Below are 56,142 nucleotides of genomic sequence, written 5' to 3' on the forward strand. Positions count from 1 at the left end.
GGCGCCGAGCGGGTCGCCGCCGAGCGACGGCGCGGCGGGCGCGGGCGGTGCGCTCCGGGCGGGCGGGGCGCCCAGCGGGTCGCCGGAGGTCGCGGCCGGTGGGGCGCCGAGCGGGTCGCCGAATGACGGTGCGGACGGGTCCACGACGGGGCCGGTCGGCGCCGGCGGCGGCGGCGCGTGGTGGCCACCCATCAGCGGGTCGCCTTGCGGACCGCCGGTGGCCTCCTGCGGCTGCTGCGGGATCGGGCGGCCGTGCTTGTCGTACTCGACGATCGGGCCGCTGGGCCGCATCGTGCCGGAGCTACCGGAAGTGTTGACCTGCTTCTGCACCTCGTCGAGCTTGCTCTGCGCCTGCTCGGCGAGCTTCTTGGCCTTGTCGAGGAACCCCATGCCGCGACACTAGCGCGAAGGGCCCGCTCGGTGGAGCGGGCCTCGCATCGCTCGCGCTCGCTACGGGGTTTCCTACGGACACCCCGCTTATCGGCGCGTCTCACATAAACACGCCGGGCCGGTCTCATTTAAGGCGCAAGACCGCTGCCGCCGCGTCGATGTCGTGCCAGGCATCGCCGCCCTTGAGCCGCGTCTCGAGCTCGCGCAGCTTGAACTGCTGCGGATGCAAGCCGGCGTCGGCGACCTCGTCCCAGGTCACCGGCATCGCGACCGGCGCACCCGCGAGCGCCCGCACGGCGTAGGGCGCGACGATCGTCTGCCCGTAGGTGTTGCGCGCGACGTCGACCAGGATCCGGCCCTCGCGCTTGTCCTTGCGCCAGAAGGTGGTCAACGTGTCGGGCCGCTCGGCGGCGATCTGCTCGGCGAGCTCCCCCGCCCGCTGACGCACCTCATCGGCGGTGCGCGTCCGCTTCAGCGGGGCGACGATGTGGATGCCGCGCGACCCGGTGACCTTGGCGAACGGCTCCAGGCCGAGGTCGCGGAGGATCTCGGCGGTCACGAGCGCCGCGTCGCGCACCAGGTTGAAGTCGTCGCCCGTCGGGTCGAGGTCGAACACGATCCGGTCGGGCTTGTCGCGCAGGTCGCAGCGGGCGTTCCAGATGTGCGGCGTGACGCAGTTCTGCTGCGCCAGCCAGCGCAGCGTGTCGGCGTCGTTGATCATGCCGTGCGTGATGTCCCCGCCCTTGCGGCGCGGAACCTCGCAGCGTGCGACCCAGTCCGGCGCGCCCTTGGGCAGCGACTGCTGGACGACGACGTCGCTCGCGATCCCCTTGTTCCAGCGCCAGAGGTTCATCGGGCGGTCCTTGCAGTGGGGGACCATGTAGGCGGCCACGCGCGCGTAATGCTCGGCCAGCTCGGCCTTCGTGATCCCGTCGTCGGGGAACAGGACCTTGTCGGGATTGGAGAGCTTTACCTCGGGCATCTCGCCTCAGCGACGCCCACGCAGGACGTCCGTGAACCGCTTCGGCACCTCGGCGTCCTCTCCTTCCTCCCACAGCGTCACGACCAGCAGCTCGCCGCGCGGCTTGTCCTCAATGCAGACGAAGACGAGGTCGGCGCGCTGCAGGTCGCGAACCAGGATCGCGCCGCGCTCGCCCGGCGAGACCTGCCCCGCGTCGAACGCCTTCGAGACCCGCGCCGTGATCTCCAACCGTGGGTCCAGCGCCCCGCGCACCCGCTGCAGGTAGCGCTCGACCGCGTGGTCGGTGACGGAAACTAAGGCCACAAGAGCCGCTCGAGCCCGATCACCGGGGACTCGGGCAGCTGGGCCACTTGACGGATCGCGAGCAGGACGCCGGGCATGAAGCTCGTGCGGTCGGTCGTGACGTGGCGGATGGTGAGGGTCTGGGCGACGTCGCCCAGGATCACGTCCTGGTCCGCGACCACCCCCGGGAGGCGGATGGAGTGGATCGGCACGTCGCCCGCCATCGCCTGCGCGGTGCGCGCCGCGGTACCTGACGGCTTGTCGAGCTTCCCCGGCCGGTGGTACTCGACGATCTCGGCGCCGGCCATGTGCTTGGACGCCTCCGCGGCGAAGCGCATCATCAGCACCGCGCCGATCGCGAAGTTGGCGGCGGCGAAGACCTTGCCGGGCGCACCCGCGACGGCTGAGCGCAGCTCGCCGTCGTCCCAGCCGGTGGTGCCGATCACGACGTGCACGCCCGCGTGGGCGGCGAGCCGGGCGTTGCCCACCGCCATCGACGGGATCGTGAAGTCCACGACCACGTCGGCGCCGGCGAGCACCGACTCAAGCGACACATCGAGCGACGGGTCGGCGCGACCCGTCAGCTCCATGTCTTCGGCCGCCTCGACGGCGGCGCAGGTCGTCGCCCCCATGCGCCCGGCGGCACCGGCGACGGCGACCCTGATCATGCGGCCTTGCTGTTGACCGTGCCCGTGATCTTCTCGACCGCGGAGCAGAACGTGTCCTCGTCGGGCCCGATGCCCGCGGCCGAGAGTCCGTCCGGCGCCCACAGCTCGTCGACCAGGGAGCGCATGTCGTCCATCGTCACTGCGTCGATGCGCTCCATGACCTCGTCGGTCTCCAGCAGCGGCAGATCGAACAACAGCGACCCGCCGAGCCGGTGCATGCGCGCGCCGGTGGACTCCATGCCCAGCACGACCCGCGCCTTGACGTTCTCGCGGGCGCGGACGAGCTCGGCCTCGGTGGCCGGCTCCTCGCGCAGGCGCTCGAGCTCGTCGCTGACGACCTGCATCGCCTCGACGATGTTGTCCGGGCGCGTGCCGACGTAGAGGCCGACCTGGCCCGTGTCGGAGTACTGGCCGGCGAACGAGTAGACCGAGTACGCCAGCCCGCGCTCCTCGCGTACGGCCTGGAAGAGCCGTGAGGAGGACAGGCCGCCGAAGATCGCGTCCAGGACGCGAGCCGCGAAGCGCCGCTCGTCGCCCCGCTGGAGGCCGAGGCCGCCGAGCGTGACGTGCACCTGCTCGGTGTCCTTGCGCACGAAGCGCACGTTGGTCTCCGGCCGCGCCGGAGCGGGCTCCGGCGCTTCGACGGGCTCCAGCGCCCGGTGATCGCCGAGCGTCTTGGCCGCCAGCTCGACGATCGCGTCGTGGTCGACCGAGCCGGCCGCCGCGATGACGACCGAGCGCGGCACGTAGCGCCGCGCGTGGAACTCGGCGATCACGTCGACCGGCGTGTCGCGGATCACCGGCGCGCGGCCGATGATCGGGCGCCCGAGCGGGTGCGTGCCGAAGACGGCCTCGCCGAGCACGTCGAACACCGTGTCCTGCGGATCGTCCTCGTACATGGCGATCTCCTCGAGCACGACCTCGCGCTCGGGGTCCACGTCCTTGAACGCGGGGCGCCACACCATGTCGGCCATCACATCGAAGGCCGCGGGCAGGTGCTGATCGAGCATCCGCGCGTAGACCGCGGTGCTCTCCTTGTCGGTGCCGGCATTGAGCTCGGCGCCCATGCCGTCGAAGAGCTGGTCGATCTCCGCCGAGCCGTAGCGGTCGGTACCGCGGAAGAGCAGATGCTCGAGGAAATGCGAGAGGCCGGCCTCCCCCACCGCCTCACCGCGCGAGCCCGTGGCGACGAAGAACCCCAGGGCCGCGGACCGCACGGAGGGCATGGCCTCCGTGACGATCCGCAGCCCTGAATCGAGCTCCGTGATGCGATGGCTAGGGATTTTCCGGCCTCAGTTAGGAACGGTCGGGGTCACGGTCGCCGCGCGGGGCGCGGTCACGGTCACGGCCACGGCCGCCACGGTCGCCGCCGCCACCGCCGCCGCGGGGGCCGCGGTCGCGGTCACGCCCGCCGCCGCGCGGACCGCGCGGGGGACGGTCGCCGCCACCCATGGTCGGGTCACCGGTGCCGACGGAGGCGAGCTCCTCCTTGGTCTTGCCGGCGATCTCGGGGTCCTCGGCGAGGCGCAGGCCGATGCGGCCACGCTCCTTGTCGACCTCGACGACGCGGACGGAGATCTCGTCGCCCTTGTTGAGCACCTCTTCGACCGTGCCGACGCGGTTGCCCGGCGACACGTTGGAGATGTGCAGCAGGCCGTCGGTGCCCTTGGCGAGTTCGACGAAGGCGCCGAAGGTCGTGGTCTTGACGACCTTGCCCTGGAACTCGTCGCCGACCTCGACCTCCTTGGTCATCGACCGGATGCGGTCGACCAGGGCGTCGCCCTTGGCGCCGGTGACGGCGTAGACCAGGACCATGCCCTCGTCGTTGACGTCGATCTGGGACTCGTACTCCTCCTGCAGGGAGCGAATCGTCTCGCCGCCCTTGCCGATGAGCAGGCCGATCTTCTCCGGATCGATCTGGATCGAGCTGATCCGCGGGGCGTGCTCGGAGAGCTGCTCGCGCGGGGCCTCGATCGCCTCGTGCATCTTGCCGAGGATGAACTCGCGACCTTCCTTGGCCTGGGCCAGGGCGTCGCTCATGATCTCGAACGTCACGCCCGTGATCTTGATGTCCATCTGCAGGGCGGTGATGCCCTCCGAGGTGCCGGCGACCTTGAAGTCCATGTCGCCGAGGTGATCCTCGACGCCGGCGATGTCGGAGAGGATCGTGTAGTCGTCGCCCTCCTTGATCAGGCCCATGGCGATGCCGGCGACCGGGCGGATGAGCGGCACGCCCGCGTCCATCAGCGACAGCGAGGAGCCGCAGACCGAGGCCATCGAGCTCGAGCCGTTGGACTCCAGGATGTCCGACACGACGCGGATCGTGTAGGGGAACTTCTCCTGGTCGGGGATCATCGGGACCAGCGCGCGCTCGGCGAGCGCGCCGTGGCCGATGTCGCGGCGCTTGGGGCCGCGCATGAAGCCGGCCTCGCCCACGGAGAAGGGCGGGAAGTTGTAGTGGTGGAAGTAGCGCTTAGACGTCTCGAGCCCGAGGTTGTCCAGACGCATCTCCTCACGCGTGGTGCCGAGCGCGACAACGCTCAGCGCCTGCGTCTGACCGCGCGTGAACAGCGCCGAGCCGTGCGTGCGCGGCAGCGGCTTGACGTCGATCGTGATCTGGCGGATCTCACGCTCGGAGCGGCCGTCCGGGCGCTTCTTGTGAACGGCGATGCGCTCGCGGATCGTCTTCTTCTCGAGCGCGTCGAACGCGAGCTGCGCGTCCTGGCGCTTCTCGGCGTAGTCGGCCGCGTCCTCGGCTCCGGAGTACTTCTCCAGGACCTCGGCCTCGACGGCCTTCGTCGCGTCCTGGCGCTCCAGCTTGTCGGTGACCGACGTCGCCGCGTCCAGCTTCTTGCCGTGCGACTTGGCGATCTTGGCGATCAGCGCGTCGGGCGCCTTCTTGACCTCGATCTCCTGCTTGGGCTTGCCGGCCTTCTTCTGCAGCTCGACCTGCGCCGCGCACAGCTTCTTGATCGCCGAATGCGCGATGTCCAGCGCGTCCAGGATCTCGGCCTCAGGAACCTCGTTGGCGCCGCACTCGACCATCAGGACGGCCTCGTCGGTACCAGCGACGACGAGATCCATGTCCGTGGTCAGGAGCTGCTCGTCGGTCGGATTGACGACGAAGTTGCCGTCGATCTTGCCGATGCGGACGGCGCCCACGGCGGTCGGGTACGGAACATCGGAGATCATCAGCGCGGCGGACGCGCCGTTCATCGCGAGGACGTCGTACGGGTGGACCTGGTCCACCGAAAGCGTGAGGTTCACGAGCTGCGTCTCACGACGCCAGCCCTTCGGGAAGAGCGGCCGCAGCGGGCGGTCGATCATGCGGGCGATCAGCGTCGCCTTCTCGCCGGCGCGGCCCTCGCGCTTGAAGAACGAGCCGGGGATCTTGCCCGCGGCGTACATGCGCTCCTCGACATCCACCGTCAGCGGGAGGAAATCAACGTCGCGCAGGTTGCCGGCCGTCGCGGTGGAGAGCACCACGGTGTCGCCGGCGGTGACCGTAACGGCCCCTGAGGCCTGCTTGGCCATCTTGCCCGTCTCGAAGGCGATCTCGGTACCGCCGATTTCTACGGCGACCCGGTGCACTTCAGACATATGTCCCTTTCTTCGCCCCGCCTCGGAAGTCGGCAGGGGTCCTCTGCGTCGTCTTGACACTTCGGTAGTCGTTGACAGGCATGTTAGAAGGCGCTTTCACACCGTGCGTCGACGGGTAAGGTCCGCGCCTATGGCACAGCAGCGCATCGTCGTCTTCGGGGCCACGGGCTACACGGGGCGGTTGATCGCCGAGCGTCTGGTCGCCCAGGGCGCGCGCCCGGTGCTGGCGGGCCGCTCCTCCTCCCGCCTGGCGGAGTTGAGCGCAGCGCTCGGCGGTCTGGAAACGGTGCGGGCGGACGTACTGCGCAAGAACTCCGTGTTCGATCTCGTGGATGGCGACGACGTCCTGGTCTCCACCGTCGGCCCGTTCGCGAAGTGGGGCGAGCCCGCCGTGCGCGCCGCGGTGGCCGCCGGCTGCGTCTACCTCGACACCACCGGCGAGCCGGCGTTCATCCGCCGCGTGTTCGAGGAGTTCGACGCGCCGGCGCGCAAGTCCGGCGCGCGGCTGCTGACCGCGATGGGCTACGACTTCGCGCCGGGCGCCCTGGCCGGCGCGCTGGCGCTCGAGGAGGCCGGTTCGGAAGCGGTGCGCGTCGACGTGGGCTACTACGCGCTCGGCGGCGGCCCGTCGTCCTTGTCCGCGGGCACTCGCGAGTCGCTGGTGGGCGTCACGCTGGGCGACGGGCACGCCTACCGCGACGGTCGCGTGCGCGGCGTGCGCTCGGCGGAGCGGGTGCGGTCCTTCAGCGTCGCGGGCAAGCAGCGCGAGGCGATCTCCGTCGGCGGCGCCGAGCACTTCGGCCTCCCCGCCTCCTACCCGGGCCTGCGCGAGGTCAACGTGTACCTCGGGTGGTTCGGGCCGCTGGCGCGGCCGCTGCAGGCCGGGTCCTTCGTCGGCGAGTTCGTGCGCAAGGTCCCGCTGACCACGACCGTGATGCGCTTCGCGGGCGAGCGCGCGCTCGGACTCGTCTCCGGCCCTGAGCCCGGCACCACGCCGGGCGGGCGCTCCTGGATCGCCGCCGAGGCGTCCGACGCCGCGGGGCGCGTCCTCTCCGAGGTCCACCTCGCGGGCGTCGACGGCTACGCGTTCACGGCGGGCTTCATGGCCTGGGCGGCCCAACAGCCCGTGTCCGGCGTGGGTGCGCTCGGCCCGGTGGAGGCGTTCGGGCTCGAGCGGCTCGAGGCCGGCGCCGCGGCAGCGGGCCTCACCCGCGTGCCGTAGTCGCCCTCAGCGCGCGAGCAGCGAGAGCGCGCGGCCGACCAGGCCCGCGGGCGTGACCTCGCCGCTCGCGGACACGTGCAGCGGTGACGCCGCCGGCCGGCGCAGCCGCCAGAGGACCTTGTCGAGCGCCCGGGCGGGGCCCAGCGCCGGCGGCTCGCGCAGCGGCCAGACGTCGCAGCGCCGCTGCGCGGAGCGCGTCGCGTCGAGGATCGCGTTGACCGCCCGCCGCGCGGCCTCGTTCGCGCCCTCCATCGTCGCCAGATCCGTGTGCGTGCGGACGTAGTCGGCGGCCAGCATCAGGTTCGGGATCCGGGTCGCCGCGTCCGGCCGGTCCGCCCACGAGCCCTTGGTGTTGACCAGCAACGGCTCGGCGTTGGTCGCGCCGGACGGGTTCGGGAACTCGATCGCCTCATCCAGGAACCACGACACCACCTCCACGCCGTCCAGCGCGTCGTCGAGGTGCGCCTGCAGCTGCGCCCAGACCTCGGCGCGGATCTCCTCCGGCGTGCAGAGCGCCGCGACCTTCCCGGTCACCCGCCCGGCGCGCTGCCATTCGGAGATGTCGATCGACAGCACACCCCCGACCGGCAGCGTCACCCCGCTCCAGAACTGGCGCTGGGAGATCGAGGTCAGCGCCCATTCGGAGTCGAGGTAGATCGCGTGACCACGCACGAGCGGCAGGTCGTCGCGCAGGTAGAGCAGGAAGCCGTTCATCCAGCGCGTGACCAGCCGGTCGAGGCCGTTCAGCCGCGGCTCGGCGCGGCGCAGCTCGGGTGAGAGCAGCCCGCGCATGATCTCGACGGGCAGCGCGGCGACATAGAAGTCGGCCCGCACGGCGCGCCCGCCCACGGTCGCCGAGGCGATCCGCCCGTCGCGCAACAGCAGCCCCTCGACGGGCTCCCCCAGGCGCACGTCCACGCCGAGCGCGCGCAGATGCTCGACCCATGGCCCGATCCACGCCTCCGAGGTCGGCGCGTCGAGCACGCGGTCGGCACGCGCGCCCGCGCGCGAGAGGTCAAGCAGCAGCTGGACGAGGATCAGCCCGCCGGTCCGCGCGCTCATCTCCTTCGCGCGCGCCGCGACGAGCGTCCGCGTCAGTCCGTCGGCCAGGTAGCGCCGGAACGCCTCCGAGCGGGACTCGGCCTGCACATAGGACCACCAGCTCTCGAGGTCCCACTGCTCTACCCGCCGCGCGTCGCAGGAGGCCAGCAGCGTGAAGAGCCGCTCGAGCAGCCACGCGACGTCACCCGCCGGCACGCCCAGCTGCGTCGCGGCGTCGAACACGAACCGCGCGAGCACGGCCAGGTCGGCCAGCGTCTCCGGGGCGTGCGCGGGCGCCAGCAGCTCGTTCTCCCCGTCCGCGCGTGCGAGCAGGATCCGCTCGGCGCCGACGAGACGGTCAAGCGCCGACCCGCTCCCCGACGGGATCCGCGCCATCGTGTCCGGCAGGTGGCGGTAGAACGCCGGGAAGAACCGGAAGCCGTGCTCGGCGGGCAGGCCGTCGGGCGTCGGGTAGGAGCGCGCCTTGCCGCCCGGGAGCGCGCGCTTCTCGTACACCGTCACCGAGAACCCGCGCTCGGCGAGTTCGTGCGCCGCCGACAGGCCGCCCACGCCTCCACCCAGTACCGCCACGGTGGTCGCCACGGGCAGAGCCTACGTACTCCAAGCGTGTTCGCCTACCACACCCTTCGCCGAGTGCAGCGCCTGCCCGGCACGCCGGCCGAGGTCTTCCCGTTCTTCGCCGACGCCGGCAACCTCGAGGCGATCACCCCGCCGTGGCTCGCATTCCGCGTCATCACGCCGCGGCCGATCGAGCTGCGCGTCGGCGCGCTGATCGAGTACCGGCTGACGCTGCACCGGCTCCCGATCAGCTGGCTGACGCGGATCGAGGCGTGGGAGCCGGGCGTGCGCTTCGTCGACGCCCAGCTCAGCGGGCCGTACAAGCTCTGGCACCACACCCACGAGTTCGAGCCCGACGGCGCGCACCACACGCTGATGCGCGACACCGTCCGCTATGCGCTGCCGCTGGCCCCGCTGAGCGCGATCGCCCACCGTGCCTTCGTGGCGCGCGATCTGCAGCGGATCTTCGACCACCGCCGCGATTACTTGACCGTGATGGTGCCTTCCATCCCAGCGGCGCGGTGGCCGTCGACCGGGCAGTAGAACGTGTAAGTGCCGGGCTTGAGGTCGACGCTCAGCGGCGGGGCGTCGGCCCCCGTCACGGTCTCGGTGGTCTTCTCGTCGAGCCCGTTGCCCTCGATCGCCACCGCGTGCGGGATCTGGGCCTGGTTGCTGAAGTCGATCTCGACGGTGCCGGCTTGAGCCGTCAGCTTCGATTCGGTGAACTTCAACGCCCCGCCGGGGTCGGCCGCGATGGCCAGCTTGGCGCCCGAGCCGCCCGCGGCCTCCGTGGGCGTGTCCGTCGCGGCGGCCGTGGGCGTGTCCGTCGCGGCCTCGGTCGCGGCTGGCGTGGAGCTCGACTCGTTGTCGTTTCCGCCGCAGGCGGCGAGCGTGAGCGCGGCCATCGCCGCGAGTACTGCAATACGTCTCATACCAGGGGATACGTGAGCGCGTTCCCCTGGTTCAGCTCAGCTTCGCACCCAGGATGTCGTAGGGCTTGACCTCGCCGTTGGCGAGGTGCTCACGGCGCACCAGACGGATCTTGTCGTACTGGCCCTTCTTGACCGCGGTGGTGAGGATCACGTACGCGTCGCCCTTGGCGTCGACGCGGAACGTCCCCGCGCTGGCGCTCCACCCGGGAGCGTCGCACCAGACCTCGTAGACGTCGCCGGTCGGCAGGTTGTTGACCCACAGGCGCACGACGGTGCCGGATTCCGAGGTCCGCAGCCCGGCGCGGGCGCTGGCGTTGGCCGGCGCGGGGCCGAGCTTGGAGAACGCGAGCCGGTACTGGGAAGCCGGCCGGCCGCCGTTCTTCTCATAGTTGAGGCCGAGCGTGAGGAGCGCGATCGCGATCGCCGCACCCGCCAGCGCGCTCCCGACGCCTAACGCGATCCTCGGCCGCCAGCGCCGCCGCCGGGGACGCTCGACGCGCTCGCGCGCGAAGCGATCCAGCAGCCGCTCCTCGATGGCTGGTGGCAGCGGTTCGTCGTCCGTGGCGCCCGTGACGACCGCGAGGTCGAGCAGACCGGGAATCCCCGCCAGCTCGCTGTGGGCCGCCGCGCACTCCGGGCACGTCGCGAGATGCGCGCGCACGCGCTTCTCGGAATCCTCGTCCAGCGCGCCCAGGACGAACGCGCCGATGTCCTCGTGGACGTGCGTCATGCCCGCACCCCCATCTCCTCCAAGACCAGCCGCAGCGAACGCAGCGCGTACCACGTGCGGCTTTTGACTGTCCCCTCGGGCAGCCCGAGCCGTTCGGCGATCTCGCGCACGGCCAGTCCCTGGACGTGGGCGAGACGGATCACCTGGCGATGCTCGGGCGTGAGCTTCTCGAGGGCACTGGCCACTTGCCAGCCGAGCATGGCACGCTCGATCGAGAGTCCTTCAGGGTCCTGCTCGTCGCGCGGCTCATGCAGTGCCAGCGCGGGACGCACGGCGGCTCGCCGGCGCGTATCGATGATCGCGTGGCGCGCGATCTGGTAGAGCCACGTCCTGACGCTGCCGCGCGTGGGGTCGTAGGCCTCGGCGTGCCGCCAGGCACGCGTGAACACCTCCTGCACGACCTCTTCGGCGGTCCCCCTGTCACCGAGCGCGTTCAGCGCGAAGCCGTACAGCTCGCCCGCGTAGGAGCGATAGAGCGCGCGCAGCGCCTCGCCGGTGGCATCCGACGAGATCTTGGCGAGGAGTTGCGCATCTGTAGCCATCTGCCGCTCGTTAATACGCGCCGGTCCGCTTCGTGGTTCGATCCGGCCGATTCCACTGTAGGCACAGGTTTGCCGATCTGGCTACGAGCCGGGCTGATCCGGGTCCAGCAGCGAGCGGCCCGGGTACATCCGGCCCTCCGTGAACGCCGTCGGCGTCGTCACGACGCCCGCCCGCACACCGCCGCGGAACTGCTCCTTGACACGCGCCACGACCGCCTCGGAGCGGCGGTCGGCGTCGAAGCGCTCGACGTCGAGGCCGAGCTGCTGCGCCCGCGCCCACAGGTGCGGGTCCTCCAGCCGGCCCTGGTCGGCGAACAGGGCGTCGTGCATCTCCCAGAAGCGACCTTGCAGCCCGGCCGCCTCGGCCGCGCAGGCGGCGGCGTAGGCGCGGGGGTGCGAGGACTTCACGGGAAAGTGGCGGAAGCAGACCTCGAACTCCCCCAGGCGCGCCTCGAACGCGGCGCAGAACGGGCACTCGTAGTCCCCGTAGACGACCACCGGGCGGCCGCTGCCGCGCACGTGGTCGTCAGGGCCGACCGGGGGCAGCGGGGCTGAGCTGAGGTCGCTCAGGACAGCGCGTCGAAGATCAGGTTCGCGCCGGGCAGATCGCTCGGCGAGGGCGCCTCGAAGCTCCAGCGCACGGTCCCGTCAGGGTCGATGACGACCAGTGCCCGCTGCGGGAAGCCGCCCGGGTGCAGGACCCCGAACGCCGCGCAGGCCGCGCCCTTGGGCTCGAAGTCCGAGAGCTGCTCGATCTCGATGCCGAGGCTCTTCTGGAACGCGGTCTGCGAGTAGTGCGCGTCGCAGGAGACCGCGTAGAGCGTCGCGCCCTTGGCCGCGAAGTCCTCCAGCACCTCGTTGTAGAGCGAGAGCTGGTCAGTACAGACCGGCGAGAACGCGAACGGATAGAAGACGAGGACCGTGGTGCGCCCGAGCAGCTGCTCGCGCGTGAAGTCCTCGCCCGTGGAAGTCTTGAGCGTGAAGTCGGGCGCGGGGTTGCCGGCCTCGACGATGGTCATACGCCGTTAAGGTCGGATGATCGGGGTGGGGCGGAGGGGATGTCCGCCTTCACTTATCGGCGGAGGCCCAACTCGCGGATCAAGGTGCGGTAGCCCTCGAGATCCTTCTTCTGCATGTAGTTGAGGAAACGGCGGCGGCGGCCGACGAGCATCAGAAGGCCCCGGCGCGAGTGGTGGTCATGCTTGTGCTCGCGAAGGTGCTCGGTGAGGTGGTTGATGCGGTGCGTAAGCAGCGCAACCTGAACCTCGGTCTTGCCCGTGTCCGTCTCGTCGCGGCCGAATCGCGAGATGATCTCGCGCTTTTCCTCTGTGGTCATGGTCATGTGCGGCCGTGCAGGGTAGCAGCCATGACCCGGTCACGTCCGGCGGACTTGGCTGCATAGAGCGCCTCGTCGGCGCGGTGGAGCAGATCCTCGGGCGCTTCTCCGTCCCACGTGGCCAGCCCGATGCTCACGGTCACGGGCACCTTGGTGCGCGCACCCGCCAGCTCTGCGCGCAGCTTCTCGGCGACGTGCGCCGCGGCCGAGACGTCGGTGTCGGGCAGCAGGACGAGGAACTCCTCCCCGCCGAGCCGGCCCAGCTGGTCCTCCGCGCGCAGGTTGGCGCCGAGGACGCGGGCGGCGGCGACGAGCACCTGATCGCCGGTGATGTGCCCGTGGCGGTCGTTGATCCGCTTGAAGTGGTCGAGGTCCAGCATCGCGATCGAGAGCGGGTGGCCGTGGCGGCGGGCGGCAGAGACCATTCCGCCCAGCTGGGTCAGGATCGCGCGCCGGTTCGAGAGGCCGGTGAGCGCGTCCTCGCGCAACAGCGCCTCCAGGCGGGCGCCCTGGGCGACGAGCTCGAGCTGCAGCTCCTTGGTGCGCCCGGCGGCCGTCACCCGCGTCAGCACCTCGCCGTCGGACACCGGCTCGACGAGGTAGTCCTGGACGCCCGACCGCATCCCCTCAGCGGCCTGCTCGGGGGTGAGCCCGGGGCGCTCGATCATCAGGATCGCGGTGCCGTAGGCGACCGGGTCGCTCTTGATCGCGCACACGAGGTCACCGCAGCATTCGACGTGGATCAGCGCCACGTCCGGCGCCCACGCACGACAGCGCTCGAGAGCCTCGACCGGGTCGCCGACCTCGCTCACGGAGTGCCCCGAAGCTTCGAGGACGCGCGTGAGCCGCCTGCGCTTCGGCGTGAGGGCATGAGCCAGCAGAACCCGCATTTGACCTCAATACCCCATCACGTTCCCCCGAAGCTCGGATGAACGTCCAAATGGTCAGATCAGGGCGCGGATGTCGTCGACGTCGCGGTGCATCTGCTCGACCAGGCTCTCCGCCGAGTCGAAGCGGCGCTCGCCGCGGATGCGCTCGACGAAGTCCAGCCGGAGCTCCTTGCCGTACAGGTCGCCGTCGAAGTCCAGGATGAACGCCTCGACGAGCAGCCCGCGGCCGGTCACGAACGTCGGGCGGACGCCGATCGACACCGCCGCCGTCCACTCCCCCACGCCCGGCACCGCCGCGCGGCAGGCGTAGATGCCGTGGTCGGGGACGGCGTGGGTGGGGTCGGGGACCAGGTTCGCGGTCGGGAAGCCGAGGGTGCGGCCGCGCTTGTCGCCGTGGGCGACGATCCCGCGCATCCCGAACGGCGCGCCGAGCAGCCGGGCGGCCTCGGCGACCGCGCCGGTGGCGATCAGCCCGCGGATGTGGGTCGAGGAGACGATCTCGCCGTCGATCTCGACCAGTTCCACCACCCGCGTGGAGAACGCGTCCTGGGCCTCGAGCAGCTGCGAGTCGCCCTGCGCGCGGTTGCCGAAGCGGAAGTTCTCTCCGACCGAGACCTGCGTCGCGCCGAGGCGCTCGACCAGTTCGTGGTCGATGAACTCCTGCGCGGTCTGCGCGGCGCGCGCCCCGTCGAACGGGATCACGATGAGTTCTTCGACGCCGAGCGCGGCGATCAGATCGGTCTTCTGCTCGAGCGTCGTGAGCAGCTTCGGCGCCGACTGCGGGGCGACCACGGTGCGCGGGTGCGGCTCGAAGGTGAGCACGCTGTCGGCACCGCGGATGACCTCGCGGTGCCCGGCGTGCACGCCGTCGAACTCGCCTACCGCCAGGCGGCGCTCGCGCGGCTGCGCGTCAGGGAGCCAGATGGTCTGCATCAGCCGCGGAAGCCTACGACGGGCTTGAGCGTGGCGCCGCCCCGCGGCTCGGCGAGGGCGATCAGGCCGTCGGCGTCGCGCAGGCGGACGAAGCCCGACGCGCGGCCGGGGACCGTCACGCCGTGGGCCGCCTTGCGCGCATCGTCCTCGTCGAGGTCCACGACCGGCAGGAAGTCGAGCGCGTCGTCGAGCGAGATCAGGCGCTCGTCGTCGGCGTCGGCGACGTCGAAGCCGCCGATGTGGGTGCGGCGCAGCTCGACGCAGTACGCGTCGTGCAGGTCGGCGATCAGCGAGCGCACGTAGGTGCCGCTGGAGCAGACGATCTCAAAGCCCGCGCGGCCGTGCTCGCGCCACAGCAGCTCGAACTTGGTCACCTCCACCTCGCGCTCGGGCACGACGACATCCTCCCCCGCCCGGGCGAGGGCGTAGGCGCGCTTTCCCCCGATCTTCACCGCGCTGTAGGCGGGCGGGCGCTGGGTGATGCGCCCCGTCGGCAGTACGAGCTCGTCCGGCGGCATGGTGCCGGGCGTGATCTCGCCCTCGGTGTCGCCCGTCGACGACACGAAGCCCAGCCGTGCGACGGTCTCGTAGCGCTTGGGCAGCTCCATCATGAAGCGCTGGATCCGCGTCCCGCGCCCCACGCCGACGATCAGCAGGCCGGTCGCGAACGGGTCCAGCGTCCCCGCATGGCCGACCTTGACGCCCCGACCCAGGCGCCGCCGGATCTTCGCCACGACGTCGTGCGACGTCACGCCGGCCGGCTTGTCGACGAGAAGAATGCCGTCGGTCAACTCAGACAAGTTGCTCTGCTACCTGCTCGCGCAGGAACTTCACCAGCTCGTCGAACTCGAGGTCGGTGGAGAAGCCGGCCGCGCGCCGGTGGCCGCCGCCGCCCAGCGCCCGCGCGATGACCGAGACGTCGATGCGGTCGTCGGTCGCGCGCAGCGAGACCTTGCGGGCCGGCTCGCCGTTGAGCTGGTCGCGGACCAGGCCGGCGACCGCGGTGCCCGCGACCGAGCGCAGGTAGTCCACGACGCCCTCGGAATAGCTCTCGTCGGCGCCCGCGGAGCGGTAGTCGTCGCGGGTCAGGTGGGTCACGGTCAGCAGGCCGCCGTCGAAGCGCTCGACGTTCGTCAGGCCCCGCGCCAGCAGCTCCAGCTTGCCCTGCGGGATGCCCTCGTAGAGATGGCGGTAGACGGCGTGGGCGTCGATCCCGGCCGCGATCAGCTCGGCGGCCATCTCGTGCGCCCGGGCGCCGGTGTTGTCGTACATGAAGCGCCCGGTGTCGGTCACCAGGCCGACGTAGAGCGCCTCGCCGATCGGCTCGGTGATCGGTACCTCGAGCGCGTGCATCAGGTCCCACACCATCTCGGCCGTGCACGACGCGTGCGGGTCGACGTGGTTGATCGTGCCGAAGCGGGTGTTGTCGTGGTGATGGTCGATGTTGACGATCAGCCGGTCGGGCTCCTCCTTGAGCGCGTCGGCCGAGGTGCGGTCGATGTTGCCGCAGTCCAGGAAGATCAGCGTGCGCTCGCTCAGGTCGGCGGGCGGCTCCGTCGTGAGCCCTTCGAGCTGGATGAAGCGGTACTCGTACGGCAGCGGGAACTCGTGCGCCGGCATGAACGCGACCGCGTCCTTGCCGAGGGCGGTCAGGACGAGCTGCATCGCCGCCAGCGAGCCGACGGCGTCGCCGTCCGGGCGCTCGTGGGTCGTGAGGCAGAAGCGCTGGTGCTCGCGGATCGCCCGCAGCGCCTGCGTACGTGACGACGAAGCCCCGTTGGTGCCCGGCATCAGGACGGCTCTTCTTGCTGGTCCAGCAGCTCGGAGATGCGCATCCCACGCTCCGGCGTGTCGTCGTAGACGAACTGCAGCTGCGGCGTGTTCTTCATCCGCAGCTCGCTGCCCACCCGGCGCTGGAGGAAGCCGTGCGCGGAGTCCAGCGCCTTGAGCGTGCGGCGCCGTTCCCCGGGGTTGCCGAGGACCGACACGAAAACGCGCGCATGGCGAAGATCCGGCGATGTCTCGACAGCGGTCACGGTGACGAATCCGACCCTTGGGTCCTTCAGCTCTGAAGTGATCGCGGCGGACAAGACCTCCCTCACGGCCTCGTTGACCCGACGCATCCGATCGGAGGTCATCCTAGTGACTCCAAGTCGTCCCAGGATGCAAGTCTGTACTCAATCCTGACGCCTTGCGGAAAACGGCCGTCCAGCGCGCGCTGCACGGTGTCCACGGTGTGCTCGGCGAGCGCGACCGAGCGAGCCGCGATCGCCACCGCGAGCGTCGACCGCTGCCAGGAGTCCTGATGGCCGACCTCGGCCACGGACGTATGCAGGCGCTCCCGTAGGAGCGCCTTCACACGGTTGAGCTCGGCTCGCTTGCCCTTCAGCGAGCCGGACTCAGGAAAGAACAGATGCACGCGCATGAGTACGACGTACGCGCGTTCCGCGTCGGTCAACGAAGCTAGGTGAGCTTGCGCTCGACCTGGCGGGTCTCGTAGACCTCCATCGTGTCGCCCTGCTCCACGTTGGAGTAGTTGTTGAGCACGACGCCGCACTCGAAGCCCGCGAGCACTTCGCGGACGTCCTCGTTGAAGCGCCGCAGCGACCCGATCTCGCCGTCGTGGACGACGGCACCGTCGCGGATCAGGCGCACCTTCGCGCCGCGCGTGACCTTGCCGTCGGTGACCATGCAGCCCGCGATCGTGCCGACCTTCGACGCGCGGAAGATCTCCCGCACCTCGATGTTGCCGACGACGTCCTCGACGGTCTCCGGCGCCAGCATGCCCTGCATGGCGTCGCGGAGCTCCTCGATCGCGCGGTAGATGACCGAGTAGTTCCGGATCTCCACCCCTTCGCGGTCCGCGAGCTGGCGGGCGTCGCCCACCGGCCGGACGTTGAAGCCCATGACGATCGCGTCCGACGCGGCCGCCAGGTTGATGTCGGACTCGGTGATGCCGCCGACCCCGGCGAGCACGATCGAGACCTGCACCTCTTCCTGGGGCAGCTTGGCGATCTCGTCCTCGAACGCCTCGAGCGAGCCGGACACGTCCGCCTTGAGCACGAGGTTGAGCTCGTTGAGGCCGCCACGCTGGTCGAAGATCGTCGCCAGCGAGCGCTTGTTGCCGCGGCGCCGCGCCTGCTGCTCGAGCTTCAAGCGGTTGGCGCGCTCACCGGCCAGCGAACGGGCCTTGCGGTCGTTCTCGACCACGTGCGCGAACTCGCCCGCCTCGGGCACGGTGTCGAAGCCGAGCACCTCGACCGGCTCGGACGGCCCGGCGGTCTTGACGCGCTTGCCGGTGTAGTCCGACATCGCTCGCACGCGACCCCAATGGGCGCCCGCGACGATCGCGTCACCGATCTTCAGCGTGCCGCGCTGGACCAGCACCGTCACGACGGCGCCACGGCCCGGGTCGAGCTTGGACTCGATGACCGTGCCCGACGCGTCCGCGTCGGGGTTGGCGGTGAGCTCCTCGATCTCGGCCGTGAGCTGCAGGCCCTCGAGCAGATCCTCCAGGCCCTGCTTGGTCTTGGCCGAGACGTCGACGAACATCGTGTCGCCGCCCCACTCCTCGGGCTGGAGCCCGAGCTGGGTCATCTCCGTGCGGACGCGGTCAGGCTGCGCGCCTTCCTTGTCCACCTTGTTGACGGCGACGACGATCGGCACGTCGGCGGCCTTCGCGTGGTCGACGGCCTCGCGGGTCTGCGGGCGCACGCCGTCGTCGGCGGCGACCACGATGACCGCGATGTCCGTCGCCTGGGCGCCGCGGGCACGCATGGCGGTGAACGCCTCGTGGCCCGGGGTGTCGAGGAACGTCGTCACGCGGCCGTCGTCCTGGTGGACCTGGTAGGCGCCGATGTGCTGCGTGATGCCGCCGGCTTCTCCCGCGGCCACGTCGGTCTGCCGGATCGCGTCCAGCAGCGACGTCTTGCCGTGGTCGACGTGACCCATGATCGTGATCACCGGGGGGCGCGGCTCGAGGTCCTCGTCGGCGTCCTCGAAGGTCGGATCGGCGTTGGCGTCCTCGGCCGCCGTGACGATCTCGATCTCCTTGTCGAACTCGTCGGCGATGACCTGGATCACGTCGTCGGACAGCGTCTGCGTGAGCGTCGCCATCTCGCCGAGGCTCATCAGCTTCTTGATGATCTCCGGGACACCGATGCCGAGGTACTCCGCGACATCCTTGACGGTCGAGCCGGAGTTGAGGCGGATGAGGTCCGGCTTCAGCGCCGAGACGTCCTGCGCGACAGGCTCTTCGTAGGTACCGCGACGGCGACGGCCGCCGCGACGGCGCGGCGGACGATTCGGGGGACCGCCACCGGGGCCGCCACCAGGGCCGCCGGGACCGCCCGGGCCGCGGCGTGCGGCCTGGGAGTCGATGACGACCCTGCGGACGCCACCGGCCGAACCCGGAGCGCGCTCGCCCTGCAGCGAGGAGCGCGTCGGCCGGCGCGAACCCGGACCGCCCGCGGCACCGTTGCCGGCTTCGGGCTTGGGCTTCGGCTTGGCCTTGGGCTTCGGCGGGGTCTTGGGGGCGAGATTCTCCGCGCGCGGGGCGCGCGCGGTGCCGTGACCGAAGCCGGCGCGCTGCTGAAGCACCGGCGCAGCCGGCTTCTTCGCGGCGCCGTTGCTCGCGATCGCCTTGGGCTTGGGCTTACCGGTCAACGCGGCGTCGGCGAGCTTCTCGTCCACGGCGGTTGCGGCGGCCTTCACCTGGAGGCCGGCAGCGTTCAGCCGCTTAATGACCTCCGAGGTCGGCATGTCGTACTGCTTGGCTAGCTCGTGGACGCGCTTCTTGGCCATGTTTTCGTTAAGTCTACGGTTTCCTGTGAGAGGGATACGGGCGCTCTGAAGGCGCGGTTGAAGGCGCGACGAGCTGTCGCAGCCTCGATGCATTCGCGAGTTGGATGCAGCCAGGCGCCCCTGCCGGGCAGGGTCGCGCGAGGATCCGGCACCGCGCAGCCGTTCACGTTAGCGAAACGGGCAAGATGCGCTCGAGGCGCAACTTGCCCGCAGCCAACGCAGCGGCGCTGAGGCTTATGCCCCGACGCGGTCAGTGTCCTTGTTGGCGAGCGCCTGATGGGCGTCGAGGCCGCAGTAACGCGAGCCCGGCAGCGCGGCGTTCGGGCAACGGCGGCCGTTGCCGAGGATCGCGGCGCAGCGACCGCCGGTCTCCTCCTCCTCGCCGTACCCGGAGTCCTGCTCTTCCTTGGCAAACTCCGTTTCGGAGCGGATGTCGACCCGCCAACCGGTCAGGCGCGCGGCGAGCCGCGCGTTCTGGCCTTCGCGGCCGATCGCCAGGCTGAGCTGGTCGTCGGGCACGATCACCGTGGCCTGCTTGTTGGTGTCGTCGACGAGCACCTCGCGCACACGCGCGGGGCTGAGGGCCTTGGCCACGAACCGGGCCGGCTCCTCGTTGTAAGGGATGATGTCGATCTTCTCGCCGCGCAGCTCGGAGACGACCATGCGCACGCGGGACCCGCGCGGGCCGACGCACGCGCCGACCGGATCGACGCCGTCGGCGTGCGAGACGACCGCGATCTTGGAGCGGTAGCCGGGCTCGCGGGCGACGCCGGTGATCTCCACCAGGCCGTCGGCGATCTCGGGCACCTCGAGCTCGAAGAGCTTCTTGATCAGCTCCGGGTCACGGCGGCTGACGATGATGCTCGGGCCGCGCGTGCTCGATGAGACTTCCTTGATCACGGCCTTGATGCGCTGCGAGTGGTCGTAGCGCTCGCCGTCGACCTGCTCGGACTTCGGCAGCAGCGCCTCCACCCGCTCGCGCAGCTGCACGAGCGTGTAGCGGGAATCGGACTGCTGGACGATGCCGGTGATCAGCTCGCCCACACGGTCGCGGTACTCCTCGAACATCATGTCGCGCTCGGCCTCCCGGATCCGCTGCAGGATCACCTGCTTGGCGGTCTGGGCGGCGATCCGCCCGAAGTCATGCGGCGTGACGTCGCGGATCTCGATCTGGTCCTCGAAGTCACTCAGGCGGCCAGGATCGATGTCCGGCGCCTCAGGGATGATGACTTCGCCGGTCTCCGGGTCCACGCGGCGCTCGAGCGCCCCCGTGGCCTGCTCCTCGGCCTCGTCGAGCAGCTGATCCTCGAGCTCCTCGGGCAGGAGGAACTCCTCGACGATGAAGTCGCCGGAATCACGGTCCATGCGGACGCGGGCGTAGCGCGCCGCGCCGGGCTGCTTCTTGTACGCGGACAGGAGCGCGTCCTCGAGCGCGCCCATCAGCTTCTCCTCGGAGATGCCCTTCTCGCGCCCGAGAGTCTTGACTGCTTCGACGATCTCTGCGGACATGTTCCTCAGTCTCCCACGAGGTTCGAACGATGGATGTCGGCGTAGGCGATCGACACGACGCCGGTCTCGGCGGCGACGGTGACTTCCCGATCGGTGGCGTTGAGGAGCTCGCCCGTGAAGGAGCGGCGTCCGTCATGGTCGCCCCGCGTACGTACACGGGCGCGCCTGCCGACGTAGCGGCTGAAATGCTCCGGCTTCGACAGCGGGCGCTCGGTGCCGGGTGAGGACACCTCGAGCGCGTAGCGTTCCCGCAGCTCGGGGAGGTGGTGGGTGACACGCTCGCAGAGGGCCAGCGTGACTCCCTGCGGGTGGTCGATGAAGAGGCGGACGAGGTCGCCCCCGACGACCTCGGCGAGCAGGACCTCGACTTCGGGCTCCACCTCTGATAGGCGGGCCTCGATGTCGGCCTGGATCGTGCTCATGTCACCTCCCTTATTCAACAAAAAAGCGGGCTCTTCGCCCGCTTCCCAAAGTTGGCCTTCCGGCCGCGAAAAGCTGTTTGTCCAGAGTAGCAGTGCGTTCGCGATCTATGCCGCCTTACGCGCGCGGTCGCGATAGATGCGGTAGTCCCGGCGCTTGGGGTTCATGTTGGCGGCCAAGGTCAGCGGCTTGCGCGCCTCGGCGGTGCGGCCGAGCTGCATCAACGCGCGTCCGAGGCAGAACAGCGCGTAGTCGTTCGTCGGGGCGGAATCGACGACCGCCTCGAACTCCGCTCGCGCCTCCTCGAACCTTCCGGTGCGGAAGTACGCCCGGCCGAGGCCCTCGCGGATCGAGGTCTTGTCGGGCTCGAGGTCCCGGGCCTTCGCGAGGGGGATGATCGCCTGGTGGTAGTGCCCGTCCTCCAGCAGCGCCATTCCTCGCTGATAGAGGTCATAGACATCGTCCATCCGGGCAATTGTAAGCCCAGAATTACCTCGGCGGGAGGGCCCACCAGGCGCGAATATGGCCCAATATGCCGCCGCCGCGTCCGAGTTCGGCCCGCAGCCCGCGCCGTTGCGCGCGTGTGGGATGGCTCGGTTCGTCGCGGTAGCGGTTCTCACGCAGCGCGCGCACGTAGCCCGCGGCGGCGGGGGTGTTGGCGAAGCGCAACTCCAGCGCGTGCAGCGTCGTTCCGGGGGCCGGTTCGCGGCGGGTGCGCCTGAGCGCGCGCTCGAGCTCGGACAGCGCCGGCGGGGCGCCGCGACGCCAGCGGCGCAGCGCGAGGTAGCCGAGGCCGGCCAGGGCGAACGCGCCCGCGACGATCGCCGGGATCCGCCACCACGGCGCGGCCGGGTCGGTCACGGCGACGTTGGCGCCGCGCTCGCTGACCGGGTCGCCGCCGAAGTTGGAGCCGGTGGCGTTGCCGAGGTTGCCCCCCGTCGTCCTGGCGTCCAGCGGCTGGCTGCGGGCCGGGGAGTCGGCGGGCGTCGGGTCGAACGTCAGCCAGCCCCAGTTGGGGTAGTAGACCTCGACCCACGCGTGCGCGTCGAAGTCACGCACCACGTACTCGCCCGTCTTGAAGTCGGTGGCGCCGGTGGAGAAGCCGGTGGCGACGCGCGCGGGGATCCCGCCCATCCGCAGCAGCAGCGCCATCGCGCCGGAGTACTGCTGGCAGTAGCCCTGCTTGGTGTCGAACAGGAACCCGTCGAGGGTCGACGAGGCCCTCGGTGGCACCTCGGAGTACGTGAACTCCTTGCCGGAGAAGTAGTCCAGCAGCCGCTGCACGTACTCGTCGGGGGTCTTCGCTCCGTCGCTGAGCTGGAGCGCGAGGGCGTAGATCCGGCCGAGGCCTGCCCGGTCGAGGACCTCGGTGGCCGTGCCGTTGCGCGGCGGGTAGACGATCGGGGCGCCCTTGGTGCCGAAGAACGGGAACGCGATGTCGAACTCGCTCGCGCCCGGGACGCCCGGCAGCGACGCGTGGATCGTCGCGTAGTTGGCGAGCGCCGACTCGTAGTCGACCCCCGCGCGGCGGCGCTGGCGCTCGGTCGGCTTGGGGGTGTAGACCGTCGCGGTGTACGCGTCGCCGCGGCGCAGCGTGCGCCCCGGGATGTAGAGCCCGTCGAGCGTGGGGATGGTCTCCAGGCGGGGAATGTCGATCTCCGACGCGAAGCCCGCGGTGACGAACTGGTCCGAACGCAGGTTGCGGACGGAGACCTTGATCTTCTGCGTCCAGTTCTTCAGCGCCAGCGGGTTGTCGGTCGGCAGCTCGTTGACCGACACCGGCGTGTCCGTGCGCCGCCAGATGTTGCCGTCGAACATGTCGAGGTTGGTCGTCTTCCAGTACGCGGGCGTCTTGGCCTTCACGCGGATCAGCTCGCGCCCGTCGCGCGGCCAGTTCAGCCCGGCGTAGGTCTGGGTGTCCCAGTTGAACGACGTCGACTTCGAGGCCGACGTGTCGGCCGCCCACGTCTCGTAGTCGAACCAGGGGGTGTCGCGATTGAGGATCGGCGCGGCGCCGAGCGCCACGAGCGTCGCGACGACGGCCAGGGCGACGGCGGCGAGCGAGTCGCGCCGGCGCAGCTTCTCCAGGCGCAGGAACGCGACCATCAGCAGCGTGAAGACCGCGCCGCGCAGGAACTCGACGGTGAAGTCGAGCGCGACGACCGGCACGACGTAGAGCACGATCAGCAGGAGCAGCGCCGCGGCCGGGAAGCCGAGCTTGGACCGTCGCGGCCAGAACGCGAGCAGCGCGGCCACCAGCACGAGCGCCGAGCCGCCGAGCGGGATCACGGTGCGCACCCAGTCGTCCAGGCCCCGGTAGGGCACGCGGACGCCCGGCAGATCGGAGATCCCGCGTGAGATCCCGCTCGCCAGCTCGCCCCACCCGCCCGGAAGCAGCAGCTCGTCGGCGACCCGCCCGGCCAGGAGCATCAGCGCGACCAGCGGGACGATCGCCGCGACCGCCGCGACGACGCGCCACTTGCCCGGCAGCCGCCCCGCGCCGAGCATGGCGGCGACCGCCAGGATGGCCACGCCGACGACGGTCCAGCCGCGCTTGGGCTCCGCGGGCTCGAGCATCGACATCCAGTGCAGCGCCCCCCACGCGGCGAGCGCGACGAACGCGATCGAACGCGCGACGGCGACGGGCAGGACGGTCGCGCCGGTCGCGCTGCGGATCGTCGGCTTGACCGGCGTCGAGAGCTGGGTCGCGACGGCGTCGTCGTGCGACTTCGGGCGCTGCGGCGGCGGGGCGAGCGTCGCGCTCACGGGCGCGCCTCGCGCGACGCCGCGCCCGGCATCGAGCGTCGAGTTTCTCGCGCAGAGCCGCAGAAAGTCGACGCTCGTCGCGCGAGTCCGCGGGACGTCGACGGCCGCGGCACGCGCGGCATCACGCCGCGCCCTCCAGCGCCGCAACGGCGGCGGCGCCGGACGCGCGGCCGGAGACGTAGCCGTAACAGCCCGCGACCTCGAGCATCGAGCGGCGGCCGCCGATCTCCCCCGGCACGACCACGAGGCATCCGCCCGGGGTGCGGCCGAGCCCGCGCGGGGCACGGTCGACGGGGCGAGCGGCGACGTAGATCACGAGCCCGCGGCGGTTCTGCGCCGCGGCCAGCGACGGGCCGGCGGCATCGTCCATCAGCGCCATGCGCACGTGCAGCGCGGGCCAGGACAGCAGGTCGTGCTCGATCACGGACGCGCGCCGATCGCCCGGCATCAACAGCGAGCAGCCGGTCTTGCGGGCGAAGTGGATGGCGAGCGAGGACGCGGCGCGGACCGCGGCGTCCAGCGCCTCGGGCGACGCCGGCGCCCGTGGGTCCATGACGACCAGCGGCCGCGAGTCGGCTTCGGAGATCAGCTTGCGCTCCATCAACCCCGCGCCACGCGCGAACGACTGCCAGTGGATCCGCGAGGCGGGTGAGCCCTCGCGCCACGGGCGCAGGCCGTCGATCTCGGTCTCGGCGGCGGCGAGCAGCGAGGCGCGGGCGTGCGCGGGAGTCGCGTCTCCCCCACCCGCGGTCAGGTTGACCGGGTAGATCTTCGGCAGGACCAGGATCTCGTCCGTCGCCGGCCCGGCGATCACGCGCTGCGCCAGGCCGAACGGGTCACGCAACACGAGGGCGGGCGGCGGGAGCCGGCGGCGGCCGCGGCGGCCGAAGGTGACCTCGATCCGCACCCGCGCCTGGCGGCGCCCCGCGGGAAGGCGGACCGGCTCGGGGAGCAGCGGCTCGTCGATCCAGCCGGGCGGAAGCGGCAGCCGTCCGGCCTTCGCCGAGAGCTTGACCTGCAGCGGCTGGTCCTCGATCACCGAGCGCACGCTGATCTCGCGGCCGAGCTTCGCGCCCACGCCGCCGAGCCCGATCCACGCCGCGGCACCCGCGCCGAGCAGCAGCAGCGCGGCGCCGGTGACGTAGAGCGGCTCGGCGTCGAACGTGCCCGCGACGATCAGCAGCAGCAGGCCGAGCGCGGCGCACCCGATCGCGCTGCGCACTACACCCTCACAACGCTCGGACCGACGCGATCGCGTCCGCGACGATCTCCGAGCGCTGGACGCCCGCGGCCTCGGGGGCGAGCATCAGACGGTGGGAGAGGACCGCGTCGGCGAGCGCCTGGACGTCGTCGGGGAGCGCGTGGTCGCGGCCGTGCACGAGCGCGCGGGCCTTGGCCGCGCGCAGGAGCATCAGGCCGGCGCGCGGCGACGCGCCGAGCTCGACGCGGTCGTCCTCGCGCGTGCGCCGCAGCAGCGCCACGATGTAGTTGCGCAGGGCTTGCGACGCGTGGACGCGGTGGGCGGTCTCGACGGCGTCGACGATCTCCGCGCGAGTCGCGACGGGCTCGAGGTCGAGCACGCGGTCGCGGGACTCGTGGCCGAGCAGCATCCCGGCCTCGGCCTCCGCGTTCGGGTAGCCCATCGAGAGCCGGACCATGAAGCGGTCCACCTGCGCCTCGGGCAGCGGGTAGGTGCCCTCGTACTCGACCGGGTTCTGCGTCGCGAAGACCAGGAACGGGCGCGCGAGCTCGTGCGAGGTGGCGTCGACGGTGACGTTGCGCTCCTGCATGCACTCGAGCAGGCCGGATTGCGTCTTCGGTGACGCGCGGTTGACCTCGTCGACGATCACGACGTTGGCGAAGATCGGGCCCGGGCGGAACTCGAAGCGGCCTTCGCGCTGGTTGTAGATCTGCGAGCCGACGATGTCGGCCGGCAGCAGGTCGGCCGTGCACTGCACGCGTGCGAACGCGCAGTCGATCGAACGCGAGAGGGCCCGCGCCAGCGCGGTCTTGCCGACGCCCGGATAGTCCTCGACGAGGATGTGGCCCTCGGCCAGCATCGAGACGGTGACGTGCTCGAGCACCTCGTCCTTGACCTCGACGGCGCGGCGGATGTTCTCAGTGACGCGACGGGCGACCGCCACGGCGGTGTCGACCTCGGCCTGCGCGAGCCGCTCCGGGACGGCCTCCTCCAACGGTTCCATTCAGCGTCGAACCTTTATGTCGTTTGATGAACGGCGGCTCAAGACGGCGTCGAGGATCGCCGCCGCGACCACACCCTTGGACGCCTTCGGGACATGCCGCTCTTCGTCGGCCGTGACGATCCAGACTTCGTTATCGGTGGACTCGAAGCCGATTCCGGCTCCGCCGATGTCGTTAACGACGATCGCGTCGAGTTTCTTACGCGTGAGCTTCTCGCGTCCGTACGCGAGCGCGCCCGCGCCATGCTCCGCGGCGAAGCCGACGATCAGCTGGCCGGGACGGCGGCGCTCGGACAGTACGGACAGCACGTCAGTAGTACGCACGAGCGACAGGTTCAGTTCCGCGCCCGTCCGGTCCTTCTTGATCTTGCCCGCCTGGGCTTCGGCCGGGCGGTAGTCGGCGACGGCGGCCGCCATCAGCAGCACGTCGCAGGCGTCGAAGCGTGCGGCGCAGGCGTCGGCGAGCTCGGCGGCGCTGGTCACATCGACGTAAGCGATGCCCGGCGAACGCGGGATCGAGACGTTGGCCGCGACGACGGTGACGCTGGCGCCGCGCCGCTGTGCCTCCTCGGCGACCGCGAACCCCATGCGACCGGAGGAGCGGTTGCCGACGAAGCGCACGGAGTCGATCGCCTCGCGCGTCCCGCCCGCGGTCACGAGGACGTTCGCACCGTCGAGTTCGCCGCCCACTCGCAGGGCGTTTTCCACGGCCGCGAGCAGCTCCGGCGACTCGGGCAGCCGCCCGATCCCGAACTCCCCGGGAGAGCCGAGCGAGCCCGTTCCGGGCGTCAGGACCGTCACGCCGCGCTCGCGCAGGAGCGCGAGGTTCGCCTGGGTCGCCGCGTGCTCATACATCGCGTTGTTCATGGCCGGAGCGACGATCAGCGGTCGCCGGCATGCGAGCGCGGCCGCCGTCAGCAGGTTGTCGGCGGTGCCGTGGGCGAGCTTGGCGAGCGTCTGCGCCGTCGCCGGCGCGATCAGGTAGGCGTCTGCGTGCTCGACGAGCGCGAGGTGCGAGAGCGGCGCATGGTCAGGGAGCGGGTCGCCCGGGAAGACCCCGCGCAGCGGGTCCGGTTCCCATTCCGTGACGAGCACGGGCGCGCCGGTGATCCCGGCGAAGGACGCCTGTCCGACGAAGCGGGTGGCCGCCTCGGTCTGCACCACGCGCACGCTGTGGCCCGCCTTCAGCGCGAGGCGGGTGAACTCGAGCGCCTTGTAGGCCGCGATCCCGCCGCACACACCGAGAAGGATGCGCGGCACGGCGACGTACTAGCGGTAGCGGTACGCGACCTTGCCGGTCGCGACTTCCTCGAGCGCGATCGTCAGGTAGTTCTTGGAGGCCGTGTCGACCATCGGCGGCGGGAACTCCTCGAACGTGCCCTCACCGAGGTTGTGGTAGTACGAGTTGATCTGACGCGCGCGCTTGGCGGCGACGATCACGCTCGCGTACGGTGAGTCGACATGCTCGAGCAGGCGGTCTACGCGGGGAGAAATCACACAGTGAGTCTAGCTGCCGCAGTCATGTTCCTCGCAGGAACCGCCGCGACGGCGCATGCGGGGCCGCCCCCGTCACCGGTCGAGGTGGCGCACGTCGCCCTCGGCACGACGCTCGGCGCCGTGATCGCCGGGCCCGACGGCGGGGCGTGGGTGCGGATCCAGCGCCGCGACGGCGCGGCGATCGGGCGCGCGACGCCCGACCGGTCGTCGTTTCATACGGCCGCGGTCCAGGAGCCGCTGAGCGACGAGCGGGCCGCGCTCGGCCCGGACGGCCAGGCGTGGTTCGGGTCCGGCAGCGTCGTCGATCGCTCGGACGCCGCCGGGAAGGTCACCCGCGCCGACGTGGGCGAGACGCTCGGTGACGTCATGGCCGGCGGCCCTGACGGGACGCTGTGGGCGTTCGGCGACGGGACGCTCCAGCGCATCACTCCGCAGAACGTCCTGACCAGCGCGCCGCTGGCGCTGCCCGCCTGCCGCGAGCAGTCGCAGCCGCGCGACATGCAGCGCGCATCCGACGGTGCCGTCTGGGTCGCCGACTCGGGCTGCAGCCGGCTGCTGCGGATCACGCCCGACGGCGTGGCCCAGACGATCGCGCTGCGCGACGACGAGGCGCCGTTCGCGCTCGCCGCCGACAACGCCGGCGGGATGTGGTTCGCGCAGGTCGGCGTGCCGGTACGGATCGGCCACGTCGACGCCGGCGGGGCGGTCACCCGCCTGCGTGCGTCGTCGCGCTTCGGCGCGGTCACGGACATCGCCTTCGACACCCTCAACGACACGCCGTACCTGGCGTTCGGCCGCTGCGTGCTCGGCGTCGTCGCGCCCGACGGCACGGTGGGCTTCCGGCCGGCGCCGATCCCGGCGCGCCAGCTCGCCTTCACCTCGGGTGGGACGGCGTGGCTCGCCAGCGCCACACGGCTCGTGTACACGTCCTCCGGCGCCGTGCAGGGGACCTGCGACGACACGCCGCCCAAGGTGGGGCTGGCGCCGGCCTTTCGCCACAGCGTCACCCTCGCCCAGCTGCGTCACGGCTTCCGGATCCGCCTGCGTGAACCGGGCACCATCACCGCCACGCCGTTCTACGGCTCGGACGACGACGGCCAGTCGACGTTCAAGATCGTCCGCGCCGCCCACGGCGGGACGCTCACGTTCCGTCTGCCGCGGACGCGCATCCGCGGCTACGAGCGCGACCTGGCCGCCGGCCGCAAGCCCGAGTTCAGCCTCTACGTCGAGGCCACCGACCGCGACGGCAACGTGGCGACGGCGGGCGGCGGGGGCCGGCGTGTAACGGGGTAGCTCGGCCGTCAGGCGCTGGCGCGGACGATCTGCTCGAGCTGATCGGCGGCGTCGTCGAGGCGGTCGTTGTGGACCACGTGGGCGAACTCGTCGGACGCGGCGAGCTCCGCCTTGGCCACCTGAAGGCGCGCTTCGATCTGTTCAGGAGTGTCCGTGCCGCGCCCGATCAACCGAGTGCGCAAGGTCTCTTCCGAGGGCGGGGCGATGAAGATGCGAATGGCGTCAGGCATGGTGTCTGCGACCTGACGCGCGCCCTGGACCTCGATCTCCAGGACGACCGACGCGCCCTCCGCGGTCCGTTTGTCCAGCTCGGAGCGCAGCGTGCCGTAGCGGCGTCCCGAATACTCGGCGTGCTCGAGGAAGTCGCCCTCGATCACGCGCCGGTCGAACTCCACGTCGTCGAGGAAGTGGTAGTGCGTGCCGTGCTCCTCACCCGGGCGCGGGGCCCGGGTGGTGGCGGAGACGGCGAGCTCGAGCTCGGGGACGCGCTCGAGCAACGTGCGGATGAGCGTGCCCTTACCGACCCCGGAGGGGCCGGTGATGACGAAGACCTTCCCGGGCAAGTCGTGACTAGCGCCGCAGCATCGAGACGAGCTCGGTGCGCTGGCGCGGCGACAGCCCGCCGATGGTCTTCGACGGCGAGATGCGGCAGAGCTGCAAGACCTTGTTCACCTTCACGCGCCCGTACTTCGGCACCGCCAGCAGCAGGTCGAAGACCTTGGCGGAATGGACGTATTCAGGCGGCTCGAGCAAGAGATCGTGGATGCTGACCTTGCCGGCCTTTAGATCACGCTTGAGCGTGGCGCGCTTGGTCCTGATCTCGTTCGCGCGCTGGAGCGCCTCCATGCGCTGGACGAGGGAACGCTCAGGGGCAGCCGTGGTGGGCTTGGCGGGCGTCTTCGTCGCTGGCGGCATGGGCGGCGAGTCTACAGCGAACAGAGCCTCCGACAAGGGGCTGGGCAGGTAATTCACCTTGACCTGAAGTTGAGGTTCAATGCTTGACGGACAGGTTGACGATAAGCCCACGCTTTGCAGGCTTTTTGGACGCAAAATCCGGACACTGTTCGGTGTCCAGAGTGAAGGATTTTTGGCACTTTTCTCGGACGCGCGACAGACCAGCGAACCCTCGATCGGATGCATGCCCGCGACGACCATCATCTACGCCCGCACGTAGACCGTCAACGACGCGGCCGGGGCACTCTATCTGACCGATCCGGGTCTTGGGAACCCGAACGCGCCCCCTTTACGACAGAAACCTGTGCAAGGGTCTAGTCCAACGGTGATCGGGCCTGACGCGGCCGCCGGGTGTCACCGAATGCACGGTGAGCGGCGACCGCGTCAAAGCGACCTGACAGCGTTCGTCAGGCGTGGACTCCGCCGTTGGCGTGAAGTTCCTGCAAGGAGAGCACCGGCGGGTCGCCCATGCGCGCCGACGAGATCGCCCGCGCGGCCGCCATCCCGCCCGCGATCGTCGTGATGCACGGGACCCCCCGCGCGACCGCCGCGCGCCGGATCTCGTAGCCGTCCGAGCGCGCCGCGGTTCCGGTCGGCGTATTGACCACGAGGTCGACGTCGCCGCGATCGATCCAATCGACGACGTTGTTGCGGCCGTCCTGGATCTTGTTGATCGTCTCGACCGGGATCCCCATCCGCTTGATGGCGGCGGCCGTGCCGCGGGTGGCGACGATCTTGAAGCCGAGGTCGTGCAGCTGGCTGGCGATGCCCACGACGCCGGCCTTGTCGGCGTCGGTCACGGTCAGGAAGACGGTTCCCGCGTTGGGCAACCGCGTCCCGACCGCGGCCTGCGCCTTGGCGAACGCGGTAGGGAAGTCGGCGGCGACGCCCATCACCTCGCCCGTGGAGCGCATCTCCGGACCGAGCAGGGCGTCGGTACCGGAGAAGCGGTCGAACGGCAGCACGGCCTCCTTGACCGAGACGTGCTTGATGCCGTCCCAGCCGCCGCCCTCGGGCAGCCCCAGAGACGCCAGCTTCTCCCCCAGCATCACCCGGCAGGCGAGCTTGGCCAGCGGGAGCCCGGTGGCCTTGGAGACGAACGGGACCGTCCGCGAGGCGCGCGGATTGGCCTCGATGACGTACAGGTCCTCGCCGTAGACGCCGTACTGGATGTTGATCAGCCCGACGACGCCGAGGGCGAGCGCGAGGTCGCGCGTCGCCTGCCCGATCTCGGTGAGCATCTCGACCCCGAGCGAGTGCGGCGGCAGGACGCAGGCCGAGTCGCCGGAGTGAATCCCGGCCTCCTCGACGTGCTGCATGATCCCGCCCACCCACACGTCCTCGCCGTCGCAGATCGCGTCGACGTCGACCTCGATCGCGTTCTCGAGGAAGCGGTCGAGGAAGATCTCGCCTTGCGGCTTCACGCGGGCGAAGTAGTCGGCGAGCATCGCGTCGTCGTAGGCGAGCTCCATCGAGCGCCCGCCGAGCACGTAGCTCGGGCGCACGAGCAGCGGATAGCCGACGCTCGGGGCGGCGGCCAGCGCCTCCTCGGGCGAGTTGGCCAGCGCGAACGGCGGCGCCTTGAGGTTCAGGCGCTCCAGCAGCGCGCCGAAGCGGCCGCGGTCCTCGGCGAGGTCGATCGCCTCCGGCTGCGTGCCGAGCAGGGTCACGCCGGCGGCCTCGAGGCCGGCGGCGAGCCGCAGCGGCGTCTGGCCGCCGAAGGAGACGATCACGCCCTCGGGCTGCTCGACCTCGACGATCGCCAGCACGTCCTCGAGCGTCAGGGGCTCGAAGTACAGCCGGTCCGACGTGTCGTAGTCGGTCGAGACGGTCTCGGGGTTGCAGTTGACCATCACGGCGTCGCGGCCGGACTCGCGGACGGTCATCGCCGCGTGGACGCAGCAGTAGTCGAACTCGATGCCCTGCCCGATCCGGTTCGGGCCCGAGCCGAGGATCATCACGCTCGGCTTGTCGCCGCGGCGCACCTCGGACTCGCCGCCGTTCTTCTCCCAGGCGGAGTAGTAGTACGGCGTCTCGGCCTCGAACTCGGCCGCGCAGGTGTCGACGGCCTTGTAGGTGCGCACGCCGTCGAAGGCGTCGTCGAGCTGGCGCAGCTCGCGCAGGTACCAGGGGTCGATCCCGGTCCGGGCGCGCAGCTCGCCGTCGCTGACGCCGCGGCGCTGCAGCTCGAGGATCAGGTCGTAGCGGTCCGCCCCGGGGGACTCCAGGCGGGTGAGCAGCTCCTCGTCGGGACCGGTGACCGACGGCAGCGCGTCGAGCTCGCGCGAGCGCAGCGCCTTGCCGAAGGCCTGGCCGAAGCTGCGGCCGATCGCCATCACCTCGCCCACCGACTTCATGTGGGTGGAGAGCGTGGCGTCGACGCCGGGGAACTTCTCGAACGCGAACCGCGGCCACTTGACGACCACGTAGTCCAGCGTCGGCTCAAAGCTCGCGGGCGTCGCGCGGGTGATGTCGTTGGGGATCTCGTCGAGCGTGTATCCGACCGCGAGGCGGGCGGCGATCTTGGCGATCGGGAAGCCCGTCGCCTTGGAGGCGAGCGCGCTCGACCGCGACACGCGCGGGTTCATCTCGATGACGATGATCTCGTCGGTGGCCGGGTTGACCGCGAACTGGACGTTCGAGCCGCCCGTCTCCACCCCCACCGCGCGGATCACGGCGATCGCCTGGTCGCGCAGCTTCTGGTAGGTGCGGTCGGTCAGCGTCTGCTGCGGGGCGACGGTGACGCTGTCGCCGGTGTGCACGCCCATCGGGTCGATGTTCTCGATCGAGCAGACGATCACGACGTTGTCGGCGTGGTCGCGCATGACCTCGAGCTCGAACTCGCCCCAGCCGAGGATCGACTCGTCGATCAGGATCTGGCCGATCGGCGACGCCGCCAGGCCCTGCGCGACGATCCGCTCGAAGTCGGCGACGCTGCGGGCGATGCCGCCGCCGCGCCCGCCGAGTGTGAACGCCGGGCGGATGATCAGCGGCAGGCCGAAGTCCGCCAGCGCGCTGTGCGCCTCGTCGTAGGAGGTGGCGATCGTGTTGCGCGCGGTCCGCAGACCGGCGGCCTGCATCGTCGCGTCGAACTGCTCGCGGTCCTCGGCGCGGTTGATCGCCTCGTAGTTGGCGCCGATCAGCTCGACGCCGAACTCGGCCAGCGTGCCGTCCTCGTGCAGCGTCTTGGCCAGGTTCAGCGCGGTCTGGCCGCCGAGCGTCGGCAGCAGCGCGTCGGGGCGCTCGCGCTCGATCACCTGGCGCACCGGGCCCGGGAGCAGCGGCTCGACGTAGGTCGCCGTGGCGAACTCCGGGTCGGTCATGATCGTCGCCGGGTTGGAGTTCACGAGCACGACCTCGTAGCCCTCCTCGAGCAGGACCTTGCAGGCCTGCGCGCCGGAGTAGTCGAACTCGGCGGCCTGGCCGATGACGATCGGGCCGGAGCCGAGGACGAGGATCTTGTGGAGGTCGTCTCTACGCGGCATGGGTCGCGAACAGGTCGATGAACTCGTCGAAGAGGCCGAGGGAGTCGTTGGGGCCGGGGCCCGCCTCGGGGTGGTACTGGACGCAGCCGGCGGGGACGTCGAGCAGGCGGATTCCCTCGATCGTGTTGTCGTAGAGGTTCACGTGGGTGAGCTGCGCCGCGCCGAGGTCGGACTCGATGATCTCCCCCGGCGTTCCGGCGACCGCGAAGCCGTGGTTCTGGCTGGTGATCGCGATCCGGCCGGTTCTGAGGTCCTTGACCGGGTGGTTGGCGCCACGGTGGCCGAAGGGCAGCTTGTAGGTGTCAAGCCCGGCGGCGCGGCTGAGCAGCTGGTGGCCGAGGCAGATGCCGAACACCGGCTTGGTCGTCAGCAGCGTCTTGATGTTCTCCACGATGTAGTCCAGCGCGGCGGGGTCGCCGGGGCCGGGCACGAGGAAGAAGCCGTCGGGGTCGCGGGCCAGCAGCTCCTCGGCCGTGCTGGTGCACGGGAGGATCTCGAGCGTCGCGCCGCGGGAGGTGAAGTTCCGGATGATCGAGCGCTTGATCCCGGTGTCCAGGGCGACGATCCGCGGACCGTCGCCTTCGCCCGCGTACACGCGGGGCGCGGCGATCGTCACCTCGCGGGCGAGGTCGCGGCCGACCATGCTCGGCTCGGCGTCGATCCGCTCGCGGGCCTCCTTCTCACCGACGTCCGCGGAGAAGATGCCGCCGCGCATGGCGCCGGCGGAGCGGATGTGGCGGACGAGCGCGCGGGTGTCGACGCCGCTGATGCCCGGAATGCCGTGCTCGCGCAGCCAGCTCAGCCAGCCCTGGTCCGCACCGGGCGCGCCGTCGTAGTCGGTGGCGGAGCGCATGATCGCGCCCGCGGCGTGGATGAAGTCGGACTCCATCGCGGCCTCGGAGACGCCGTAGTTGCCGACGTGCGCGGTCGTGAAGGTGATCAGCTGGCGGGCGAAGCTCGGGTCGGTCATCGACTCCTGGTAGCCCGACATGCCGGTCGTGAAGACGACCTCCCCGGTGACCGAGCCGTGCGCGCCGACGGCGTCGCCGTCGAAACGCGTGCCGTCCTCCAGTAGGACGTAGGCGCTCATGAGGTGGCCTCCACGGAAGACAGTGGCCTGCGGCGGCGAGCCGCTAGGCGAGGTGCCGCAAGCGCATGCGAGCGCGTAGCGCGAGTCATGCGCCGACGACCGTGAAGTTGCGCTCGCGGAACACGATGCCGCCCGCGGCGATCGTGGTGATGACCTTGCCGGAGAGCGTGCGGCCGGCGAAGCAGCAGTTCTCAGAGCGCGACTCGTAGCCCGCCTCGCCCACCTCCCACTCCGCCTCGAGGTCGATCAGGACCAGATCCGCCGGCTTGCCGACCTCGATCTTCGGTGTCGGCAGGTCCATCAGCGCCGCGCCCGCGCTCAGCTTCTGGACGACGAGCGCCAGCGGCAGGACGCCGGGCTTGACGAGCTCGGTGTAGACCGCGGCGAACGCGGTCTCCAGGCCGGTCGTGCCCATCGGCGCCTGCTCGAACGGCACCTCCTTCTCCTCGCGCGCGTGCGGCGCGTGGTCGGTGGCGATGCAGTCGATCGTGCCGGTCCGCAGGCCGTCGATCAGCGCCTGGCGGTCGTCCTCGGAGCGCAGCGGCGGGTTCATCTTCAGCCGCGTGTCGAGCTTCTCCAGCAGCGCGTCCTCGGTCAGCGTGAGGTGGTGCGGGCTCGCCTCGCAGGTGATCTTCACGCCACGCGCCTTGGCCTCCGCGATCGCTTCGACCGACTCGCGGGCGCTGAGGTGCTGGATGTGGATGCGGCCGTTCTCGTAGCGGGCGATCGCGGCGTCGCGGGCGATCATCGTCGACTCGCTGATGCTCGGGATGCCGGCCAGGCCCAGCCGCGCGGACACCTCGCCCTCGTGCATGACTCCGTTGCCCGAGAGCGTCATGTCCTCCTCGTGCAGGGCGATGATCCCGCCCACGAGCTTCTGGTACTGCAGGGCCTTGCGCAGCAGCCCGGCGCGGTAGACGGGCTTGCCGTCGTCGGTGAACCCGAGCGCGCCGGCCGCCTTGAGCTCGGCCATCTCGGTCAGCGCGTCGCCCTGCAGGCCGGTCGTGACGCTGGCCATGAAGCCGACCGGGACGCGGGCCTCGCGCCGCGCGGCCTCGCGCAGGGAGCCGAGGATCGGGGCGGAGTCGACGGTCGGGCTCGTGTTGGGCATCGCCACGATGGCGACGAAGCCGCCGGCGGCCGCCGAGCGCGTGCCGGTCTCGAGGTCCTCCTTGTGCTCCTGCCCGGGGACGCGCAGGTGCACGTGCGGGTCGACGAAGCCCGGGAAGACGTGCTTGCCCGCGCCGTCGACGATCTCGCCGTCGAACTGCAGGTCGGTGCCGAGCTCGGCGATCTTGCCGTCGCGGACCAGGACGTCGAGCTTGGCGTCGATCCCGGTGCGCGGATCGAGCACGTGGGCGCCCTTGATCAGGACGTCGGCGGGTGGAGTGGGTCGGTGGTCGAGCATGAAATTAAGCGGGCACCGGAGCGGTTGAGAGGGCGGGCTGCGGCGCGCTTCGGCCTGCGAGCAGCTCGTAGAGGACAGCCATGCGGACGACGACGCCGGCTTCGACCTGCTGGCCGATCACGGCCTGCGGCGAGTCGATGACCTCGGCGGCGAGCTCGACCCCGCGATTCACGGGGCCCGGATGCATCAGGACCTGGCGGGCGGTGAGCCGGCGGCCGTTGATCTGGTACTGCGCCGCGTACTCGCGCAGGCTGGGCACGAAGGAGTCGTTCATGCGCTCGTTCTGCATCCGCAGCGCGTAGACGACGTCGGCCTGGGCGAGGTCGTCGAGGTTGTAGGCGACGTCGCAGAGCGCCTCCATCCCGCGCGGGATCAGCGTCGGCGGGCCGCAGACCGTGACCTTGGCGCCCATCTTGGTGAAGGCGTGGATGTTCGAGCGCGCGACGCGGCTGTGCAGGACGTCGCCGACGATCCAGATGTCCAGGCCCTCGAGGCTGCCGAGGCGTTCGCGCAGCGTGTAGACGTCCAGCAGCGCCTGCGTCGGGTGCTCGTGCTTGCCGTCGCCGGCGTTGACCACCCCGGCGGTCGTCCAGCCCGCGACCAGCGCGGCGGCGCCGACGTGGGGCGAGCGGATGACGATCAGGTCCGGGCGGTAGGCGCTGAGCGTCTGGACGGTGTCCTTGAGCGACTCGCCCTTCTCGACGCTCGACCCGCTCGAGACGAAGTTGATGACGTCGGCGCTGAGCGACTTCGCCGCCAGCTCGAAGGAGCTGCGGGTGCGCGTGGACGCTTCGTAGAAGAGGTTCAGCACCCGCCGCCCGCGCAGCGCCGGGACCTTCTTGATCTCGCGCTCGGAGACCTCGGTGAAGGTCTTGGCGCGATCCAGGATGCGCTCGATGCCGGCTCGGTCCAGGTCTTCGATCGACAGCAGATGCCGCATCAGGTGTACGCCTCCTCGAGCTCCGTGATGATGACCTCGTCCGTGCCGTCGACCTCGCGCACGCGGACGTTGACGCGCTCCGAGCGCGCGGTGGGAAGGTTCTTGCCGACGTAGTCGGGGCGGATCGGCAGCTCGCGGTGGCCGCGGTCGGCGAGCACGGCGAGCTGGACCCGGGCCGGCCGTCCGTAGTCGAAGAGCGCCTCGATCGCCGCCCGGACGGTGCGGCCGGTGTAGAGCACGTCGTCGACGAGGACCACGGTGTAGTCCTCGAGGCGGAAGCTCAGGTTCGTGGCGTGGACCGCCGGGTCCACCGCGCGCTTGGAGATGTCGTCGCGGTAGAAGGCGATGTCGATGTCCCCGAGCGGGACCTCGGTGTCCAGCAGGTCGCAGACGAGCTGGTGCAGGCGGGTGGCGAGGTGGGCGCCGCGCCGGTGGATGCCCACGAGGGCGACGGGCCGGCCACTGTTCTTCTCCACCACCTCATGCGCGATGCGCACGAGTGTGCGGCGGATGTCGTCCTCGTCGAGGACGACCTTCGGTTCTGACACGTGGTTCCTTCCTGGCCTCTCGGGACCGGGTTAAAGGGACTTGACCCGTGTTCTAGCAGGGCGTCAGGACGACGCGGGCTCCAGGTCGGTCTTCACCAGGTGCGGTTCGCCGCGCTCGGGGAACGGGAGCTCGATCGAGTCGAAGTCGCGCGGGACGACCGTGTTCTCGAAGATCTCCCTGGCCTCCTGGCGGACCTCGCGCGGGAAGTAGCGCGTCGAGAGGTGGGTCAGCGCGAGCAGCTTGACGCCCGCGTCCGCGGCGGTGCGGGCGGCCTGAGCGGCGGTCGAGTGGCCGGTCTCTCGCGCGCGCGCCTTGTCCTGCTCCAGGAACGTGGCCTCGTGCACCAGCAGATCGGCGTTGTGGGCGTAGACCTCGACGGACTGGACCGGGGACGTGTCGCCGGTGTAGACGATCCGGCGGCCGGGCCGGTCCTCCCCCACCACCTGCTCGGGCGTGACGCCGTCGACGGTCTCGCCGCGCTGCAGGCGGCCGAAGTCCGGCCCCTCGGTGATGCCGAGCGCGCGGGCGGTCTCGACGTCGAAGCGCCCCGGCCGGTCGTCCTCGATGAAGGCGTAGCCGTAGGCCTCGATCCGGTGGCTGACCGGGAACGACGCGATCACGAAGTCGTTGAAGCCGACCTCCTCGTGCTGCTCGAGCTCGATGATCTCCAGCGGGTAGTTCGTGCGGCCGATGATCGGCTTGAGCACCTGCTGGTAGAGCGCCTTCAGGCCGGGCGGGCCGAAGACGTCCAGCGGCCGGTCACGGTCGCGCATGTCGAACGTCTTGATCATTCCCGGCAGCCCGAGCCAGTGGTCCAGGTGCAGGTGGGTGATGAAGATCGCGTCGACGTCGGGCAGCCCGATGCTCTTGAGCAGCTGATGCTGCGTGCCCTCGCCGCAGTCGAGCAGGATCCGCTCTCCGCCGGCACGGAGCAGAAGCGCGGGCAGGCCGCGCTTCGGCGTCGGAACGGAGCCGGCGGTGCCGGCGAAGAAGAGCGACAGGTCCATTCGGACCCGCGAGGCTAGCGCGCCGTCGCCGGGGCTCGGCGCTGCTTGCGAGGCCTGCACGGCGGTCAGCCGCACGCTCCCGGCTGCCCTTACCCGCAGGGGATGAGCGCACGAACCACGGTGCCGCGGGCGACTTCCGACTCGACCTCGAGGCGTCCATCCAACGCGGCGACGCGGTCGGCCAGGCCGCGGAGGCCGGAGCCGTTGCCGGGATCGGCGCCGCCGATGCCGTCGTCGGCGACCTCGACCACCAGGCGCCCGTCGTCGCGCCGGATGTCCACCCGCGCGAACGTCGCGTGGGCGTAGCGGACGACGTTGGTGATCGCCTCGGCGACGACGAAGTACGCCGCGGCCTCGACCGGTTCAGGCAGGCGCTCCTGCGGCGCGGCGACGATCTCGACCGGCAGCGGCATCCGCTGGGCGAGCGCCTCCACCGCGGAACTCAGACCGCGGTCAGACAACACCGCGGGATGGATGCCGCGGGCGAGGTCGCGCAGCTCCCGGATCGCCGCGTCGAGGTCGCTCGCGGCGGTCTCCAGGAGCGTCTTCGCCGCACCCGGGTCGTTGTCGATCCGCCGGCGCGCGACCTGCAGCGAGAGCGACAACGCCACCAGCCGCTGCTGCGCCCCGTCGTGGAGGTCGCGCTCGATCCGGCGGCGGGCGGCGTCGGCGCTCTCGACGATCCGGGCGCGCGACGCCTGCAGCTCCTTGACCTTGGCGTGCAACTCGGCGGCGAGCCGCTCGTTCTCCAGCGCCAGCGCCGCGGCGCCCACGACGGCCTGGACGAGCTCGCGCTCCTCCGCCACCGAGGCGTCATGCACGAGCATCGCGACCTGCTCGGAGTCGCGCTCCACCGGCGTGCACGCGCGTCCGCCACCCGGCCGCGGCAGCGTGATCGTCCCGCCGGTGGCGTCCACCCAGTCCTCGCGCTCGGGGAGCCAGTAGGCGAGCGTCAGCGACGGGTCGCCCAAAGCGCTCGCCAGCGCGTCGCGCAGGCTGCCGTGGACGCCCCCGCCGCCGAGCCGGGCGACGAGGTCGCTGACCGCCGTCGCCCCCGCGACCCGGCTGCGCAGCAGCCCCGCCAGGAAGGCGAACGGGACGGTGGCGAGCGCGATCACCCGCGCGCGTTCGAGCGTCTCCTGGGTCCCCGTCGCCACGTCGAGCGCGCCGAGCACCGACCACACCGCGTAGAGCGCGAGCACGAGGCCGCCGCTCGCGTAGACGAGCGTCAGCGCGCGGCGCTGCGGCCGCGTCGCCCGCCGCCAGCGGGTCCAGACGATCACGATCAGCAGCGCGATCAGGACCGCCACCAGCGCCAGCCGCGCCCGCGAGAGCACGTCGAAGAGACCCGGCTTCTCGGCGATCAGCAGCGGGTTCGCGGGCAGGCCGAAGTTCGCGGTCTGCTCGAAGACCAGGCAGATCCACCACCCCACCGTCGCGAGCAGATACGACGCGCCCGCCAGCGCGATCTCCCACCGCGCCCGCAACCGCCCCGACGGGAACGCCAGCAGGATGTGGAAGAGGATCGCGTACGGCACCGCGATCACGACCAGGCCGGCGATGAACGGCCAGGAATCGGTGCTGACGATCAGCCCCGACAGGCAGTAGGTGAAGCCGACCGCGACGAGCAGTGCCCCGAAGCGGTTCTCCGGCCGGCGCTGCCAGGCCAGCAGCCCGGTGCCGATCGAGGCGCCGCCGATCACCGGCCCGAACACCGCGATCAGGTCGCGATGGTGCCCGCCGACGCTGTGGATCGCGAGCGCCAACGGGACGACACAGGCGACGACGCCGAAGGCGGCGAGTCCGATCAGCAGCCGCCGCGGAGCTGACGGTTCAGTCGACACGGCGCGGCTCACCCTAGCGACGGGTGTGCCGCGCGAGATGGGTTACCTACGGCAGGATGTCGTTGACCGACACGAGGAAGCGGCCGTCGGCGGTCAGCGCCATCTCCCCCTCGATGTGCAGTCGCGCGGGGCCCTGCTCGGTCCAGAGGTCGAGGAAGTACGCCCAGCCGTCGTCGCCCGGCTCCTCGGAGCGGCTGAGGACCTCGATGCCGTAGTGCTCCCGGGGCGGCGGCACGAGCGCCTCGGGCCAGTCGTCCTCGACTCGGCGCTGGAGGTCCTCGATCGCGAGCTCCTCGCCGGAGAGGTCGTGCAGCTCTTCGTACTCGCCGTCGACGACGAGCTCGACGATCTTCTCGAGCGCTTCGTACATGCCGTCGGGCATCAGCTCGAGCGTCGGGGGGAGCGGCGCGTGGAAGTCGATCGCCAGCTCCGGCGACAGGTCCAGCCGGTTGTAGAAGTAGTCCTCGGCGGCCGCGCGGGCCTGGCCGCGGATCGCCTTCGGGATGCCGGCCGCGCTCAGGCCGATCATGGCGGCGCGCATCGCGTCGCTCAGCGTCCCGTGGGGCTCGGCGAGCTGCGCGGTCACCGCGCGCCCCTGCTCGGTCAGCTGCGCGACCGAGGGACCGTCCATGAGGATGGCGGGCGCGTCGTGGCGGTTGTACCCCGGCAGCGCGCGCACCGCCGAGTGCATGACAATTAGATGGTCGCCCATGTCAGGCGCGAGAGGGTGACACGTCGCTGCGCGTCATTCGCACGGACGCGCTGAGTTCTGACCCCTCCATGCCGCGGTAGACGCCCTTGATCGGCGGCACGTCCGCGTAGTGGCGCCCGTGGCCGATCTTGACGTGGGTCTCGCCGCCGAGCTGGCGGTTGGTCGGGTCCAGTGCGACCCACGTGAGCCCGTCCGCGCCGGGAAGGAGCGCCTCCACCCACGCGTGCGTCTCGACCTCCGCGGAGGCCTCGTCGTCGTCGGACGGCGCCCACAGGTACCCGGAGACGTAGCGCGCGCCGACTCCGTGGCGGCGCAGCAGCAACAGCGCCAGGTGGGCGAAGTCCTGGCAGACGCCCGCGCCCGCGGCCAGCAGGTCACCGACGGTCGAGCCGACGTACGTGACGCCGGCCCGGTACTCGAAGCGGTCCGGGATCACCTCGACCAGGCGCTGGGCGGTGCCGAGCGGCGAGTCCGCGCGGGTGAGGCCGACGAGGTCGTCGATCGTCAACGCGTCCGGCTCGGAGCCGTCCAGCAGCAGGAACTCGCCCGCCGCCGCGTCGTACGCCCGGTCCTCGATCGCCGACCAGTCGGTCTCCGGCGGCACGTCGGGCGAGGTCGTGCGCACCCGCGCCCGCACGTCGATCGAGAGGTGCTCGTGCGGTCGCGAGATCCCGAACTCGATCACGGTCGTCCCGAAGTAGTCCAGGTGCTGATTGAGCCGCGACTCCGGATCGACGCGGACGACGAAGTCCTCGACGCTCTGGGTCGCCATCGTCGCCGGCTTCACCCGCAGCGCGTTCAGGTTGTCCGTCACCGGGCCGCTGTAGCGGTACTCGGTCAGGTAGCGGATGGCGAAGTTCATGCCGAGACGGGGCGGGCGGCGGGCTTCGCCGGGTTGCCAAAGTAGCGGCCGGCGATGTCGACATCGACCATGCCGAGCTCGACCTGGACGATCTCCAGCGTCTCCGCCAGGGTGCCGTCGATGACCGGCGTGCGCGCGCGGAAGTCGAGGTCGGCCATCAGCCGCGACAGGCGCAGGACGGCCGGCGAGCCGCGGTAGGCCGGGTCGGCGGCGGTGAGGGCGGCGTGCAGCGCCTCGATCGAGAACGCGACGCTGTCCGGGTAGTCGGCTTCGAAGAGCAGGAAGCGGGCGACCGGCCGCGCGTTGGGCGGCGCGGGGACCGAGCGCCGGTAGGCCTGAAAGCCGCCGACGGCCTGCAGCAGCGCTAGCGCTTGGCCGTCGCGGACGTGCTCCTCGGCGTCGGCGCCGTCGGCCGGCAGCGCCACGCGCAGCATCCGCAGGACCATGTCGGCGGACTCGATCGCGGCGCCCGCCTGCAGGAACGCGTGGGCCTCGTCGCGCAGCATCGTGCGCCCGGTCACGCCCCAGAACAGCCCGCAGCGCTCGCGCACGTACGCGTAGACGCTGTACGGGCCGGTCTGGACGGCGGCGGAGATGTTGCGCTGCAGCAGGCCGAGGTGGAAGGTGTTGATCGCCTCCCACATCTCGCCGCTGAAGACGTCGCGGACGGTGCGCGCGCCCTCGCGGGCGCGGGAGATGCAGTTCAGGACGGACGTCGGGTGCTCGGGGTCGAGCGTGAGCAGGCGCAGGACCTCGTCGCGGCTGGCGCTCGTCTCCGGCGGCTCGCCGCTGACGATGGTCAGCAGCGCGTCCCAGCTCAGCCGGACGCCCGCCGGGTCGTCCGGGCGGCCCTGGAGGTCGGCGTGGAAGACGCCGTCGAGCATGCGCGAGGTGTGCTCGGCGCGCGCCAGCTGGCGGCCGATCCAGTACAGCTCGTGGGCGATCCGGGCGAGCATCTATTGCTGTTGTTGTTGCTGCTGGGAGGACCAGGCGCCGCCGAGCGGGAGGCCCGGCATGCGCGGCGGCTGCCAGCGCGACAGGCGCGGCTGCTCGGGAGCGTGCTCGGCGTCCTCCTCGAGCACCCACGTGTCCTTCGATCCGCCGCCCTGGGAGGAGTTGACGATCATCGAGCCCTCGCGCAACGCCACGCGGGTGAGCCCGCCCGGGACGATGTGGATGTTCTCCCCGAAGACCGCGAACGGCCGCAGGTCCACGTGGCGGGGCGCGAGCGCGCCGTCCGGGCCGGCGGTCGGGACGGTCGAGAGGTGCACGAGCTCCTGCGCGATCCACTTCTCGGGCAGCCGGTTGATCTCGTCCGCCTGGCGCTGCAGTTCCTCGTCGGACGCCGTCGGCCCGATGAAGACGCCCTTGCCGCCGGACTCCGAGGTCGGCTTGACGACGACCTGATCGAGCCGCTTGAGGATCGCCTCGCGCTGCTCGCGGTCGCTCATCAGGTACGTCGGCACGTTCTCGACCAGCGGCTCCTCGCCGAGGTAGTAGCGGATCATCTCCGGCACGTAGTGGTAGATCGCCTTGTCGTCGGCCACGCCGGTGCCGACGGCGTTGACGATCGCCACGCTGCCCGCTCGGTAGGCCCGCATCAACCCGGGGACGCCGAGCACGCTGTCGGGGCGGAACTCGAGCGGGTCCATGAAGTCGTCGTCGATCCGGCGGTAGATCGCGTGGACGCGCTGCAGGCCGCGGGTCGTGCGGATGTGGCAGACGGCGTCTCGCACGACGAGGTCGGAGGCCTCGACCAGCTCGACGCCCATCTGGCGCGCCAGGAAGGCGTGCTCGAAGTAGGCGCTGTTGAACGGGCCGGGGGTCCAGACGACGACCGTCGCCTCCTCCTCCCCGCCCGTCGGCGCGACCTCCTCCAGCGCCGTTCTCAGCAGCGCCGGGTAGTGATCGACGGGCCGCACGCGGTAGTGCTCGAACAACCCGGGCAGCAGGCGGGTCATCGCGCGGCGGTTCTCGAGCACGTAGCTGATGCCGCTCGGCGTGCGGACGTTGTCCTCGAGCACCTTCCAGGCGCCGTCGTTGTCGCGCACCAGATCGCAGCCGGAGACGTGGCAGTAGACGCCGCCGGGTGGGCGGATGCCGTGCGCGGCGCGGGCGAAGGCCGGTCTCGACACGACCAGCTCCCACGGCACCTTGCCGTCGTGGATGATCTCGCGCGCGTGGTAGACGTCGTCGACGAAGTGGTTGAGCGCGCGGATGCGCTGCGCGAGGCCGCGCTTGATCGTCTGCCACTCGCTCGCCGGGATGATCCGCGGGACGAGGTCGAGCGGGAACGGGCGATCCCGGACCGGTCCGTCACCGGGACCTCCGGCGTCGAACGTGATGCCCTGCTGCATGAAGATCGCGTCGCGGCGGCGGCCCGCCGCGGTCAGGGCCTCGGGACCGAGCGCCTCCAGCGCTTCCACCAGCGTGCGGGCGTGCGGGCGGGGCTCCCCGTCGGATGCGACGAGCTCGTCGTAGAAGTCCCAGTCCAAAGCCGCCAAGGTCCGTGCATCCTATTCAGCAGAGCGACGCCCGCGAGGCCAACCGTCGCGGCTTGGACCAGGAGTACAACGCGATAGTCGACAAGCGCGACGAGTGCCGCCCCGAGGGCGATTGACAACGTCTGCGGCGCGCCCAGCGCGAGCTCGGAGGCGGCGAACGCCCGGCCCTGGAGATTCGCGGGCGTGCTGCGCTGCAGCAACGTGAGCAGCGCGACCACGATCCAGGGCAGGCCGAGGCCGAACAGGACCTTGCCCGCCAGGACGACCGGGAGGTCGCTATCGGCCATCAGCAGCGCGCCGAGGGCGAAGATCGTCATGCCGAAGCCGGCGGCGCGGACCTCCCCGTGGCGTTTGAGGGCGGTCGTCGCCGTGAGCGCGCCCACGATCGCGCCGACCCCCTGCACCGCCATCAGGACGCCCACGAACGCGGACGGCTTGCCGAGCGCGTCCGGCAGCTCGAAGATCAGCGTCTCGCTGAAGCCGATCACGAGCATGCAGAGCGCGCAGCCGGCGACCATCGCCTTGAGGTCGGGCGTGCGGGCGATGTGGCGCGCGCCGGCGGTGATGCCGGGGTTCGCGTGTGGTTGCGGCTTCGGCTCTCTGAGCTTGAGCGCGAAGAGCGCGGCGGTGGCGGCGAGGAACGTGGCGGAGTCCAGCAGCGCGACCGCGGCGCCTCCCGCGAGCGTGTAGAGGCCGGCGCCGGCCAGCGGGGTGATGAGCCGCAGCGCTTCTCTGACCGTCTGCAGCGTGGCGTTGGCCTTGGCGAGTTGCTCCGTCGGCACGAGCGTGTGCAGCAGCGCGGACTGGCCCGCCGAGAGCACCACGTACGACGCGCCGTAGGCGACCGCGACGGCGTAGATGATCCATACGTCGCCGCGGTCGTGGACGGCGAGCAGCGGCAGGACCGCCAGCGCGGTGAGCGGGTTGACGGCGAGCAGCAGCGTCCGGCGCCGGACGCGGTCCACCAGCAGGCCGGCGAACGGGCTTGCGAGCTGCGGCGCGACGATGCACAGGAAGACGAGGCCGGCGGCCGAGCTCGACCCTGTCAGGTCCTTCACCCAGAGCCCGAGCGCGAGCCACAGCGCGGTGTCGCCGAGCAGGCTGAGCGACTGCCCGCAGAGGAAGATGCGCGTGTCGCGGCTCATAGCCGGTACGCGAGGGTGAGGATCTCGACGCGTTCGGCGCCCTCGGGGTGCTCGTCGCTCGGCGTGCGCCGGTCGGCATAGCGCTTGAACAGCAGCTCGACGATCTCCTCGTCGATGGCCTTCAGCTCGTCCGGCGTCAGATACAGGCCCATCTGGTTCATGCCGGTCACCGCCCGCCACTCCTCCGGCAGCGACTGGCGATCCTCGAACGCCTGCCGGGCGCGGGCGAAGTAGCGATCGCGCAGGACCCGGTCCAGCGTGCGGGCGGCGGTCGCGGTCTCCGGGTCCTCGTGGACGTCGGTGAAGCTCATCCCGAGGTGGCGCAGCTTCCACGGCCGCTTGCGGCCCGTCCCGCCCTCGGCCTCCTCGACGAACCCGTACTTGGCGAGCTGGCGCAGGTGAAACGACGCGTTCGCCGGGCTCTCCCCCACCCGCTCGCCCGCCTCGGTCGCGGTCAGCGTCCCCGCGTGGATGAGCTCCTCGAGCAGCGCGAGCCGGATCGGGTGGGCCATCGCCCGCATGGTCTTCGGGTCGGTGAGCTTGCGCGGCCCTTCGAAAGACATGTTTCGAAAGATAGCTTTCGATAGCTGTCAGTCAAGGGCGATCAGCTCGAAGGTCAGCGAATCGCCGTCGATCGTCGCCACGCCCATCGTGTGCTTCGGGGCCCGCCGGCGCTCGGTGGGCGAGCCGGGATTGAAGATCTGGAAGCCGTCCTGGTCCTCGTGCAGCGGGATGTGACTGTGGCCGAAGACGACCGCGTCCGCGTCGGGGAAGCGGTTGCGCATCCGGGCGAGGCGGCCGCCACTCGGTCCCGCGTCGTGGACCATGCCGATCCTCACTCCCTCGAACGCGACGACACGCTGCACGGGCAGGCCGAGGATCAACTCGCGGCTGTCCACATTCCCGCACACCGCGTGCACCGGCGGACCGAGCGCCTGCAGCTGGTGCAGGACCTCGACCGTCATGAAGTCCCCGGCGTGCAGGATCGCGTCAGCTGATCTCAGCCGCTCGACGCACGCGTCCGGCAGCCGCCGCGGCCCGCGCGGCATGTGCGTGTCGGAGATGACCGCGACGATCACCGCCGCGGCAGCTAGGCCAGGCGCGGGGCGAGCGCCAGCGCCACGAGGCCCAGCGCGATCCACGTGGGCGCGCCGAAGATCCCGCCCGCGACGACGATCACAGCGGCCACGGCGATCTCGGAACGTCTCATGGGTTCGAGCCTACGGCAGTTCGCGCCGCCCCATGCCCGACTTTCCGCCAGCGCTTGCCGCACGACGGGCTCGGTGCGCGGGGGTGCGTAACGACAGCTTCCTCAGGGGACGTTCTCGTTACGCACCCCCCTTTTGCGGGCGATCGTTCGGGCTCAACGTCGACCGCGACGGCCACCCAGCGCTAAGCTTCCGGACCCGAGCGCCCGTAGCTCAGTGGATAGAGCGCGCGCCTCCGGAGCGCGAGGTCGCAGGTTCGAATCCTGCCGGGCGCGTTTCTCACCCCGCGTCGTCACGCATCGTCTGGCGACACCCGGAAGCGTCAAGGAAGTGCGGTCTAGAGCCATAGACGGCAAGCACAGCCGGTACGGGCTTCGGCGTTTCAGGCATAGGCTCCTTCGCCCTCCGACTCGCCGCCCGTCGCCGCAGTCCCTGAGCGAGCGCGCCGCGTGATTGCTGGCCGCTGCGCGTGTGTTCCGACTCCGACTCTGATCTCGATGAAGCCGCCAACTGCTCCGTGCCACTGCCACCGCCGCGTTGGCCGTGATCGGCGGCTTTCCTACGCGTGTCGGGCGCTACACGGTTCGCGGCGAAATCGACTATCTCAACGGCGCGAATTCGGCGAGCTACGCCCGTACGCGCGAGCAGTTCAACCTCGTCATCAAGGTTTAGCCTGCCGGCCACCGCACCATCTTCTGCGGATGTGCAAAGTTCCGCGGTTTGTAGTCCGTAGCCTCGAGCGATCCTGCTCGGCTGCTACCCGGTCACCCCACCCGTTGATGGTTTAGGAACCTTTCCGGTCGCGTGTGATCGGGCCTAGGATTCGGGGCCGTGTGGAAGCTGTGCTCGCGCTGAGAAGTGGGGCCCAGTCGTCCGTCCAAGCCGAGCGTTTGGAATTCGCATGACCTCTCTCGAAGACAAACTCACGCCGCGCGAACAGGCGTTGGTCAAGGAGACGTACGCGATCGTCCTCGCGGAACTTGACTTGCGTGTCCGACCAGGCAGCCAGGACGCGTGGCGCGGCTCGTGGCATGGCTGCATCGAACAAGAGGATGCCGAAGCCGTGCGTGCAATCGTGCGGTCGATGCCCGGTCTGGACACAGCGCGTCAACGATTGGCCGGGACCGTCTCACCGTTGGCGAACTCATAGACCTCTGGTGCCTTGTACGCGCACGGACGCCGCAAGCCCACGCGACCGATTCCGCGCCGTCTTCCGTGACCGGGCGACGGTTGCCGCTCCGCGCGTGAATCACGAAACGCGTCAAGGCGCTTTCCGCCCGCCTTCGTAGAGCCAAACTGTCACTCGTAGGTGATGTAACCCTCGAAGCCTCCGATCACCTTGTGGCCGTGCAGTTCGCGGACGTGGTCGGACTGCTCGGTGACGCGGACGAACAGCCCGCCGCGGAGTGAGCGGAGGAGGCCGACGACGTCGGCGGAGGTCGCGTCGGTGAGCTTGAGCGCGTCCGCGATCTCGCGTGGCTGGAGGACGACCACGTGTGGGATCTCGAGGATCGCGCCGAGCAGCGGTGGGCCGAAGGCGTCGAGCCACCAGGTGCGCTCGCGGTGGGTGTCGCGGTCGATCAGGCGGAAGGCGAGGGCGTCGGCGTCGCCCTGCTTGCCCGCTCCCCAGACGCCCCAGAAGCGCGGGCTCGGGACGGTGGTCTCGCTCGCGAAGGCCGCGGTGAGATCGTCGTCGGCGCTGTCGTCGACGACCCACACGATGATCGGCGGCGCGCCGGCCGCGCGGATCAGATGGCAGCGAACCGCTCTTTCCATGGCGGGCGCCATCCTCTCATTCCTGGCCGGATCGCTGCCCCTTTGGGGCCTATCGCCAAATGCTCAAGGTATGTAGCGTCTGCCTTTCATGGTGCCCAGTAGCAAGAGCTATCAGGACCAGATCCGCGAGATCCAGAGCTTGATCACGACCGCCGAAGAGACGCTCGCGCAGGCCAAGTGGGCGCTCGAGACGCTCGTCTTCCGGCTCGCTCAGGACGAGAAGGAAGCGGGCTCCTGAGCGCTGACGGCGAGGGCGCCTCCGGCGGCACCGAACAGGGCGCCGCCGAGGAGGAAGACGGTGAAGACCGAGGTGTCGTCGGCGTCGCCGTGGAACAGGCCGCCGGCGAGGACGACGAGGAACGCCATCGTGATCGCCCACACGGGTCCGGTCAGTGCGCCCCAGAGCGCGGCGCTCTGGAGGGAGCTCGCGGCGACGGCCCGAGCGGCGGCGAAGCCCGCGTAGAGCGCGCCGAGCGTGACGAGGCCGATCAGCAGGATCAGCGCGGGGATGAAGACCGCGGCGGGGAGCGCGTCGGCGTACGCGAATACCCGGAACGTGCCGCCCCGGCCGGGAAGGTCGTTGGCGTCCGCGACGGGGAACGGCAGGCCGAGCGCGCCGTCGCCGTCTGCGCTGAAGCGCGCGCCGGCGGCGAGGGCGGTCAGGTTGATGCCGTGCTCGCCGGCGAACAGCGCCTCTTCGACGAGCGCGGTCGGAGCGGAGCGCTGGAGGCGCACGCTGCCCGCGTCGCGCCCCACCTGGATCAGCCAGCCCGCGGTGCCGACGACCGTGCAGATCGCGAGCACCACCGCCAGCGGGCGGAGCGCGGCGAGCGCGGCGCGGGTCGGCTTTTCCGGCAGCCGCGCGGTGAGCGTGTCGAGCGGGAGCTTGGTCGCGGCGCCGATCATCCCCCCGAGCGCGCCCCACAGCAGCCCTAGAGCGAACGCGCCGGCGGGCGAGGGAGAGATCCGCGTCGTGCTGGCGCCGCCGATCAGCGCGAAGACGAGCATGAGGACCGCGAACGGGACCGCCACGAGGCTCGCCCACCCGAGCCGCGCGACCGGGCTCGCTCCCTCGGTCCGGTAGAGCTGCGAGCGGGTCGCGAGGATCAGCGCGCCGAGGGGGATCGCGACGAGCACGAGCGGGTGGATGCGGCGCGTGCCGGAGACGAGCAGCCCGGGTTCCTCGACCATCGCGGTCAGCTGCGTCCCGACGGCCTGGCGGAACATCTCCTTGAACACGGTCGTGTCGATCCCGGCCGCGCCGATGATCGAGTTCTCGGGCGCGACGACGGCGATCACCAGCCCGGCGACGAGCACGATCCCGGCGGCGATCGCGGCCGCCACCGCCGCGGCGACCATCCCCGGCAATGCCAGCCGCTCGCGAATCAACCCGGAGAACTCCGCGGCCGCCCGCGGGGGCGGAGAATCGGCGCTGAGCGGCGCGTCGTCGCGCGCGGGGGCGGCGGCCGCTTGCGGCGCCGGAGCGTCGCCGGGCATGGGCGGCGGGTCAGCCGGTGCCGGCGGCTCGGGGTCGCGTGTCTCGGCCGGCGGTGCCGCGGCGCGCGGCGTCGGCGGCTCGGCGACGGGTCTCGTCGGCTCGGCCGGCGGCTCCGCGGCGCGTGGCGCGGGCGTGGGCGGCTCGGGGTCGCGTCGCGTCGGCTCGGCCGGCGGCTCCTCGACGCGTGGCACCGGTGGTGCGTCCGGCCCGCCTGCCGACCACAGACCGCTCGAAGGCGGCGGTGGGGCGGGTTTCGGAGGGGCGTCGACCGCGTACTCCTCCTGGCTCGCGCCGCAGGAGGGGCAGAACCGCGCGCGGGCGCTGATGCGTTCGCCGCAGTTCGGGCAGAAGATGGTGTCGGGCATGCGGTCGCCAGGGCCTCCGTCGCGCCCAATGGGTATCAGGTCGGCGGCGCCAGGCGCGCGGCCGAGGTACTAATACGGCGGTGAACGTCCTGATCATCAGTGACATGGAAGGCGTCGCCGGCATCTGCCGGTGGGAGCAGGTCAGCGCGGGCCGCTCCGGCTACGAGGAGGGGCGCCGCCTCTACACGGAAGAGCTCAACGCGACCGTGCGCGGCGCGTTCGCCGGCGGCGCGGCCGAGGTCGTGGTGATGGACTGTCACGGCGCCGGCGGCGACTGGTCCTTCAACTCGCTGATCCCGGAGTCGCTGGACGCACGGTGCGAGTTCGTGGTCCAGCACGAGTGGACCGAGTACACCGAGCTGCTCGAGCAGGGCTGCGACGTCGCGCTGTTCGTCGGCCAGCACGCCCGCGCGGGAGCGGAGCGCGGCGTGCTCTCGCACACGGTCAGCTCAACGAGCTGGCGCAACCTGCGCTTCAACGGCACGCTGGTCGGCGAGGTGGGCATCAATGCCGCGCTGTGCGGGACCTGGGGCACGCCGGTCGCGCTCGTCACCGGCGACGACGTCGTCTGCGACGAAGCCACGGAGCTGCTCGGCCCGAGCCTGAAGACGCTCGCGGTCAAGCGCGGCCTCGGGCGCTTCTCGGCGCGCCACCTCTCCCCCGTCCGTGCTCGCGAACTGCTCGAGGAAGCCGCCCGTGAAGCGGTCGAGAACGTCGCCACAGCACCGATCTACACGCCCGGCGCGCCCTGCACGATCGAGGTCGAGCTGGGCAGCACCGAGCATGCTGCCGCGTTCGCCCACCGCGCCAACGTCACCGTCACCGACCCGCGCACCGTCGAGGCGACGGCGGACACGTGGTGGGACGCCTGGCGCGCCATCTACCTCTAGCCACAGAAGTCGACGGTGTCGGCCATCACGGAGTCGTTCTCGCGGATCAGCGCGACCGTGACCTTGCGGCAGGTCGCGTCGGCGGCCAGATGCGTCCCGAGCGTGACGTCCTGGTTGGTGAGCGCGAAGGTCGCGCCCGCGGTCCCGGCCTTGACGCCGCACGCCTGCGCGTCGTCGGCGCCGAACGCGAACAGGCAGTCGGTCGGCGTCCCCGGCGGGCGGAACCAGACGCCCTTGAGCACGCCGCAGCCTGACGTCGACAGCCCGGCGAAGCGCACGTCGCCGCCGAACAGGCCCACGGTGACCTCGCAGGACGCGGGCGTCGGCACCTCGGAGTTCTCGGTCGTGTCCGCGACGCCGCTGCAGCCGGGGTCGGGATCGGTCGTGCCCGCCGAGTCGCGGGAGTCGACGAGGCCGTCGCCGTCGTCGTCCTTGCCGTTGTTGCACTTGGGCGCGGGCGGCGGGAGCGTCGCGCAGTTACCGACCGGCTCCTGCAACTTGGTGACCGTGCCGTCGAGCTTGTAGAGCGCGATCGTCGCCCGCTTCGCGCAGTCGACCGGGCCCTTGAGCTGCAGCGTCATGTCGACGCCGTCGCGCTCGCCGTCCTTCAACGACGCCACACCGAACGGGTCCGACACCTCGCAATCGAAGCCGTTGTTGGCCATCAGGCAGGCGGCGACCCCCGGAGCGACCTGAATCTCGGCCTCATAGAAGGTCCCGCAGCCCGGGTTGATCCCGACGTTGATCTCGGTGGGATCGTCCACCATGCCCAGACCGGAACTCGCCGCGCACTCGGCCGACGCGGGCACCTCGGAGTTCTCGGACGTGTCCCCCGCATCCGAGCAGCCCGGGTCCTCCCAGTCGGTCTGGCCGTCGCCGTCGTTGTCGACGCCGTCGGCGCACGCCTTCTTGCCGCCTGTTCCGGGAGTCGGCGTGGGCGTCGGGGTCGCCGCGGGCCGCCCAGGGGCGCTGCCCGGGCGGGAGATCGCGCCGCCACCACCCGGGGCCGGAGCGGCAGCGCCTGGTGCCGGCAGCGACACCGCGGGACCGAGGCCGAGCCGGGCGAGCACGTCCGCCGCGCCCGCCGGCGCCGCCTTGCCGCACAGCTTCGCCGCCAGCACCGGGCCGAGCGCCTTGACGTCCGCCTTGCCCTTCAGGCGCTTGCCCAACAGGGCGCCGAGGTCGCCGCACGCGACCGGCTTGCCGCCGCCGTCCAGCGCCTTCGGGAACGTCTTGAGCCCCTTGACCTTGCCGCCCACGGTCAACACGACCTTCCCGCCCGCCGCCACGCCGCGCGGGCGGATGACCGCCACCGCGAGCCGCCCCTTCCCCACGCCGCCCGCCACCGTCACACCCGCCGGTGCCGACCGCACCTTCACCGACTTCCCGCCGGCACCAACCGCGACGGCCACCTGGCCCTCGGGCGGAACGGCCACTGAAAGCGAAGACGCCTCCGCCGCCACGGCACCCGAGAGGAACACGGCCAGAGTCAGCAACGCAAGACGGAGGGCGGAGAGCATGTCGCCGAAGCTACGGCCGCCCTGGCCGAGGCGCATCGGGGATCCCCCTAGTCGCGGTGTTGAGCGACCTCCACGCCTAATTACCTGTATTCCGATCAGGTTTACGTAGCCTGCCGGACTAGAACGTCCATTTCAGCACCTTGAGGGGGAACATGTTGCGCAGACGCGTTTTCGCGCTGTCCGCAGGTTTCGTGCTGCTCGCCGCGAGTCCAGCGCTCGCTTCGACCGAGGAGCACGTAACGCCGTATCAGACGACTGTGTCGCTGGAGGAGGCACAGTTGATCCAGGACCAGACCGGCACCGAGCTCGACCACGCCGGGTACGACGGCAAGTCCGCCGAGCAGCACCTGAATCTCGACCTCTTCCCGTCGCAGGCGGCCAAGCTCGAAGACGAGGGCTTCGATCTGACCGAGGTCACCCTGCCCAAGCTCGGGCCGAAGGCCGCGCGCGCCACGGGCGGCGACAGCCCCAACCCGTACTACGACGTCTACCGCAGCTACTCCGAGCCCGGCGGCATCGCCGACGAGCTGCGCGGCCTCGCCCGTGACTACCCGGACGTCGTGAAGCTGGTCGAGATCGGCAAGTCGATGCTCGGCAAGCCGATCCTGACGATCAAGATCACCTCCAACGCCCGCAACACGCCCGACGGCACGCGGCCGGCGATCCTCTACGGCGCCACCAACCACGCCCGCGAGTGGATCACGCCCGAGGTCGTCCGCCGCGAGGCGCACTGGATCCTCAACCACCAGGACGACGTCCGCGTGCAGGAGATCCTCAAGAAGACCGAGCTGTGGTTCCTGCCCGTCCAGAACCCGGACGGCTACGACTACACGTTCACCTGCGGCACCGGCACCGCGACCAAGGTCTGCGGCCCCGGCGACGCGAACTCCAACCGCCTGTGGCGCAAGACCCTGCGCGACAACAACGCCAACGGGATCTACGGCGACCAGGGCGACGGCGTCGACCCCAACCGCAACTTCCCGGAGCAGTGGGCGCTGGACGAGGAGGGCTCGAGCGCGAACCCCGGCAACGAGGACTACCGCGGCCCGTACGCCAACTCGGAGCCCGAGAACTTCGCCTACGACCGGCTGCTGCGCCGCATCAAGCCGATCGCGAACCTCAACTACCACTCGGCCGCCCAGCTGCTCAACAGCTCCTTCGGCTTCATCACCAACCGCCCGGCGGACGACAACACGCTGGCCCGCTCGCTGACCGGCACCGACGGCGACGCCGCGGTGGACCCGTACCAGCCCGACCAGGCGTCGGACCTCTACGTCACGCACGGCGAGACCGTCGACTGGGCTTACTTCCAGTTCGGCACGATCGGCTTCACCCCCGAGCTCGACACCGCCCAGACCGGCGGCTCGAGCGCGTCCTCGTTCGTCTTCCCGGACGATGAGGACAAGGTCAACGCCGTCTTCGAGAAGAACCTCCCGCTCGCGCTGAACCTCGCGTGGAGCGCCGCCGGCGACGACTTCGACCGCCCGCGCAACTTCTTCGACGACGCCAGCCGCTACAAGGTCAAGGCCACGCTCGACATCGAGCCGACCGTGTTCGACGTCTCCTACGGCGGCGACCAGCAGGTCGAGGCCATCGTGCGCAAGGATCTCGGCCCGACCGACTTCCAGGCCTCGGTCTCCGGCCCGGGCGGCCGCAACCAGACGCTGTACCTGCGCGGTGCGCTCTACCAGGGCGGCGAGCGCTACGGCGACGTCCCCGGGAAGTACTTCCAGCGCGTGCGGGCGACCGTGCCCGCCTCGTTCCCGCCCACCAGCACGACGGGGACCAACGCCAACCCGCGCCCGGTGATCACCGGTGACACCGTCACCATCACCGTCCGCGCCGGCGGCCAGGAGCAGGTCTTCACCTACAAGGTCGTCTCCACCCCGCAGGACAAGACCAAGAAGCGGATCCTCGTCGTCGCGGCCGAGGACTACACCGGCACGGCGCCGAACAAGACGCCCTACGCCACCGCGCCGCGCTACCTCGCGCAGCACGTCGACGCCCTGAAGGCGGCCGGCTACGAGGTCGACACCTACAACATCGACGCGCCTCCCGGCACGATCAAGTACCCGACGTTCCTCGGCGTGCTCTCGCACTTCGACGGCGTCCTGTACTACACGGGCGACGACCTCGTCCCGCAGGATCCGGGCCTGACGAACTACCGCCGCCTCTCGAACGCGACGACGCTGACCGGCGACACGCTGATCAGCCAGTGGGGCGCCAAGGGCTGGTTCAACCTCCGCGACTACCTCAACGAAGGCGGCAAGATCGTCATCGACGGCCGCAACGCCCACCAGACGTTCGCCAGCTCGAGCACCAGCGCGACCGCCTACTCGGGCTACCAGTTCAACCCCGACCCGTTCTACGGGTTCAACTACCCGGCCGACAACCTCGGCGACGACAACCGGCCCGGCTCGGCGTTCATCCGCCAGCACCAGGTCAACAACGACATCGAGCAGTACTTCTTCGGCGTCGGCTCGCGCACGGGCGGGGCCGGCTCGACGACGTACAACACCGCGCCGATCGCGCCGACGGCGAACTCGATCTTCGCCGGCGTGGCGCCGTTCACCGTCGACACCGCGGCGGGCAACGACCCGACGCAGGACCTCGACGGCAACGCCACCCCGCGCGCGAAGTCGATCACCCGCCTGCGGACGTTCACGAGCGTGCTCTCCAGCCCCTCCCTGCAGCAGCCGCTGCGCCAGGAGAAGGCCGAGCTGGACTCGCAGACGACGCCGGCCCAGACCGCCAACGGCGGCGTCGCGATCTCCACGCGTGACACGGTGGCGTTCGGCTTCGGCCTCGAGCAGGTCGACCAGTCCACCCGCGAGGCGCTGGTCTCCAAGGCGTTCGGCTACCTGCTGCCGGCCACGCCGGACACGACCGCCCCGGTGGTCGACTTCACCTACCCGCTCGAGCTCAAGGAGGTCACGGCGATCGACCCGGTCGACCTCGAGGTCAAGGGCTACGACGACCGCGGGGACATCAAGGAGGTGCGCCTGTACGCGAACGACACGCTCGTGAAGGCCAAGCGCTCCTTCCCGTTCCAGTTCCGCTACTACGTCCCGTCCAACGCCGCGGCGAACTCGGTCATCACGTTCAAGGCCGAGGCCGAGGACAAGGCCGGCAACGTCAAGACGATCACCCGCCAGGTGCGCGTCGTGTCCGCCGCGGCGATCGCGCAGACGCCGATCGCGGTCGGCCTGCCGGTCCTGACCGGCACCCCGACCGTCGGCTCGACGCTGACGCTGACGAACATCGCGTTCATCAACACGCCGACGAGCACCCGGTACGTCTGGTACCGCGACGGTGACGTCATCAGCGGCGCCGACAAGGTGACCTACACGCTGGTGGCGGCCGACCTCGGCCACCTGATCACCGCTCGGGTCTACGCCGGCAACGCCGACGGCGAGGGTGACTCGACGCCCAAGAACGGCCTCTACGTCTCCGCGGCCGCCGGAGCGAAGGGCGACAAGGGCGACACCGGCGCGACCGGTCCCGCGGGCGCCAACGGTACGAATGGGACCAACGGCGCGCCTGGCGCGACCGGCGCCACGGGTGCCACTGGCGCGACCGGCCCCGTGGGTCCGGCCGGCCCGAAGGGTGACAAGGGCGACAAGGGCGATGCCCCCAACGTCCGCGTGACCTGCGATCTGGCGGCGGACGGCAAGTCCGTCGTCTGCACGATCACCGCCATCCCGCCGGCGGCGTCCAAGGCCGCCCTCAAGGGCACCGTGCGCCTCGCGGGCACGAAGAAGGCCACGAA

At 71.0% G+C, this 56,142-nt stretch carries 55 protein-coding genes, 1 tRNA gene and 1 pseudogene (1 of these 57 only partly in view); 9 read left to right on the forward strand and 48 right to left on the reverse strand.

Features of this window, described 5'->3' with window-relative positions; translation table 11 throughout:
- The 6 genes and pseudogenes from OM076_RS24910 to OM076_RS24935 form a co-directional block, all read right to left on the reverse strand.
- A pseudogene (locus tag OM076_RS24910) lies at window positions 1–390 on the reverse strand (hypothetical protein); the annotation flags it as partial.
- Between the two features lie 124 nt (window positions 391–514).
- The gene (gene ligD / locus OM076_RS24915; RefSeq protein WP_270042804.1) at window positions 515–1,372 is read right to left on the reverse strand and encodes a non-homologous end-joining DNA ligase; all 858 of its coding nucleotides are present in this window, start codon (window positions 1,370–1,372) and stop codon (window positions 515–517) included.
- 6 nt (window positions 1,373–1,378) lie between these two features.
- Window positions 1,379–1,675: a hypothetical protein gene (locus OM076_RS24920; protein WP_270042806.1), complete on the reverse strand. Its 297-nt coding sequence runs from the start codon at window positions 1,673–1,675 to the stop codon at window positions 1,379–1,381.
- Window positions 1,666–2,322, reverse strand: a complete 657-nt coding sequence (locus OM076_RS24925; protein ID WP_270042807.1) for a 4-hydroxy-tetrahydrodipicolinate reductase — start codon at window positions 2,320–2,322, stop codon at window positions 1,666–1,668. The genes OM076_RS24920 and OM076_RS24925 overlap by 10 nt, the downstream gene beginning before the upstream one ends.
- Window positions 2,319–3,548: a M16 family metallopeptidase gene (locus OM076_RS24930; RefSeq protein ID WP_372518076.1), complete on the reverse strand. Its 1,230-nt coding sequence runs from the start codon at window positions 3,546–3,548 to the stop codon at window positions 2,319–2,321. Before OM076_RS24930 ends, OM076_RS24925 begins: the two co-directional genes overlap by 4 nt.
- A 70-nt stretch (window positions 3,549–3,618) precedes the next feature.
- Window positions 3,619–5,922, reverse strand: a complete 2,304-nt coding sequence (locus OM076_RS24935) for a polyribonucleotide nucleotidyltransferase (protein WP_270042808.1) — start codon at window positions 5,920–5,922, stop codon at window positions 3,619–3,621.
- Between the two features lie 130 nt (window positions 5,923–6,052).
- Here OM076_RS24935 and OM076_RS24940 point away from each other — a divergent pair, with 130 nt between their 5' ends.
- Window positions 6,053–7,144, forward strand: a complete 1,092-nt coding sequence (locus tag OM076_RS24940) for a saccharopine dehydrogenase family protein (protein ID WP_270042809.1) — start codon at window positions 6,053–6,055, stop codon at window positions 7,142–7,144.
- Between the two features lie 6 nt (window positions 7,145–7,150).
- On the opposite strand, the gene OM076_RS24945 is transcribed toward OM076_RS24940, so the two are convergent.
- Entirely contained in the window at window positions 7,151–8,788 is a 1,638-nt protein-coding gene (locus OM076_RS24945) for a hydroxysqualene dehydroxylase (protein WP_270042810.1), read from the reverse strand.
- 51 nt (window positions 8,789–8,839) lie between these two features.
- On the opposite strand from OM076_RS24945, the gene OM076_RS24950 reads away from it, so the two are divergent.
- A complete protein-coding gene (locus tag OM076_RS24950) occupies window positions 8,840–9,307 on the forward strand; it encodes an SRPBCC family protein (protein WP_270042811.1) in 468 nt (155 codons plus the stop codon).
- Here OM076_RS24950 and OM076_RS24955 read toward each other — a convergent pair.
- The 22 genes from OM076_RS24955 to rpoZ form a co-directional block, all read right to left on the reverse strand.
- Window positions 9,247–9,696 carry a plastocyanin/azurin family copper-binding protein gene (locus OM076_RS24955; protein WP_270042812.1) on the reverse strand — a complete coding sequence of 150 codons (450 nt, stop codon included), beginning with the start codon at window positions 9,694–9,696 and terminating at the stop codon, window positions 9,247–9,249. The genes OM076_RS24950 and OM076_RS24955 overlap by 61 nt on opposite strands.
- Before the next feature lie 31 nt (window positions 9,697–9,727).
- On the reverse strand, window positions 9,728–10,426 hold the full coding sequence (locus OM076_RS24960; RefSeq protein ID WP_270042813.1) for an anti-sigma factor family protein: 699 nt from the start codon (window positions 10,424–10,426) through the stop codon (window positions 9,728–9,730).
- Entirely contained in the window at window positions 10,423–10,968 is a 546-nt protein-coding gene (locus OM076_RS24965; protein WP_270042814.1) for a sigma-70 family RNA polymerase sigma factor, read from the reverse strand. The genes OM076_RS24960 and OM076_RS24965 overlap by 4 nt, the downstream gene beginning before the upstream one ends.
- An 81-nt stretch (window positions 10,969–11,049) precedes the next feature.
- Window positions 11,050–11,487 carry a DsbA family protein gene (locus OM076_RS24970; protein ID WP_270042815.1) on the reverse strand — a complete coding sequence of 146 codons (438 nt, stop codon included), beginning with the start codon at window positions 11,485–11,487 and terminating at the stop codon, window positions 11,050–11,052.
- 47 nt (window positions 11,488–11,534) lie between these two features.
- Window positions 11,535–11,987 (reverse strand): redoxin domain-containing protein, encoded by a 453-nt coding sequence (locus tag OM076_RS24975; RefSeq protein WP_270042816.1) that lies wholly within the window; start codon window positions 11,985–11,987, stop codon window positions 11,535–11,537.
- 53 nt (window positions 11,988–12,040) lie between these two features.
- A complete protein-coding gene (gene rpsO / locus OM076_RS24980; RefSeq protein WP_270042817.1) occupies window positions 12,041–12,310 on the reverse strand; it encodes a 30S ribosomal protein S15 in 270 nt (89 codons plus the stop codon).
- The gene (locus OM076_RS24985) at window positions 12,307–13,194 is read right to left on the reverse strand and encodes a GGDEF domain-containing response regulator (RefSeq protein WP_270042818.1); all 888 of its coding nucleotides are present in this window, start codon (window positions 13,192–13,194) and stop codon (window positions 12,307–12,309) included. Before OM076_RS24985 ends, rpsO begins: the two co-directional genes overlap by 4 nt.
- A gap of 54 nt (window positions 13,195–13,248) precedes the next feature.
- On the reverse strand, window positions 13,249–14,127 hold the full coding sequence (locus OM076_RS24990) for a bifunctional riboflavin kinase/FAD synthetase (protein WP_270042819.1): 879 nt from the start codon (window positions 14,125–14,127) through the stop codon (window positions 13,249–13,251).
- Entirely contained in the window at window positions 14,127–14,927 is an 801-nt protein-coding gene (truB, locus tag OM076_RS24995; RefSeq protein WP_270042820.1) for a tRNA pseudouridine(55) synthase TruB, read from the reverse strand. Before truB ends, OM076_RS24990 begins: the two co-directional genes overlap by 1 nt.
- A complete protein-coding gene (locus OM076_RS25000) occupies window positions 14,920–15,918 on the reverse strand; it encodes a DHH family phosphoesterase (RefSeq protein WP_270042821.1) in 999 nt (332 codons plus the stop codon). Before OM076_RS25000 ends, truB begins: the two co-directional genes overlap by 8 nt.
- Window positions 15,918–16,265 (reverse strand): 30S ribosome-binding factor RbfA, encoded by a 348-nt coding sequence (gene rbfA / locus OM076_RS25005; protein WP_308214354.1) that lies wholly within the window; start codon window positions 16,263–16,265, stop codon window positions 15,918–15,920. The genes OM076_RS25000 and rbfA overlap by 1 nt, the downstream gene beginning before the upstream one ends.
- Window positions 16,262–16,585, reverse strand: coding sequence for a DUF503 domain-containing protein (locus OM076_RS25010; protein WP_270042823.1), 324 nt, complete (start codon window positions 16,583–16,585; stop codon window positions 16,262–16,264). Before OM076_RS25010 ends, rbfA begins: the two co-directional genes overlap by 4 nt.
- Before the next feature lie 5 nt (window positions 16,586–16,590).
- Complete coding sequence (gene infB / locus OM076_RS25015) at window positions 16,591–18,930, reverse strand: translation initiation factor IF-2 (RefSeq protein WP_270042824.1); 2,340 nt, start codon at window positions 18,928–18,930, stop codon at window positions 16,591–16,593.
- Complete coding sequence (locus OM076_RS46925; RefSeq protein ID WP_372518077.1) at window positions 18,903–19,208, reverse strand: YlxR family protein; 306 nt, start codon at window positions 19,206–19,208, stop codon at window positions 18,903–18,905. Before OM076_RS46925 ends, infB begins: the two co-directional genes overlap by 28 nt.
- Window positions 19,165–20,439: a transcription termination factor NusA gene (gene nusA, locus OM076_RS25020; RefSeq protein WP_270042825.1), complete on the reverse strand. Its 1,275-nt coding sequence runs from the start codon at window positions 20,437–20,439 to the stop codon at window positions 19,165–19,167. The genes OM076_RS46925 and nusA overlap by 44 nt, the downstream gene beginning before the upstream one ends.
- Window positions 20,440–20,444: 5 nt before the next feature.
- Window positions 20,445–20,861: a ribosome maturation factor RimP gene (gene rimP, locus OM076_RS25025; RefSeq protein WP_270042826.1), complete on the reverse strand. Its 417-nt coding sequence runs from the start codon at window positions 20,859–20,861 to the stop codon at window positions 20,445–20,447.
- Window positions 20,862–20,966: 105 nt separating this feature from the next.
- Window positions 20,967–21,326, reverse strand: coding sequence for a tetratricopeptide repeat protein (locus OM076_RS25030; RefSeq protein WP_270042827.1), 360 nt, complete (start codon window positions 21,324–21,326; stop codon window positions 20,967–20,969).
- A 22-nt stretch (window positions 21,327–21,348) separates the two neighbouring features.
- Complete coding sequence (locus OM076_RS25035; protein WP_270042828.1) at window positions 21,349–23,625, reverse strand: transglutaminase TgpA family protein; 2,277 nt, start codon at window positions 23,623–23,625, stop codon at window positions 21,349–21,351.
- A 121-nt stretch (window positions 23,626–23,746) separates the two neighbouring features.
- Window positions 23,747–24,847: a DUF58 domain-containing protein gene (locus OM076_RS25040; protein ID WP_270042829.1), complete on the reverse strand. Its 1,101-nt coding sequence runs from the start codon at window positions 24,845–24,847 to the stop codon at window positions 23,747–23,749.
- Window positions 24,848–24,854: 7 nt separating this feature from the next.
- Window positions 24,855–25,829, reverse strand: coding sequence for an AAA family ATPase (locus tag OM076_RS25045; RefSeq protein WP_270042830.1), 975 nt, complete (start codon window positions 25,827–25,829; stop codon window positions 24,855–24,857).
- A complete protein-coding gene (gene coaBC, locus OM076_RS25050) occupies window positions 25,830–27,086 on the reverse strand; it encodes a bifunctional phosphopantothenoylcysteine decarboxylase/phosphopantothenate--cysteine ligase CoaBC (protein WP_270042831.1) in 1,257 nt (418 codons plus the stop codon).
- Between the two features lie 9 nt (window positions 27,087–27,095).
- A complete protein-coding gene (gene rpoZ, locus OM076_RS25055; RefSeq protein WP_028065114.1) occupies window positions 27,096–27,323 on the reverse strand; it encodes a DNA-directed RNA polymerase subunit omega in 228 nt (75 codons plus the stop codon).
- A gap of 24 nt (window positions 27,324–27,347) precedes the next feature.
- Between rpoZ and OM076_RS25060 the strand changes: the two genes are divergently transcribed.
- Window positions 27,348–28,616, forward strand: a complete 1,269-nt coding sequence (locus OM076_RS25060; protein WP_270042832.1) for a Vgb family protein — start codon at window positions 27,348–27,350, stop codon at window positions 28,614–28,616.
- A gap of 8 nt (window positions 28,617–28,624) precedes the next feature.
- Here OM076_RS25060 and gmk read toward each other — a convergent pair whose 3' ends face one another.
- The 16 genes from gmk to OM076_RS25140 form a co-directional block, all read right to left on the reverse strand.
- Window positions 28,625–29,179, reverse strand: coding sequence for a guanylate kinase (gene gmk, locus OM076_RS25065; RefSeq protein ID WP_270042833.1), 555 nt, complete (start codon window positions 29,177–29,179; stop codon window positions 28,625–28,627).
- A 7-nt stretch (window positions 29,180–29,186) separates the two neighbouring features.
- Complete coding sequence (gene mihF, locus OM076_RS25070) at window positions 29,187–29,774, reverse strand: integration host factor, actinobacterial type (RefSeq protein WP_270042834.1); 588 nt, start codon at window positions 29,772–29,774, stop codon at window positions 29,187–29,189.
- A 203-nt stretch (window positions 29,775–29,977) separates the two neighbouring features.
- Window positions 29,978–33,055 (reverse strand): carbamoyl-phosphate synthase large subunit, encoded by a 3,078-nt coding sequence (gene carB, locus OM076_RS25075; protein ID WP_270042835.1) that lies wholly within the window; start codon window positions 33,053–33,055, stop codon window positions 29,978–29,980.
- Window positions 33,045–34,145, reverse strand: coding sequence for a glutamine-hydrolyzing carbamoyl-phosphate synthase small subunit (gene carA / locus OM076_RS25080; protein WP_270042836.1), 1,101 nt, complete (start codon window positions 34,143–34,145; stop codon window positions 33,045–33,047). Before carA ends, carB begins: the two co-directional genes overlap by 11 nt.
- 85 nt (window positions 34,146–34,230) lie before the next feature.
- A complete protein-coding gene (locus OM076_RS25085) occupies window positions 34,231–35,553 on the reverse strand; it encodes a dihydroorotase (RefSeq protein ID WP_270042837.1) in 1,323 nt (440 codons plus the stop codon).
- Window positions 35,554–35,557: 4 nt separating this feature from the next.
- Window positions 35,558–36,496, reverse strand: a complete 939-nt coding sequence (locus tag OM076_RS25090) for an aspartate carbamoyltransferase catalytic subunit (RefSeq protein WP_372518078.1) — start codon at window positions 36,494–36,496, stop codon at window positions 35,558–35,560.
- Window positions 36,493–37,041, reverse strand: coding sequence for a bifunctional pyr operon transcriptional regulator/uracil phosphoribosyltransferase PyrR (gene pyrR, locus OM076_RS25095; RefSeq protein ID WP_270042839.1), 549 nt, complete (start codon window positions 37,039–37,041; stop codon window positions 36,493–36,495). The genes OM076_RS25090 and pyrR overlap by 4 nt, the downstream gene beginning before the upstream one ends.
- A 63-nt stretch (window positions 37,042–37,104) precedes the next feature.
- Window positions 37,105–38,049: a ribonuclease Z gene (gene rnz / locus OM076_RS25100; RefSeq protein ID WP_270042840.1), complete on the reverse strand. Its 945-nt coding sequence runs from the start codon at window positions 38,047–38,049 to the stop codon at window positions 37,105–37,107.
- An 89-nt stretch (window positions 38,050–38,138) separates the two neighbouring features.
- Window positions 38,139–39,893: a sensor histidine kinase gene (locus OM076_RS46310; protein ID WP_270042841.1), complete on the reverse strand. Its 1,755-nt coding sequence runs from the start codon at window positions 39,891–39,893 to the stop codon at window positions 38,139–38,141.
- Window positions 39,894–39,939: 46 nt separating this feature from the next.
- Complete coding sequence (locus OM076_RS25110) at window positions 39,940–40,584, reverse strand: DUF7668 domain-containing protein (RefSeq protein WP_270042842.1); 645 nt, start codon at window positions 40,582–40,584, stop codon at window positions 39,940–39,942.
- A 22-nt stretch (window positions 40,585–40,606) separates the two neighbouring features.
- Complete coding sequence (locus OM076_RS25115) at window positions 40,607–41,467, reverse strand: transglutaminase family protein (protein WP_270042843.1); 861 nt, start codon at window positions 41,465–41,467, stop codon at window positions 40,607–40,609.
- Complete coding sequence (locus OM076_RS25120) at window positions 41,464–42,423, reverse strand: alpha-E domain-containing protein (RefSeq protein ID WP_270042844.1); 960 nt, start codon at window positions 42,421–42,423, stop codon at window positions 41,464–41,466. The genes OM076_RS25115 and OM076_RS25120 overlap by 4 nt, the downstream gene beginning before the upstream one ends.
- Window positions 42,424–43,971, reverse strand: coding sequence for a circularly permuted type 2 ATP-grasp protein (locus tag OM076_RS25125; RefSeq protein WP_270042845.1), 1,548 nt, complete (start codon window positions 43,969–43,971; stop codon window positions 42,424–42,426).
- Entirely contained in the window at window positions 43,857–45,116 is a 1,260-nt protein-coding gene (locus OM076_RS25130) for an MFS transporter (RefSeq protein ID WP_270042846.1), read from the reverse strand. Before OM076_RS25130 ends, OM076_RS25125 begins: the two co-directional genes overlap by 115 nt.
- Window positions 45,113–45,679: a winged helix-turn-helix domain-containing protein gene (locus tag OM076_RS25135; RefSeq protein WP_270042848.1), complete on the reverse strand. Its 567-nt coding sequence runs from the start codon at window positions 45,677–45,679 to the stop codon at window positions 45,113–45,115. The genes OM076_RS25130 and OM076_RS25135 overlap by 4 nt, the downstream gene beginning before the upstream one ends.
- A gap of 27 nt (window positions 45,680–45,706) precedes the next feature.
- Window positions 45,707–46,195: a metallophosphoesterase family protein gene (locus OM076_RS25140; protein WP_270042849.1), complete on the reverse strand. Its 489-nt coding sequence runs from the start codon at window positions 46,193–46,195 to the stop codon at window positions 45,707–45,709.
- 331 nt (window positions 46,196–46,526) lie between these two features.
- On the opposite strand from OM076_RS25140, the gene OM076_RS25145 reads away from it, so the two are divergent.
- The 3 genes from OM076_RS25145 to OM076_RS25155 all read left to right on the forward strand — a co-directional run bounded on the left by OM076_RS25145 (window position 46,527) and on the right by OM076_RS25155 (window position 47,474).
- A tRNA-Arg gene (locus OM076_RS25145) sits at window positions 46,527–46,599 on the forward strand.
- Window positions 46,600–46,861: 262 nt separating this feature from the next.
- Window positions 46,862–46,996, forward strand: a complete 135-nt coding sequence (locus OM076_RS25150; protein ID WP_270042850.1) for a hypothetical protein — start codon at window positions 46,862–46,864, stop codon at window positions 46,994–46,996.
- A 229-nt stretch (window positions 46,997–47,225) separates the two neighbouring features.
- Window positions 47,226–47,474, forward strand: a complete 249-nt coding sequence (locus OM076_RS25155) for a hypothetical protein (protein ID WP_270042851.1) — start codon at window positions 47,226–47,228, stop codon at window positions 47,472–47,474.
- Window positions 47,475–47,623: 149 nt separating this feature from the next.
- On the opposite strand, the gene OM076_RS25160 is transcribed toward OM076_RS25155, so the two are convergent.
- Window positions 47,624–48,100: a hypothetical protein gene (locus OM076_RS25160; protein ID WP_270042852.1), complete on the reverse strand. Its 477-nt coding sequence runs from the start codon at window positions 48,098–48,100 to the stop codon at window positions 47,624–47,626.
- 88 nt (window positions 48,101–48,188) lie between these two features.
- Here OM076_RS25160 and OM076_RS25165 point away from each other — a divergent pair, with 88 nt between their 5' ends.
- On the forward strand, window positions 48,189–48,338 hold the full coding sequence (locus OM076_RS25165) for a hypothetical protein (protein ID WP_270042853.1): 150 nt from the start codon (window positions 48,189–48,191) through the stop codon (window positions 48,336–48,338).
- On the opposite strand, the gene OM076_RS25170 is transcribed toward OM076_RS25165, so the two are convergent.
- Entirely contained in the window at window positions 48,311–49,963 is a 1,653-nt protein-coding gene (locus tag OM076_RS25170) for a zinc ribbon domain-containing protein (protein ID WP_270042854.1), read from the reverse strand. The two genes, OM076_RS25165 and OM076_RS25170, sit on opposite strands and share 28 nt — an antisense overlap.
- Before the next feature lie 80 nt (window positions 49,964–50,043).
- Here OM076_RS25170 and OM076_RS25175 point away from each other — a divergent pair, with 80 nt between their 5' ends.
- Window positions 50,044–50,853, forward strand: a complete 810-nt coding sequence (locus OM076_RS25175) for a M55 family metallopeptidase (RefSeq protein ID WP_270042855.1) — start codon at window positions 50,044–50,046, stop codon at window positions 50,851–50,853.
- Here OM076_RS25175 and OM076_RS25180 read toward each other — a convergent pair.
- The gene (locus tag OM076_RS25180; RefSeq protein ID WP_270042856.1) at window positions 50,850–52,373 is read right to left on the reverse strand and encodes a hypothetical protein; all 1,524 of its coding nucleotides are present in this window, start codon (window positions 52,371–52,373) and stop codon (window positions 50,850–50,852) included. The two genes, OM076_RS25175 and OM076_RS25180, sit on opposite strands and share 4 nt — an antisense overlap.
- Window positions 52,374–52,525: 152 nt before the next feature.
- On the opposite strand from OM076_RS25180, the gene OM076_RS25185 reads away from it, so the two are divergent.
- Window positions 52,526–56,142, forward strand: partial view of a M14 family zinc carboxypeptidase gene (locus OM076_RS25185; RefSeq protein WP_270042857.1) — the 5' portion only. Its footprint extends 118 nt past the window's final position; the window shows 3,617 of its 3,735 coding nt (coding positions 1–3,617); its start codon is at window positions 52,526–52,528; the stop codon falls past the right edge of the window.

The sequence above is a fragment of the Solirubrobacter ginsenosidimutans genome (assembly GCF_027587205.1).

Bases quoted from the DNA above. Each gene is read 5' to 3' on its own strand.
- rpsO (WP_270042817.1), bottom strand. From the start codon at position 12,310: ATGACCATGACCACAGAGGAAAAGCGCGAGATCATCTCGCGATTCGGC.
- rnz (WP_270042840.1), bottom strand. From the start codon at position 38,049: ATGGACCTGTCGCTCTTCTTCGCCGGCACCGCCGGCTCCGTTCCGACG.
- rbfA (WP_308214354.1), bottom strand. From the start codon at position 16,265: ATGACCTCCGATCGGATGCGTCGGGTCAACGAGGCCGTGAGGGAGGTC.
- OM076_RS25085 (WP_270042837.1), bottom strand. From the start codon at position 35,553: ATGCTCGACCACCGACCCACTCCACCCGCCGACGTCCTGATCAAGGGC.
- mihF (WP_270042834.1), bottom strand. From the start codon at position 29,774: ATGATGGTCGTCGCGGGCATGCATCCGATCGAGGGTTCGCTGGTCTGT.
- OM076_RS24975 (WP_270042816.1), bottom strand. From the start codon at position 11,987: ATGACCATCGTCGAGGCCGGCAACCCCGCGCCCGACTTCACGCTCAAG.
- OM076_RS25060 (WP_270042832.1), top strand. From the start codon at position 27,348: ATGTTCCTCGCAGGAACCGCCGCGACGGCGCATGCGGGGCCGCCCCCG.
- OM076_RS25165 (WP_270042853.1), top strand. From the start codon at position 48,189: ATGGTGCCCAGTAGCAAGAGCTATCAGGACCAGATCCGCGAGATCCAG.
- OM076_RS25135 (WP_270042848.1), bottom strand. From the start codon at position 45,679: ATGTCTTTCGAAGGGCCGCGCAAGCTCACCGACCCGAAGACCATGCGG.
- OM076_RS25160 (WP_270042852.1), bottom strand. From the start codon at position 48,100: ATGGAAAGAGCGGTTCGCTGCCATCTGATCCGCGCGGCCGGCGCGCCG.
- OM076_RS24985 (WP_270042818.1), bottom strand. From the start codon at position 13,194: ATGCGGGTTCTGCTGGCTCATGCCCTCACGCCGAAGCGCAGGCGGCTC.
- carB (WP_270042835.1), bottom strand. From the start codon at position 33,055: ATGCCGCGTAGAGACGACCTCCACAAGATCCTCGTCCTCGGCTCCGGC.
- OM076_RS24930 (WP_372518076.1), bottom strand. From the start codon at position 3,548: ATGCCCTCCGTGCGGTCCGCGGCCCTGGGGTTCTTCGTCGCCACGGGC.
- OM076_RS25030 (WP_270042827.1), bottom strand. From the start codon at position 21,326: ATGGACGATGTCTATGACCTCTATCAGCGAGGAATGGCGCTGCTGGAG.
- OM076_RS25130 (WP_270042846.1), bottom strand. From the start codon at position 45,116: ATGAGCCGCGACACGCGCATCTTCCTCTGCGGGCAGTCGCTCAGCCTG.
- rimP (WP_270042826.1), bottom strand. From the start codon at position 20,861: ATGAGCACGATCCAGGCCGACATCGAGGCCCGCCTATCAGAGGTGGAG.
- OM076_RS25180 (WP_270042856.1), bottom strand. From the start codon at position 52,373: ATGCTCTCCGCCCTCCGTCTTGCGTTGCTGACTCTGGCCGTGTTCCTC.
- OM076_RS24935 (WP_270042808.1), bottom strand. From the start codon at position 5,922: ATGTCTGAAGTGCACCGGGTCGCCGTAGAAATCGGCGGTACCGAGATC.
- ligD (WP_270042804.1), bottom strand. From the start codon at position 1,372: ATGCCCGAGGTAAAGCTCTCCAATCCCGACAAGGTCCTGTTCCCCGAC.
- OM076_RS24925 (WP_270042807.1), bottom strand. From the start codon at position 2,322: ATGATCAGGGTCGCCGTCGCCGGTGCCGCCGGGCGCATGGGGGCGACG.
- OM076_RS24955 (WP_270042812.1), bottom strand. From the start codon at position 9,696: ATGAGACGTATTGCAGTACTCGCGGCGATGGCCGCGCTCACGCTCGCC.
- OM076_RS25110 (WP_270042842.1), bottom strand. From the start codon at position 40,584: ATGCACTCGGCGGTGCGCGCGCTGCCGGGGTACAACCGCCACGACGCG.
- infB (WP_270042824.1), bottom strand. From the start codon at position 18,930: ATGGCCAAGAAGCGCGTCCACGAGCTAGCCAAGCAGTACGACATGCCG.
- OM076_RS24940 (WP_270042809.1), top strand. From the start codon at position 6,053: ATGGCACAGCAGCGCATCGTCGTCTTCGGGGCCACGGGCTACACGGGG.
- OM076_RS25045 (WP_270042830.1), bottom strand. From the start codon at position 25,829: ATGGAACCGTTGGAGGAGGCCGTCCCGGAGCGGCTCGCGCAGGCCGAG.
- OM076_RS24965 (WP_270042814.1), bottom strand. From the start codon at position 10,968: ATGGCTACAGATGCGCAACTCCTCGCCAAGATCTCGTCGGATGCCACC.
- OM076_RS25120 (WP_270042844.1), bottom strand. From the start codon at position 42,423: ATGCTCGCCCGGATCGCCCACGAGCTGTACTGGATCGGCCGCCAGCTG.
- nusA (WP_270042825.1), bottom strand. From the start codon at position 20,439: ATGTCCGCAGAGATCGTCGAAGCAGTCAAGACTCTCGGGCGCGAGAAG.
- OM076_RS25155 (WP_270042851.1), top strand. From the start codon at position 47,226: ATGACCTCTCTCGAAGACAAACTCACGCCGCGCGAACAGGCGTTGGTC.
- OM076_RS25000 (WP_270042821.1), bottom strand. From the start codon at position 15,918: ATGCCGGGCACCAACGGGGCTTCGTCGTCACGTACGCAGGCGCTGCGG.
- OM076_RS24990 (WP_270042819.1), bottom strand. From the start codon at position 14,127: ATGCAGACCATCTGGCTCCCTGACGCGCAGCCGCGCGAGCGCCGCCTG.
- OM076_RS25170 (WP_270042854.1), bottom strand. From the start codon at position 49,963: ATGCCCGACACCATCTTCTGCCCGAACTGCGGCGAACGCATCAGCGCC.
- carA (WP_270042836.1), bottom strand. From the start codon at position 34,145: ATGAGCGCCTACGTCCTACTGGAGGACGGCACGCGTTTCGACGGCGAC.
- OM076_RS25115 (WP_270042843.1), bottom strand. From the start codon at position 41,467: ATGAACTTCGCCATCCGCTACCTGACCGAGTACCGCTACAGCGGCCCG.
- OM076_RS24960 (WP_270042813.1), bottom strand. From the start codon at position 10,426: ATGACGCACGTCCACGAGGACATCGGCGCGTTCGTCCTGGGCGCGCTG.